This window comes from Actinomyces sp. zg328 (assembly GCF_009829635.1).
In the GTDB taxonomy this organism is placed as follows: Bacteria; Actinomycetota; Actinomycetes; order Actinomycetales; family Actinomycetaceae; genus Actinomyces; species Actinomyces marmotae.
This window is the reverse complement of the sequence record NZ_VWPE01000011.1, coordinates 1-56,247: the sequence shown is the minus strand read 5'-3', so window position 1 is coordinate 56,247 and position 56,247 is coordinate 1. Positions and strand designations below refer to the sequence as shown.

At 72.3% G+C, this 56,247-nt stretch carries 49 protein-coding genes, 4 tRNA genes and 1 other RNA gene (1 of these 54 only partly in view); 18 read left to right on the top strand and 36 right to left on the bottom strand.

What is annotated here, in order from left to right:
• A protein-coding gene (gene panB, locus GVV75_RS06330; protein WP_159523228.1) for a 3-methyl-2-oxobutanoate hydroxymethyltransferase crosses the window boundary here: on the top strand, positions 1-68 show its final stretch. The gene continues 781 nt to the left of window position 1, outside the view; the window shows 68 of its 849 coding nt (coding positions 782-849); its start codon lies beyond the left edge, outside the window; its stop codon occupies positions 66-68.
• Between the two features lie 75 nt (positions 69-143).
• Here the strand turns inward: panB and GVV75_RS06325 are convergent, their stop codons facing one another.
• Entirely contained in the window at positions 144-869 is a 726-nt protein-coding gene (locus GVV75_RS06325; RefSeq protein WP_159626368.1) for a histidine phosphatase family protein, read from the bottom strand.
• Between the two features lie 122 nt (positions 870-991).
• Here GVV75_RS06325 and map point away from each other — a divergent pair, with 122 nt between their 5' ends.
• A complete protein-coding gene (map, locus tag GVV75_RS06320) occupies positions 992-1,900 on the top strand; it encodes a type I methionyl aminopeptidase (protein ID WP_159523231.1) in 909 nt (302 codons plus the stop codon).
• A 241-nt stretch (positions 1,901-2,141) separates the two neighbouring features.
• Positions 2,142-3,302 carry a hypothetical protein gene (locus GVV75_RS06315; RefSeq protein ID WP_159813973.1) on the top strand — a complete coding sequence of 387 codons (1,161 nt, stop codon included), beginning with the start codon at positions 2,142-2,144 and terminating at the stop codon, positions 3,300-3,302.
• 135 nt (positions 3,303-3,437) lie between these two features.
• On the opposite strand, the gene rnpB is transcribed toward GVV75_RS06315, so the two are convergent.
• Positions 3,438-3,821: RNase P RNA component class A (gene rnpB / locus GVV75_RS06310), an RNA gene on the bottom strand.
• A gap of 56 nt (positions 3,822-3,877) precedes the next feature.
• Here rnpB and GVV75_RS06305 point away from each other — a divergent pair.
• Positions 3,878-4,672, top strand: coding sequence for a YaaA family protein (locus GVV75_RS06305; protein ID WP_201288721.1), 795 nt, complete (start codon positions 3,878-3,880; stop codon positions 4,670-4,672).
• Positions 4,673-4,737: 65 nt separating this feature from the next.
• Here GVV75_RS06305 and GVV75_RS06300 read toward each other — a convergent pair whose 3' ends face one another.
• Both GVV75_RS06300 and GVV75_RS06295 read right to left on the bottom strand, forming a co-directional pair.
• Positions 4,738-5,472 carry a zinc ribbon domain-containing protein gene (locus tag GVV75_RS06300; RefSeq protein WP_159718713.1) on the bottom strand — a complete coding sequence of 245 codons (735 nt, stop codon included), beginning with the start codon at positions 5,470-5,472 and terminating at the stop codon, positions 4,738-4,740.
• A 42-nt stretch (positions 5,473-5,514) separates the two neighbouring features.
• Positions 5,515-6,411 carry a Nif3-like dinuclear metal center hexameric protein gene (locus tag GVV75_RS06295; protein ID WP_159523239.1) on the bottom strand — a complete coding sequence of 299 codons (897 nt, stop codon included), beginning with the start codon at positions 6,409-6,411 and terminating at the stop codon, positions 5,515-5,517.
• A 247-nt stretch (positions 6,412-6,658) separates the two neighbouring features.
• On the opposite strand from GVV75_RS06295, the gene GVV75_RS06290 reads away from it, so the two are divergent.
• Positions 6,659-7,276: a DM13 domain-containing protein gene (locus GVV75_RS06290; RefSeq protein WP_159523241.1), complete on the top strand. Its 618-nt coding sequence runs from the start codon at positions 6,659-6,661 to the stop codon at positions 7,274-7,276.
• Positions 7,277-7,373: 97 nt separating this feature from the next.
• Here GVV75_RS06290 and GVV75_RS06285 read toward each other — a convergent pair.
• The 6 genes from GVV75_RS06285 to GVV75_RS06260 all read right to left on the bottom strand — a co-directional run bounded on the left by GVV75_RS06285 (position 7,374) and on the right by GVV75_RS06260 (position 9,991).
• Positions 7,374-7,455, bottom strand: a tRNA-Leu gene (locus GVV75_RS06285).
• Positions 7,456-7,491: 36 nt separating this feature from the next.
• Positions 7,492-7,582, bottom strand: a tRNA-Ile gene (locus GVV75_RS06280).
• Between the two features lie 295 nt (positions 7,583-7,877).
• On the bottom strand, positions 7,878-8,756 hold the full coding sequence (locus GVV75_RS06275; RefSeq protein WP_159523243.1) for a Sir2 family NAD-dependent protein deacetylase: 879 nt from the start codon (positions 8,754-8,756) through the stop codon (positions 7,878-7,880).
• A 5-nt stretch (positions 8,757-8,761) separates the two neighbouring features.
• Positions 8,762-9,439, bottom strand: coding sequence for a YdcF family protein (locus GVV75_RS06270; protein ID WP_159523245.1), 678 nt, complete (start codon positions 9,437-9,439; stop codon positions 8,762-8,764).
• Positions 9,440-9,464: 25 nt separating this feature from the next.
• Positions 9,465-9,537: transfer RNA gene (locus GVV75_RS06265), tRNA-Val, on the bottom strand.
• 49 nt (positions 9,538-9,586) lie between these two features.
• Complete coding sequence (locus tag GVV75_RS06260) at positions 9,587-9,991, bottom strand: DUF3052 family protein (RefSeq protein ID WP_159523247.1); 405 nt, start codon at positions 9,989-9,991, stop codon at positions 9,587-9,589.
• A gap of 352 nt (positions 9,992-10,343) precedes the next feature.
• On the opposite strand from GVV75_RS06260, the gene aceE reads away from it, so the two are divergent.
• Positions 10,344-13,103 carry a pyruvate dehydrogenase (acetyl-transferring), homodimeric type gene (gene aceE, locus GVV75_RS06255; protein WP_159523249.1) on the top strand — a complete coding sequence of 920 codons (2,760 nt, stop codon included), beginning with the start codon at positions 10,344-10,346 and terminating at the stop codon, positions 13,101-13,103.
• A 98-nt stretch (positions 13,104-13,201) separates the two neighbouring features.
• Here the strand turns inward: aceE and aspA are convergent, their stop codons facing one another.
• Positions 13,202-14,698 (bottom strand): aspartate ammonia-lyase, encoded by a 1,497-nt coding sequence (aspA, locus tag GVV75_RS06250; RefSeq protein WP_159523251.1) that lies wholly within the window; start codon positions 14,696-14,698, stop codon positions 13,202-13,204.
• Between the two features lie 122 nt (positions 14,699-14,820).
• Here aspA and GVV75_RS06245 point away from each other — a divergent pair, with 122 nt between their 5' ends.
• The 3 genes from GVV75_RS06245 to GVV75_RS06235 all read left to right on the top strand — a co-directional run bounded on the left by GVV75_RS06245 (position 14,821) and on the right by GVV75_RS06235 (position 17,674).
• Complete coding sequence (locus GVV75_RS06245; RefSeq protein WP_159523252.1) at positions 14,821-16,038, top strand: PucR family transcriptional regulator; 1,218 nt, start codon at positions 14,821-14,823, stop codon at positions 16,036-16,038.
• Between the two features lie 90 nt (positions 16,039-16,128).
• Positions 16,129-16,386, top strand: a complete 258-nt coding sequence (locus GVV75_RS06240; protein ID WP_159523253.1) for an acyl carrier protein — start codon at positions 16,129-16,131, stop codon at positions 16,384-16,386.
• A gap of 13 nt (positions 16,387-16,399) precedes the next feature.
• The gene (locus GVV75_RS06235) at positions 16,400-17,674 is read left to right on the top strand and encodes a beta-ketoacyl-[acyl-carrier-protein] synthase family protein (RefSeq protein ID WP_236266081.1); all 1,275 of its coding nucleotides are present in this window, start codon (positions 16,400-16,402) and stop codon (positions 17,672-17,674) included.
• Between the two features lie 11 nt (positions 17,675-17,685).
• Here the strand turns inward: GVV75_RS06235 and GVV75_RS06230 are convergent, their stop codons facing one another.
• From GVV75_RS06230 to GVV75_RS06195, 8 genes are all read right to left on the bottom strand, one after another.
• Complete coding sequence (locus GVV75_RS06230) at positions 17,686-18,186, bottom strand: DUF3145 domain-containing protein (RefSeq protein ID WP_159523256.1); 501 nt, start codon at positions 18,184-18,186, stop codon at positions 17,686-17,688.
• Between the two features lie 155 nt (positions 18,187-18,341).
• On the bottom strand, positions 18,342-18,833 hold the full coding sequence (locus GVV75_RS06225; protein WP_159523258.1) for a peptide deformylase: 492 nt from the start codon (positions 18,831-18,833) through the stop codon (positions 18,342-18,344).
• A 30-nt stretch (positions 18,834-18,863) separates the two neighbouring features.
• A complete protein-coding gene (locus GVV75_RS06220; RefSeq protein WP_159626387.1) occupies positions 18,864-20,327 on the bottom strand; it encodes a DUF1501 domain-containing protein in 1,464 nt (487 codons plus the stop codon).
• Positions 20,328-20,344: 17 nt separating this feature from the next.
• Entirely contained in the window at positions 20,345-22,453 is a 2,109-nt protein-coding gene (locus tag GVV75_RS06215) for a DUF1800 family protein (RefSeq protein WP_236266080.1), read from the bottom strand.
• A 1,360-nt stretch (positions 22,454-23,813) separates the two neighbouring features.
• Positions 23,814-23,885, bottom strand: a tRNA-Asn gene (locus tag GVV75_RS06210).
• A 91-nt stretch (positions 23,886-23,976) separates the two neighbouring features.
• Complete coding sequence (locus GVV75_RS06205) at positions 23,977-24,588, bottom strand: hypothetical protein (RefSeq protein ID WP_159813967.1); 612 nt, start codon at positions 24,586-24,588, stop codon at positions 23,977-23,979.
• Entirely contained in the window at positions 24,585-26,579 is a 1,995-nt protein-coding gene (gene dnaG, locus GVV75_RS06200) for a DNA primase (RefSeq protein WP_159813965.1), read from the bottom strand. The genes GVV75_RS06205 and dnaG overlap by 4 nt, the downstream gene beginning before the upstream one ends.
• A gap of 189 nt (positions 26,580-26,768) precedes the next feature.
• Positions 26,769-28,058 carry a deoxyguanosinetriphosphate triphosphohydrolase gene (locus GVV75_RS06195; RefSeq protein WP_159523326.1) on the bottom strand — a complete coding sequence of 430 codons (1,290 nt, stop codon included), beginning with the start codon at positions 28,056-28,058 and terminating at the stop codon, positions 26,769-26,771.
• A 295-nt stretch (positions 28,059-28,353) separates the two neighbouring features.
• Between GVV75_RS06195 and GVV75_RS06190 the strand changes: the two genes are divergently transcribed.
• The gene (locus GVV75_RS06190) at positions 28,354-29,580 is read left to right on the top strand and encodes a glycosidase (RefSeq protein ID WP_235905206.1); all 1,227 of its coding nucleotides are present in this window, start codon (positions 28,354-28,356) and stop codon (positions 29,578-29,580) included.
• A 177-nt stretch (positions 29,581-29,757) separates the two neighbouring features.
• A complete protein-coding gene (locus GVV75_RS06185; protein ID WP_159523269.1) occupies positions 29,758-30,783 on the top strand; it encodes a LacI family DNA-binding transcriptional regulator in 1,026 nt (341 codons plus the stop codon).
• Between the two features lie 22 nt (positions 30,784-30,805).
• On the opposite strand, the gene GVV75_RS06180 is transcribed toward GVV75_RS06185, so the two are convergent.
• Positions 30,806-32,014: a glycerate kinase gene (locus GVV75_RS06180; RefSeq protein ID WP_159813963.1), complete on the bottom strand. Its 1,209-nt coding sequence runs from the start codon at positions 32,012-32,014 to the stop codon at positions 30,806-30,808.
• A complete protein-coding gene (locus GVV75_RS06175; RefSeq protein ID WP_159523271.1) occupies positions 32,011-33,399 on the bottom strand; it encodes a dipeptidase in 1,389 nt (462 codons plus the stop codon). The genes GVV75_RS06180 and GVV75_RS06175 overlap by 4 nt, the downstream gene beginning before the upstream one ends.
• 19 nt (positions 33,400-33,418) lie before the next feature.
• On the opposite strand from GVV75_RS06175, the gene GVV75_RS06170 reads away from it, so the two are divergent.
• Complete coding sequence (locus GVV75_RS06170; RefSeq protein WP_159813961.1) at positions 33,419-34,030, top strand: DUF3043 domain-containing protein; 612 nt, start codon at positions 33,419-33,421, stop codon at positions 34,028-34,030.
• A gap of 73 nt (positions 34,031-34,103) precedes the next feature.
• Positions 34,104-35,117, top strand: coding sequence for an aldo/keto reductase family protein (locus GVV75_RS06165; RefSeq protein ID WP_159813959.1), 1,014 nt, complete (start codon positions 34,104-34,106; stop codon positions 35,115-35,117).
• A gap of 70 nt (positions 35,118-35,187) precedes the next feature.
• On the opposite strand, the gene GVV75_RS06160 is transcribed toward GVV75_RS06165, so the two are convergent.
• Positions 35,188-36,243: a quinone-dependent dihydroorotate dehydrogenase gene (locus tag GVV75_RS06160; protein WP_159813957.1), complete on the bottom strand. Its 1,056-nt coding sequence runs from the start codon at positions 36,241-36,243 to the stop codon at positions 35,188-35,190.
• 91 nt (positions 36,244-36,334) lie between these two features.
• On the opposite strand from GVV75_RS06160, the gene ypfJ reads away from it, so the two are divergent.
• Positions 36,335-37,243: a KPN_02809 family neutral zinc metallopeptidase gene (gene ypfJ / locus GVV75_RS06155; RefSeq protein WP_159523275.1), complete on the top strand. Its 909-nt coding sequence runs from the start codon at positions 36,335-36,337 to the stop codon at positions 37,241-37,243.
• A 30-nt stretch (positions 37,244-37,273) separates the two neighbouring features.
• Here ypfJ and GVV75_RS06150 read toward each other — a convergent pair whose 3' ends face one another.
• From GVV75_RS06150 to GVV75_RS06140, 3 genes are read right to left on the bottom strand one after another with little or no spacing between them, the layout of a single operon-like run.
• The gene (locus tag GVV75_RS06150) at positions 37,274-38,551 is read right to left on the bottom strand and encodes a lysophospholipid acyltransferase family protein (protein ID WP_159523276.1); all 1,278 of its coding nucleotides are present in this window, start codon (positions 38,549-38,551) and stop codon (positions 37,274-37,276) included.
• 47 nt (positions 38,552-38,598) lie between these two features.
• Positions 38,599-39,540 carry a phosphatidate cytidylyltransferase gene (locus GVV75_RS06145; protein WP_159523278.1) on the bottom strand — a complete coding sequence of 314 codons (942 nt, stop codon included), beginning with the start codon at positions 39,538-39,540 and terminating at the stop codon, positions 38,599-38,601.
• Positions 39,541-39,547: 7 nt separating this feature from the next.
• On the bottom strand, positions 39,548-40,189 hold the full coding sequence (locus GVV75_RS06140; protein WP_235905207.1) for a CDP-alcohol phosphatidyltransferase family protein: 642 nt from the start codon (positions 40,187-40,189) through the stop codon (positions 39,548-39,550).
• A gap of 192 nt (positions 40,190-40,381) precedes the next feature.
• Here GVV75_RS06140 and GVV75_RS06135 point away from each other — a divergent pair, with 192 nt between their 5' ends.
• The 3 genes from GVV75_RS06135 to GVV75_RS06125 all read left to right on the top strand — a co-directional run bounded on the left by GVV75_RS06135 (position 40,382) and on the right by GVV75_RS06125 (position 43,913).
• Positions 40,382-41,203 carry a MerR family transcriptional regulator gene (locus GVV75_RS06135; protein ID WP_159523280.1) on the top strand — a complete coding sequence of 274 codons (822 nt, stop codon included), beginning with the start codon at positions 40,382-40,384 and terminating at the stop codon, positions 41,201-41,203.
• Between the two features lie 71 nt (positions 41,204-41,274).
• Entirely contained in the window at positions 41,275-42,231 is a 957-nt protein-coding gene (locus tag GVV75_RS06130; RefSeq protein ID WP_159523282.1) for an ABC transporter ATP-binding protein, read from the top strand.
• A gap of 41 nt (positions 42,232-42,272) precedes the next feature.
• Entirely contained in the window at positions 42,273-43,913 is a 1,641-nt protein-coding gene (locus GVV75_RS06125) for a hypothetical protein (RefSeq protein WP_159523284.1), read from the top strand.
• A 217-nt stretch (positions 43,914-44,130) separates the two neighbouring features.
• Here GVV75_RS06125 and GVV75_RS06120 read toward each other — a convergent pair whose 3' ends face one another.
• The 8 genes from GVV75_RS06120 to GVV75_RS06085 form a co-directional block, all read right to left on the bottom strand.
• Entirely contained in the window at positions 44,131-44,508 is a 378-nt protein-coding gene (locus GVV75_RS06120) for a metal-sulfur cluster assembly factor (protein ID WP_159813955.1), read from the bottom strand.
• A gap of 79 nt (positions 44,509-44,587) precedes the next feature.
• Positions 44,588-45,052: a Fe-S cluster assembly sulfur transfer protein SufU gene (gene sufU, locus GVV75_RS06115; RefSeq protein WP_159523288.1), complete on the bottom strand. Its 465-nt coding sequence runs from the start codon at positions 45,050-45,052 to the stop codon at positions 44,588-44,590.
• Between the two features lie 5 nt (positions 45,053-45,057).
• On the bottom strand, positions 45,058-46,425 hold the full coding sequence (locus tag GVV75_RS06110) for an aminotransferase class V-fold PLP-dependent enzyme (RefSeq protein WP_159813981.1): 1,368 nt from the start codon (positions 46,423-46,425) through the stop codon (positions 45,058-45,060).
• 4 nt (positions 46,426-46,429) lie between these two features.
• Positions 46,430-47,179 (bottom strand): Fe-S cluster assembly ATPase SufC, encoded by a 750-nt coding sequence (sufC, locus tag GVV75_RS06105; RefSeq protein WP_159523290.1) that lies wholly within the window; start codon positions 47,177-47,179, stop codon positions 46,430-46,432.
• A 70-nt stretch (positions 47,180-47,249) separates the two neighbouring features.
• Positions 47,250-48,500: a Fe-S cluster assembly protein SufD gene (gene sufD, locus GVV75_RS06100; protein WP_159523292.1), complete on the bottom strand. Its 1,251-nt coding sequence runs from the start codon at positions 48,498-48,500 to the stop codon at positions 47,250-47,252.
• Positions 48,501-48,549: 49 nt separating this feature from the next.
• Positions 48,550-49,989 carry a Fe-S cluster assembly protein SufB gene (gene sufB / locus GVV75_RS06095; RefSeq protein WP_159523294.1) on the bottom strand — a complete coding sequence of 480 codons (1,440 nt, stop codon included), beginning with the start codon at positions 49,987-49,989 and terminating at the stop codon, positions 48,550-48,552.
• The gene (locus GVV75_RS06090) at positions 49,986-50,744 is read right to left on the bottom strand and encodes a helix-turn-helix transcriptional regulator (RefSeq protein ID WP_159523296.1); all 759 of its coding nucleotides are present in this window, start codon (positions 50,742-50,744) and stop codon (positions 49,986-49,988) included. The genes sufB and GVV75_RS06090 overlap by 4 nt, the downstream gene beginning before the upstream one ends.
• A 234-nt stretch (positions 50,745-50,978) precedes the next feature.
• Entirely contained in the window at positions 50,979-51,662 is a 684-nt protein-coding gene (locus GVV75_RS06085) for an NUDIX domain-containing protein (RefSeq protein ID WP_159718455.1), read from the bottom strand.
• A gap of 185 nt (positions 51,663-51,847) precedes the next feature.
• Between GVV75_RS06085 and GVV75_RS06080 the strand changes: the two genes are divergently transcribed.
• Positions 51,848-52,702 carry an inositol monophosphatase family protein gene (locus GVV75_RS06080; protein ID WP_159813953.1) on the top strand — a complete coding sequence of 285 codons (855 nt, stop codon included), beginning with the start codon at positions 51,848-51,850 and terminating at the stop codon, positions 52,700-52,702.
• On the opposite strand, the gene GVV75_RS06075 is transcribed toward GVV75_RS06080, so the two are convergent.
• The 3 genes from GVV75_RS06075 to GVV75_RS06065 all read right to left on the bottom strand — a co-directional run.
• Complete coding sequence (locus GVV75_RS06075) at positions 52,699-53,838, bottom strand: glycosyltransferase family 4 protein (protein ID WP_159813951.1); 1,140 nt, start codon at positions 53,836-53,838, stop codon at positions 52,699-52,701. The two genes, GVV75_RS06080 and GVV75_RS06075, sit on opposite strands and share 4 nt — an antisense overlap.
• The gene (murJ, locus tag GVV75_RS06070; RefSeq protein ID WP_159813949.1) at positions 53,835-55,541 is read right to left on the bottom strand and encodes a murein biosynthesis integral membrane protein MurJ; all 1,707 of its coding nucleotides are present in this window, start codon (positions 55,539-55,541) and stop codon (positions 53,835-53,837) included. The genes GVV75_RS06075 and murJ overlap by 4 nt, the downstream gene beginning before the upstream one ends.
• Positions 55,538-56,247, bottom strand: a 710-nt coding sequence (locus tag GVV75_RS06065; RefSeq protein ID WP_159813947.1) for a hypothetical protein, incomplete at its 5' end; no start/stop codon positions are given. The genes murJ and GVV75_RS06065, both read right to left, overlap by 4 nt.

Here is a 56,247-nt window from a genome sequence, read left to right as displayed (position 1 = left end):
CCGAGGACTTCAACGCCGCGGTGCGCGACGGGTCCTTCCCCAGCGCCAAGGAGAGTTTCGCCTCCTGATCGCGCCCGGCGCGCGCAGATTGGCCGGCGCCCGTCGTGACGCCTCCGCGTCGTGACGGGCGCCGGCCGCGTGGCTCACAGCCCCTCGGGCCGGGTGAAGTCGATGGGCACGATGTCGACGCCGTCGAAGACGCCGCTCATGTCCTCGGTCGGGAACGTCACGCCCTGGTCGCCGGGGTCGAGGGCCCAGTCCAGGAGGCGGGGCGAGCCGCCGGGGGCCGTCGGGTCGACCTCGACGGTGGTGATGGCGCAGTTGGCCATGGGCGCCTTGGAGTAGACCTCCAGGCCGATCCAGCGGGCCATGATCGTCATGATGGTCATGCCGTGGGAGACCGCCAGCGCCTCGGCGTCGCTCCTGCCGGCCTCGGCGTCGGCGCGCAGGTCAGCCAGGATGCGGGCGAGGGCGCCGTCGATGTCGCGCAGGTAGTCGGTGGCGCTGATGCCGCCGGGCGCCCCCTCGAAGCGGCCGGACAGGACCCCGGGCAGCAGTACGCGCGTGGGCAAGGCGGCGATCATCTCGGGGTCGGGTCCGCCGTCGTAGATCCCGTAGTCGTACTCGCGCAGCCCGGTGAGGATGGTGCGCGGGAGCTCGCGGCCCTCGGTGAGGATGTCCGTGGTCTCGACGACCCGCCCCAGGGGGCTGAGGTAGACGCGGGTGAGGGGGTAGTCGGCCAGGAAGTCGCGGGCCAGCGCGGCGCCCTCGCGCCCCGAGGAGGTCAGGGGCGAGTCCGCTGAGCCCTGGGTGCGGCGCTGCTCGTTGAGGACGGTGCGGCCGTGGCGCACGAAGTGGATCTTTGCCATGGTGGCATCGTAGGTCACACCCCCGCCTGGGCAGGGGGGCGTGAGACAGGTCGGACCGCGCGCGCCCGGCCGGGGCGGCGGGCGGGCTGTGCGCCCGCCGCTCGGCTCCTATGCTGGGGGGCATGACTGCTCCGACGCCTCCTGGATCCCCCCATCGCCTCGGCGCCGATCGGGCACCGCGCGGAACCCTCGTGCCCGGCATCGTCGGGCCCCGGCGCGACGTGCCCGAATCGATCGCCCGCCCCGAGTACATGTTCCACGATGGGCCCGAGAGGGTGACGGCCTCGGACATCAAGTCCCCCGAGACCGTTGAGCGCATCCGGGCGGCGGGCAGGATCGCGGCGCGGGCCATGCGGGCCGCCGCGGCGGCGATCGCACCGGGCGTGACCACTGATGAACTGGACCGCATCGCCCACGAGTACCTGTGCGACCACGGCGCCTACCCCTCCTGCCTGGGTTACATGGGCTTCCCGAAGTCAATCTGCACCTCGATCAACGAGGTGATCTGCCATGGCATCCCCGACTCCACGACGCTGGCTGAGGGCGACCTCATCAACCTGGACGTCACCGCCTACGTCGACGGCGTCCACGGCGACACGAACGCCACCTATGCCGTCGGCGAGGTGGATGAGGAGACGCGCCTGCTCATTGAGCGCACCCGCACCTCCATGGAGCGGGGCATCAAGGCCGTCCGCCCGGGCCGCGAGGTCAACATCATCGGGCGGGTCATCGAGGCCTACGCCAAGCGCTTCGACTACGGCGTCGTGCGGGACTACACGGGTCATGGCGTCGGCGAGGCCTTCCACTCGGGGCTCATCATCCCGCACTACGACTCCGCCCCCCGCTACGACACCGTCATGGAGCCGGGCATGGTCTTCACCATCGAGCCGATGCTCACCCTGGGCGGGATCGAGTGGGACCAGTGGGAGGACGGCTGGACGGTGGTCACCCGGGACCGCTCCCGCACAGCCCAGTTCGAGCACACGCTCGTGGTCACCGAGGACGGCGCGGACATCCTCACCCTGCCCTGAGCCTCCCCGGCGCGCGCCTCCCCGCCGCGCGCCCGGCCCGCGGATCGGGCGGGATCAAGGATGGGGAGCGGTGCCCGGGGACGGGTTCCCCGAGAACAGCGCCGATACGGCGCCCGCCGCACCGGCTGTTCGGTGTAGATTCGACTTATCGGCTGTGGCACCGACGGGACGAGCGCTCGCCGCCGGAGATGTGCCCCATGACGACTCCTTCAGCCAGCATTCCCACTCCCGGAGGTCCCCAATGGCTCTTCGTTTCAACCCACCGCCGAACTGGCCTGCCCCGCCGGAGGGCTTCGTCCCGCCCGCCGGGTGGCAGCCCGACCCCGCATGGGGTCCGGCCCCCGAGGGTTGGCAGCTCTGGGTCGAGGACTCGGGCGGTGCCGCGAGCCCCGTCTCGGCCTCCGCCCCCGGCGCCTCGGACCCCGCCTGGGCCCCGACCCAGGCGGTCCAGACCGGCCAGTCGGGCCCGGTGGCCGACCCGACCGGCCAGTCGGCCTCCGCCCCGTCCGCGGACTACGCCCCCGCCGGGATGCCCGCCCCGATGGGCTCCTCGGCTCCCGGAAGCCCCTACGCCGCGGAGATGAACTACGCTCAGGCGCCCACCCCCTTCCACGGCCAGGCCCAGCCGGTTCCCGGCGCTGGCGGTGGCTGGCAGCCGGTGGACGTGCCCGGCGGCGCCAGCGCGGCCAAGCCCGTCTACAAGCAGTGGTGGTTCTTCACGATCATCGGTGTTGTGGTGGTCGCGCTCATCGGCGGCCTGGTCTGGGCCTTCGCCGGCGGTGACAGCGATGAGAAGGCCGGCGGCAGCACGCAGACCTCGGCGCCCAAGAAGGTGGACGAGCCCGGCCCGAGTCCCACCGGGGACGAGTCTGAGCCGTCAGCCCCTAAGACGGCGGCCTCCACGCCCTCCAGTCCGGCCAAGCCGGCAGGCGGGTCCGAGGGCACCTCGATGGACAACCCCAAGGACACGGCGACGGGCCCGTTGACCTTCCACGCCTCCAAGTACGACTACAACGACCCCAACGCGAGCCTCGATGTGACGTTCGGCAAGGTCAACTGGGACGCCACTGCCGACGTGAAGAGCACCGTGAGCAGCTACAGCTACAAGGAGCCCGGTCCGGGCCAGGTGTACATCCGGGTGCCGATCGACATCACGTACCACGGCAAGGGCCAGTACCCGAAGTACTCCTTCAAGGTGGACTTCGTCCACAACGGGACGACCACCTCCGCCACGCAGAGTTACAGCGATAAGGGCGAGTTGTCCAACCAGGCCATGCCCCGCGACGGCGGCAAGGCCAGCGGCTACGCCACCTTCCTCATCGATAAGAGTTCCGTCAACCAGGGCGTCTTCGCGGTCACCGCGTTCACCGCCTCCGACGAGGGCTACGTCGCGGCGAAGTGACCCAGCGCCCCGCTGCTCCGAGGATCACCTGACGGGCAGTCGAGCACAGCGAACTGGTGGGCCCCTCCCGATCCGGGAGGGGCCCACCACGCTTCTCCAAGCGTTGTCGGCGCCTGCCGGGAGAAGGACGGGAGGCGGACGAGTCGACCTGTACGCCGGGTTCTGTTGCCGCCCGCCGTCGCCGGCCCGGGCGGTGGCGACCATCCATCTTGGACCGCCGTCGCCGACGGTCTCGCGCGACCTACCCGCAGGCTCGGGCGAGCAGCCCTCGGGCGCCTGCTGCGCGGTCTTGCTCCGGGCGGGGTTTGCCGAGCCGCGCCGGTCACCCGGCGCGCTGGTGGGCTCTTACCCCACCCTTTCACCCTGACCGCCAGTGGCCTGGCGGCGGTCTTCTCTCTGTGGCACTGTCCCGCGGGTCGCCCCGGGTTGCTGTTAGCAACCGCCCTGCTCTGTGGAGCCCGGACGTTCCTCGATCCCGCATGGATCCCCATGGGGTACCGCGGCCGCCCGGTCGGCTCGTCCGCGCGCCAAGCATATCCCCCAGAAGACGGGAGCCGAGCGTCTAGCATGTGCGCGTGCTCATCCTCCTGCCTCCCAGCGAGGGCAAGACCCCTCCTGACTCCGGGCCAAGCCTTCGCCTGTCCTCCCTGCTCGCGGCCGACCGGCTCACCGCCGCGCGCCAGGCGGTGATGGAGGAACTAGCGCGGGTGAGCGCCGCCGCGGACGCCGCCAAGGTGCTCGGCCTGGGCCCGCGCTCCAGCGCGGACGCCGCTGTCAACCTCGTCCTCGACGCGGCGCCGTGCGCGCCGGCCCACGAGCTGTTCACAGGAGTGCTCTACGAGGCCGCCCGCCTCGGTGGGACGGGCGCGCCGGGCGAGGCAGAGGCGTTGTCGCGCCATGTGGTCATCCTCTCGGGCCTGTGGGGCGCCGTGCGGGCCACGGACCGGCTGCCCGACCACCGCCTGGCGATGGGCGTCTCCCTTCCGGGATGCGGGAGGCTCAACGCTTTCTGGGTCCGGGAGCTCGCCGCGGTTCTCGGCCCGATCGCTGAGGAGGCAGGGCTCGTCATCGACGCCCGTTCCTCCGCCTATGCCGCGGCCTGGCAGCCTGATCGCTCCTGGGGCGGAGAACTGCTCCGCATCCGGGCGGTCCGGATCCGTGAGGGCCGGCGTCAAGTGGTCTCCCATCATGCCAAGCACACGCGGGGCCTGCTGGCCGGGGAGCTCATCGCCCTGCGCGCCGCCGGCCGCGCGCCGTCGACGGCGAACGGCGTGGCCGAGGTGGGCGCCAGCCTGGACGGCGTGGCGGACGCTGAACTATCCGCCCCCGATCGCTCGGGGCGCCGCGACCTGACCCTCATCCTGGCCTGAGCCCCGCCTGGCGGGCGGGCCGACGGCGTCCCGATGCGCCCCGGAGTCCCGGGCGCCGGGCCGGCTCAGATATCCATGCGCACGAGGATGACGTCGTTCTCCTCGGCGTGGATGACGGCGTCGGCCGGAGCGGCGTCGATGCGGGCGAGCTCGGCCGGGCTGAGCTCGACGGAGCCCCCCTCGAGGCGGTGCCCGTGGAGGGCGAGGACGCCGAGACCCCCGGTCGCGGCGCGCACGGCGTCGTAGTCGGCGAGCAGGGCGGGCGAGATGGTGCCGGCGAGCTCATCGCGCCGGGCGCGCAGGCGCTCGGTCTCCTCATCGATCCGGGTGAACCCGGCGTCGCGCTCAGCAGTGAGCTCCCGGCCCGCGGCGCGGATGGCCTGCTCCTCATCGGCGAGCCGGTCGGATTCGGCCTGGGCCGCCTCAAGGGCCTCCATGGCGGCGATCTGGGCGTCCTCAAGGACGCTCTGGCGCCGTCCGAGCTGGTCGATCTCCCCCTGGATAGCGGCCAGGTCCCGGGCGGCGTCACTGCCCGCGGCCAAGCGCTCGCGCAGGGCGGCGGCCCGTCGGACGACCTGCCCGACCTCGTCCTCGGCGTGGGTGGCGCCCCGCTTGGCCTCGGTCAGAGCAGCGGTGGCCAGCAGGGCGGAACGCTTGTTGTCCTTGAGGCGGGCGATGGTCGCCTCGATGCGCGCCAGGACGGGAAGGGCGCGCCGCTCGTGCGCGAGCCTCGCGAGCGTGGCGTCGATGTCCTGCAGGTCGATGAGGAGCCGCTGCTCGGCGAGGGGGGCGCTGGTCACTGGATGTCCTTCCGGGCGTCGAGGGTGGGGGCTGCCGGGGCGTCAGCTCGCTGGAGTGGTGCCGGGGCTCAGGCGCAGGGCCCAGGGGTCGGTGCAGATCGTGGACACGTGCGTGGAGAGTCTACGTCCACCGCGCTCGGCGGCGGTGGCCAGCCGCTGGGCGAGCGGGGGCAGGCCCACCCATTCCGTGGCCCAGTGGGTGCCGCAGATGAGGTAGGGGCGCCCGCCCTCCAGATGCTCGCTGGCCGGGTGGTGGCGCAGGTCGGCGGTGAGGAAGGCGTCCGCGCCGGCCTCGCGGGCGCGCGCCAGGAGGGAGTCGCCCGCTCCCCCGGACACGGCGATGGTCTCCACGGTGGCGTCCAGGTCTCCGCCCACGAGGATGCCGGGAGGCGAGTCCGGCAGGGCGGCGGCGACGGCGGCGGCGAGGTCGCGCAGGCGGGTGGGCGCCGGCAGGGAGCCGATGCGCCCGATGCCCTGGGAGGGGTCGGAGGGGCTGGGCTCTAGCGGGACCGCCCCGAGCAGGCCGATGGAGGCGGCCAGTGCCGCGGCGACGCCTCCATGAGCGGCATCGAGGCTGGTGTGGGCATTGAGCAGGGCGATGCCGCCGCGGATGAGGCGGTGAATGACACGGCCCTTGGGGTCGGTGGCGGCCACGTGGTCGGTGCCGCGCAAGTAGAGGGGGTGGTGGGTGATGATCATGTCGGCGCCACGCTCGATGGCCTCGTCGACGACGGAGGCGACGGGGTCCACGGCGAGCAGGATCGAGGCCACGGGAGCCCCGGGGTCCCCGCAGATGAGCCCGTTGGAGTCCCAGGACTCGGCCAGGCGGGGCGGGGCGGCGGCCTCGACGAGAGCGACGACGTCGGCGACGGTCAGCGCCTCAGCGGCCGAGGAGTCCTCCCCGGCGTCAGGGCGCTGGTGGAGCGGCGAATCGATCATGCGGCAAGGCTAGCGGCGCGGCGAGCGCCCGGGCGACACGGCGCGACCCTCCCCCACGTCATCAATGGGATCAAGCGGGTCATGGGGCGCGGCTGGCCCGCGCGGGGCCCGGACATCCATCATGAGCAGTGAGGAGCATCACGTGGCGATCGACGATGATTCCTGGGCGCGAACACGTTGATAAGACGAACCATCATTGATGTCCGGCACATCACGCCGGCCCCTATGACTCTGAGGAGCCATTGACATGCCCCGATTCTTTTCCCTACACAAGCGCCTCACGGTTTCACTGGCCGTGATCCTCCTGGCCGTCACCGGCGTCGGACTGGCCATCTTCAAGCCGTGGCTGCTGTTCATCGATGAGACGGTGAATGATGAGATCCCCACCTTCTCGACGGCGGCGGCGCCCCCGGCGCAGTCGAGCGCGTCGGCAGGGCCGGAGAGCACCGCTGGCGCCACCGAGGGGCCCGCGCAGCAGGAGACCGCACAGCAGGAGCCCGCCCAGCAGGGGCCCGTTCAGGTGGCGAGCGGCTCGTTCGTCTCCCACGAGCACTCGACGACCGGCACGGCGCGCATCCTGCGCAACCCGGACGGCTCGCACCAGCTGGTGCTGGAGAACCTGGCGACGTCGAACGGCCCGGATGTGCGGGTCTGGCTGAGCGCTGGGCCGGTGATCGAGGGCAAGGCCGGCTGGTTCACAGCCGGGGACTACAAGCACCTGGATGTGGCGCCGATCAAGGGCAATCTCGGCAACCAGGTCTACAACCTGCCCGCCGGGACGGACCTGAGCGAGTGGAAGAGCGTGGTTCTGTGGTGCGACGACTTCAACGTCTCCTTCGGCGCCGCCGAACTGTCCGCCTCGTGAGAACGCGCGGGGCGAGGCACCCACGGGCTACTCCGGCGCCAAGCGGGCGTGCACAGGGCGCGTCCGCTTGGCGCGGGTGCGCATAGGCGTGTCGCGGTGCCCCCGGCGGGACTCGAACCCGCACGCCTCACGGCATCGGCTTTTAAGGCCGCTGTGTCTACCGGTTCCACCACGGGGGCGGGCGACCGTCCAGGGCCCGCGGGCCCTGGACGCGGTACCCCCACCGGGATTCGAACCCGGGACCTTGTGCTTATCAGGCACGGACGAGGTATAAGCTCGCTGCTCTAACCGCTGAGCTATGGGGGCTGGCGGCGGGCGGGGCCCGCGCCTGAGCGAGGTTACCAGTCATGACGCCGCGTCCACATGTGGTTGAGCGGGCCAATCGCCCCGGGCCGCCGGGCACCGGATCGCAAAGCCGAGCCTGGCAGAGCCCTCCCGCGGCGCTCCCCCCGGCCGCGCGCGAGACCATTGTCCTACGCCGCCGCCCGAGAAGGGCTGGCTGAGCGCCTGGAGCGGTTGGGCGGGTTTCTCCGCGCTCTTGGGCTCCGCCGAGCCCACCGGCGGGCGCGCCCCGTTCGGCTTGCCGACCGGCTCGCGCCCCTCAGGCGAGCCGGTCGGCGAGGGCCGCCAGCACCTCCGAGCAGCCGCCGTGGACGATGACCTCGGCCAGCGGGTCGGCCTGGGTGCGCCCGCGGTTGATGACGACGAGTCTCGCACCGCCGGCCAGCGCGGACTGGACCACCCACATGCCGGTGGAGACCGCCAGGCTCGTCCCAGCCACGATGACCGCCTCGCAGTCGCGCGCCGCGGCGAGCGCGCCCTCCATCGCCTCCTCGGGCAGGCCCTCGCCGAACATGACGATGCCCGGCTTGAGCAGGCCACCGCAGGCCTCGCAGACGGCAGTCCGGAAGTCGCAGGCCTCCGCCTCGGCACGGCGCGCCTCGGGTGTGATCTCCAGGCGCATGGGGTCAAGGTCCTCGATCAGGCCCGGGTTGAGGGCTCGTAAGCGATCGGAGACCTCCGCGCGGGTGCTCCGCGCCCCGCAGCGCAGGCAGACCACTGCGTCGTAGGCGCCGTGGAGCTCCCAGAGGTTGCGCACGCCGGCGCGGGCATCGAGGCGGTCGACGTTCTGGGTGGCCACGCCCATGATCGCGCCAGCGGCCTCGAGGCGCGCCAGGGCGCGATGCCCGGCGTTGGGCTCCAGGGCCTCCAGGGAGCGCCAGGTGGTCTCGTTGCGGAACCAGAGCCAGCGGTACCAGACGGGGTCGGTGGCGAAGGAGGGAAGATCGACGGGCTCGATGGGGGTGGTGCCGACCCCCCGGTAGTCGGGCAGCCCGGAGTCGGTTGACATGCCCGCGCCGGTGACGATGAGCGTCCGCCGCCCCTCAATGATCGCCGCGATCGCCTCAGCCGCCTCCATTTCCTGCTCGGCGCCGTCGTCGCCCGCGCCGGCGGATCCCCCGGTGGTGCTCCTGCTCATGCTGCTCACGCCCTCCCCCGCTCGTCCTGCTCCATCGCCGCGCCGCTCTCGCGCCCACGTCGGCGCTGACACCGCCATTGTCCCGCCACGGCACCGCCGAGGGCTCGGATCCCGGCCACCCCCGTGGCCGAGCGCGGCGCCCAGGAGGGAAGGGCGCGTGTCAGGGCGAGGTCGGCGGCAGCCAGCGCCGCGCGCGCCGGACCGGGGCGCGCCAGGGCGGCGGCGCGCGGGGGCATGGGGGCGAGCCGGCGCGCGAGGGCCGGGAACCGGCGCCCGGCGATCAGCCTGGCCTTGGCGGCGTGGAACGGATCGGAGACGAGGATGATGGGGCCGTCCCCGCCAGCGGACTCGATCAGCGGTGGCAGGGCACCGATGTTCTCCCAGGTGGAGCGCGAGTCGGTCTCAGTCCAGGTGGCGCCCCGCCAACCGAGGCCGCGGGCGTGCTCGGCGAGCATCTCCGCCTCGGGGCGCTCGCCGGCGACGGCGCCTCCGGAGCAGATGAGCAGATCCCCCGGGCGCAGGACGGCGACGGCGGCCCTGGCGCGGCGCCTGTTGGCGCGCCCCGCCCTCGGCCCGGCATCGGCGTGTCCGAGGACGACTACGACCCTCCCGCGCCCCGCTCCACGCCCATCGGGCTGGCGCGGCGCGCGCCCAAACACCGGTATCCGGTCACGCGGATCCATCGGCCCCACCCCCTCAGCGCGACAGTGGACCCGGCCGGGCTCGAACCGACGACCGACGCGGTGTAAGCGCGTTGCTCTACCAACTGAGCTACAGGTCCTTCAGGGCGCCCCTCGCGGGGCGCCCGGGCGGGGCCCGCCGCCAGCGCCTCAGCGGCGCCGGCTGGAGACCCGGGTGCCGCTCCAGGCATCGCCCATCGAGGCCGTCGACGTGGCGTGCATGCCCGCCGTCGCCGCGGCCTCCTCGATGTCGGCCGCCGCCACGGCGCCCGCCGTGCGCGCCTTGGGCGTGAGCACCCAGATGATCCCATCGCCGTCGAGGTTGGCCTGCGCGTCAACGAGCAGGTCCGTCAAATCGTCGATGTCGCCGTCGTCGGCGCGCCACCACACGATGGCGGAGTCGGCCACGTCCTCGTAGTCCTCGTCCACCAACTCTGTGCCGGTGAGAGCCTCGGCGGCCCGCCTCAGGGCGGGGTCGACATCGTCGTCGTACCCGAACTCCTGGATGATGAGACCGGAGGCGAAGCCGAAAGCCCCGCCCGCTGCGCTCGCCACTATCCCTCTACCGTCCTTCCGGGCTCAGCGCCCCTGCTACGGCCCCCCTGTGGGACCTGTGCATAGCCCACCGCATGAGGGCCGCCCGCGCAAGCGCCCGTCCGTTCCTCGGCGCGCCGCGGCGCCCGCGGCAGCGCCGCACCACGTGCCTGACCTCACAGGTCGCTTGGGACTTCTTTCCCCGTTGGCCGTCCTGAAGCGCCTTGGAACGCCGTAGATTAGAGTCCAACAGGACGCGGGCCGACCCCGGGCTCGCGGCGGACCGGGTCACCGGGCACGCGGGAGCGACGCCGGGCCGACCAGCCCGCCAGCGCCCTCCAATCCATCGGAACGACGCAAGGAAGAGGATTCCGTGAGCCCCACCAGCGATGCCACCCCCCTCATCGATGGCCTCCTGACCAAGGTCAACGACAACGATCCCGAGGAGACCCAGGAGTGGCGCGAGTCCCTCGACGCCCTCATCGAGGAGAAGGGCGGCCCCCGCGCGCGCTTCATTCTGCTGTCGATGCTCGCCGAGGCCCGCAAGAAGAACGTCACGGTCCCGGGGCAGACCACCACGCCCTACGTCAACACCATCCCCGTGGAGGATGAGCCCTACTTCCCCGGCGATGAGTCAATGGAGCGCGCCTACCGCCGCTGGCTGCGCTGGAACGCCGCCGTCATGGTCACCCGCGCCCAGCGCCCGGGGGTGGGCGTCGGCGGGCACATCTCCTCCTACGCCTCCACCGCGACCCTCTACGAGGTCGGCTTCAACCACTTCTTCCGCGGCAAGGACCACCCCGGCGGCGGGGACCACGTCTTCTTCCAGGGCCACGCCTCCCCCGGCAACTACGCCCGCGCCTACATCGAGGGCCGCCTGAGCGAGGACGACCTCGACGGCTTCCGCCAGGAAGTCTCCCACCCGGCTCGCGGCAAGGGCCGCGGCCTGCCCTCCTACCCGCACCCGCGCCGCATGGAGGACTTCTGGGAGTACCCCACGGTCTCCATGGGCCTGGGCCCGGCCGAGGCGATCTACCAGGCCTGGTTCGACCGCTACCTCGCGGGAGCCGGCATCAAAGACACCAGCCAGCAGCGCACCTGGGCGTTCCTGGGCGACGGCGAGATGGACGAGCCCGAGTCGCGCGGCATGCTGCAGCTCGCCGCCAGCCAGCAGCTCGACAACCTCACCTTCGTCATCAACTGCAACCTCCAGCGCCTCGACGGCCCGGTGCGCGGCAACGGGAAGATCGTTCAGGAACTCGAGGCCTCCTTCAAGGGCGCCGGGTGGAACGTCATCAAGGTCCTGTGGGGCCGCGGCTGGGACCAGCTCCTCGCCGCGGACAAGGACCACGCCCTGGAGCACCTCATGATGGAGACGCTCGACGGCGACTACCAGACCTTCAAGGCCAACGACGGCGCCTACGTCCGCGAGCACTTCTTCGGACGCGACCCGCGCACCGCCGCCCTGGTCAAGGACTGGACGGATGAGGAGATCTGGGCCCTGCAGCGCGGTGGCAACGACTACCGCAAGATGTACGCCGCCTACAAGGCCGCCACTGAGCACAAGGGGCAGCCCACGGTCATCCTGGCGCACACGGTCAAGGGCTACCTGCTCGGCTCTCACTTCGCGGGCCGCAACGCCACCCACCAGATGAAGAAGTTGACCCTGGACGACCTCAAGGGCCTGCGCGACCGGCTGCACATCCCGATCACGGACGAGCAGCTCGAGGCCAACCCGAAGATGCCCCCTTACTACCGGCCCGCCGCGGATGACCCGGCCCTGCTCTACATGATGGACCGTCGGCGCCAGCTCGGCGGCTTCCTCCCCGAGCGCCGCGACGCCCCCAGGCAGGTCCAGCTTCCCGGTGACCGCCCCTACGACGTGCTCAAGGGCGGCTCGGGCAAGCGCGAGGTGGCCAGCACCATGGCCTTCGTCCAGCTGCTCAAGGAGCTCATCAAGGAGGACGGCATCGGCCGGCGCATCGTGCCCATCGTCCCCGACGAGTCGCGCACCTTCGGCCTGGAGTCCCTCTTCCCCACGAAGAAGATCTTCAACACCCAGGGCCAGAACTACACGCCCGTGGACGCGGAGATGATGCTGTCCTACCGCGAGTCCACGGACGGCCAGATCATGCACACCGGCATCAACGAGGCGGGCTCCGCCGCGCTGTTCCAGGTGGTGGGCACCAGTTACGCCACCCATGGCGAGCCGATGATCCCCGTGTACATCTTCTACTCGATGTTCGGCTTCCAGCGCACCGCGGACCAGTTCTGGGCCGCCGGTGACCAGCTCACGCGCGGCTTCATCATGGGCGCCACGGCTGGACGCACCACGCTGGCCGGCGAGGGCACCCAGCACATGGACGGGCACTCGCCGCTCATCTCGGCCACGAACGAGGCCGTCGTCACCTACGACCCCGGCTACGCCTACGAGATCCGGCACATCGTTCGCGACGCCCTCGAGCGCTGGTACGGGCCCGAGACCGGGCGCAACCGCGACGTCATGTACTACCTCACCGTGTACAACGAGCCGATCAGCCAGCCGGCGGAGCCCGAGGACGTGGACGTCGAGGGCATCATCAAGGGCATCCACCGCCTGTCCGGCCCCGCCGACGGCGATGGCCCCGAGGTCCAGCTCCTCGCCTCCGGCGTGGGACTTCCCTGGATCGAGGAGGCCCGCCGAGTGCTCGCCGAGGATTGGGGCGTGCGCGCCTCCACCTGGTCCGTGACGTCCTGGAACGAGTTGCGCCGCGACGCCCTGGCCGCCGAGAGGGAGAACTTCCTCAACCCCACCGGCGACCAGCGGGTTCCCTTCGTGACCTCCCGCCTCCAGGCGGCGCAGGGCCCCTTCATCGCCACGAGCGACTACGACCACCTCGTCGCCGACCAGATCCGCAAGTGGGTCCCGGGCAACTACCACACCCTGGGGGCCGACGGCTTCGGCTTCTCCGAGACCCGGCCGGCCGCGCGCCGCTTCTTCCTCATCGACTCGGCCTCCGTGGTCGTCAAGGCGCTGCAGGCGCTGGCGGATGAGGGCAAGCTCGGGCGCGACGTCGTCGCCCAGGCCATCGCCCGCTACGACCTGACCAACGTCAACGCCGGCACCTCCGGCTCCGACGGCGGGGACGCCTGAGCGCGGCGCCCGCTAGGCGCGAGGGGCCCGGCTGGTGATCGTCACCAGCCGGGCCCCTCGCGCTTGCCGCGGAGTTCGGGCCCCGGCCCGCGCGGGGCTCAGGCCTCGCGCGGGGCCCTGGCGCCCTCCTGCGCCGCTGAGGCGTCCACGGCGGCGACAGAGGGATCCGCACCCAAGTAGTGCTGGGCGTCCCGGTACTTGGGCCGCAGCAGGTTCTCCGCGCTGAGGAGCTCGTCGAGAACCGGCTCCTCCAGCAGGCCCATCTCCAGGACGACCTCGCGCACCGAGCGCCCCGACCGCGCGCACTCGCGGCCCACGAGGTCCCCGTTGTGGTGACCGATCACCTCGTTGAGGTAGGTGACGATGCCGATGGAGTCGAGCACGTTGCGCCGGCAGACCTCCTCATTGGCCTCAATGCCCACGACACACAGGTCTCGCAGGACGCGCATGGCCCGGCGCAGCAGATGGATCGACTCGAAGGCCGCCTGCCCGATGACGGGCTCCATGACGTTGAGCTGGAGCTGGCCGGCCTCAGCAGCCATGGTCACCGTCAGATCGTTGCCGATCACCTTGAAGCAGATCTGGTTGACCACCTCCGGGATGACGGGGTTGACCTTCGCGGGCATGATGGAGGAGCCGGCCTGGCGCTCTGGCAGGCGAATCTCCGCCAAGCCGGCGCGCGGCCCCGAGGAGAGCAGCCGCAGGTCGTTGCAGATCTTGGAGAGTTTGACCGCCAGGCGCTTGATCGTGGCGTGCATGGACACGTAGGCGCCGGTGTCGCTCGTGGCCTCCAGGAGGTTCTGGGCCCCGGAGACCGGCAGGCCCGTGACCTCCTTGAGGTGTCGCACGGCGGTCTGCGGGTAGCCGGGGGGCGTGTTGAGTCCGGTGCCGATGGCGGTGGCCCCCAGGTTGACCTCCAGGAGGAGGGCGCTGTTGTGCATGAGGCGTGTGATCTCCTCATCGAGCAGGACGGCGAAGGCCTTGAACTCCTGGCCCAGGCTCATGGGGACCGCGTCCTGGAGCTGGGTGCGCCCCATCTTGAGGACGTCGTGGAACTGGCGGGACTTATCGAGGAAGGCGTCGATGAGGTCGCACAGGTCCGCCTCCATCCCGGCCACCGCCTGGTGCAGGCCGAGGCGGAAGCCGGTGGGGTAGGCGTCGTTCGTCGACTGGGACTTGTTGACGTGGTCGTTGGGGTTGACGACGTCGTAGCGGCCCTTGGCGTAGCCCAGGCGCTCCAGGGCGAGGTTCGCCACGACCTCGTTGGTGTTCATGTTCAGGCTGGTGCCCGCGCCGCCCTGGAAGACATCGACCGGGAACTGGTCCATGCACCGGCCGCCCACGAGGATCTCATCGCACGCCCACACGATGGCCTCCGCGAGATCGGGGGCCAGGGTTCCCAGCTCGGCGTTGGCCAGGGCGGAGGCCTTCTTGACCTGGACCATGCCCCGGACGAACTCGGGGACTTCGCCGATGGTGGTCCCGGAGATCTGGAAGTTCTCCATGGCCCGCAGCGTGTGGATGCCCCAGTAGGCGTCGAGGGGCACCTCGCGCGATCCCAGGAGATCCACCTCGGTACGAGTCGCCGGTCGCATGTCCATGTCCTCCATCAGGATCTCGGGGCCGACGGCGTGGGACCCGTTCTCCCCGGCTCATCGCGCCCCAATCGGGTGCACTACATTATCGTCGGCGGCCTCGCACTGGGTAGCATCTGATCATGGACGAGTTGAGCGAGGCGTCTGTCGCGGCCCTCCGGCGGGCGCAGAACACGATCATCGAGCACTCCCTCGACCGCATCAGCGCCGCCCATCCCTGGTACCGCACGCTTCCCGAGGCCTCGCGCAAGCAGATCGAAAAGGTCTCCCACCTGGGCGTGTCGATGTTCGTCGACTCCGTCGAGGAGCCCGAGAGCGCGGCGAAGCCCTCCCAGATCTTCTCCGTCGCCCCCGCGACGCTGACCGGCACGATCACCCTGGGTCAGACCCTCGACCTCGTGCGCACCGTTCTCGACGTCGTCGTCGAGGAGGCACCTCAGGCGGTTCCCCCCGAGGACCATGACACCGTCCGCATCCTCGTGCTCACCTTCGGCCGCGACGTCGGATTCGCCGCGGCCGAGGTCTACGCCCGCGCCGCCGAGGCCCGCGGCGCATGGGACGCCCGCCTCGAATCGGTCGCCGTGGACTCCATGCTCCACGGCACCCCCGCGGAGGCGGCCACCCGCGCCGGCTCGGCCGGCTGGACCCATCGCGGCCCCGTGGTCGCCATCGCGTCGAGAACGGCGCTGGGCGCGATTGCCACCTCCCGCCTGCGTGACGCCTGCCGCGCTCAGGCCGGAGACTGCCTCGTCTCGGTGCGCGGAGACTCGGTCATCATCATCCTGGGCGCCTCCCCCGAGGCCCCCAGTGGGCCTGCCGGCCCGCACGGCCCGCACGGCCGCCCCCTCCGCGAAGGCCGCGCCGAGCACGGCCTCGATGAGGTCGCCCTGGAGATCGCCGCGTCCCTCGATGGCCCGACCGTGGTGGGCCCCGTGGTGCCCGAGGTCGATCACGCGGGGCTCTCCCTGCGCTCGGCCCTGGCCGGGCTGCGGGCGCTGCCGGGCTGGGCCGAGGCCCCCAACCCCGTGCGCGCCGATGACCTCCTGCCCGAGCGCCTGCTGTCCGGCGACGAGCTCGCCCATGAGCAGATCCTCGCCCTCGTCCACGAGCCGCTCCACGCCATGGGCGACCCCTTCGAGGAGACCGTCGCCACCTACCTGGCGCTCGGCGGGAGCCTGGAGGCGACGGCCCGCGCCCTGTTCGTCCATGCCAACACGGTCCGTTACCGGCTGGGGAGGGTGAGCGAGCAGGTCGGCTGGGACGCCACGAATCCTCGCGACGGGCTCATGCTCCACATGGCGGTCCTCGTCGGCCGGCTCGCGGCGGCCTCGCGCCTCTGACCCCGCCCCGGGCCCCGGTCGCCCCCTCGTCCCACAACTGCCACCCACCCGGCGGCGCATGCCGCCCCGACCCACACCAAGGAGACCACCATGGCCGACAACACCGAGCAGGCCACCGACGTCCAGGGCGTCATCATCGAGCTCACCGCCGAGGAGGCTGGCGTGGCGCCGGCGCTGATCACCAGCGACTCGCGCTTCGCCGAGGACCTCGACATCGACTCCCTGGGGCTGCTCACCATCGCCACGCAGGTCGAGGAGCGCCTCGGGGTGGCCCTCGAGGACTCGCTCATCCCCGCGCTGCCGACCGTGGGCGCCCTTGTCGAGCACGTCATGGCCCGCAAGGCCTGACCCCGTGCCCGCGGTGGAGCCCGGTCACCCAGCCGCCCAAGGGCTGGGACAGGACCCGGAGCGGCAGGTCGTCATCACCGGTCTGGGTGCCACCACGCCACTGGGCGGGGACGTGGCGAGCACCTGGCGCGCGCTGCGCTCGGGCGCCTGCGCCGTGCGGGCGATCACCGAGGACTGGGCGGAGGACATGGGGCTACCGGTGCGCATCGCCGCGCCCCTGGCCGTTGAGCCCTCCGGGGTCCTGGGGCCCCGGGAGTTGCGCAGGCTTGACCGCGCCAGCCAACTGGCGCTCATCGCCGCCCGCGAGGCCTGGGCCCAGGCGGGCTCCCCCGAGATCGACCAGGAGCGGCTAGCGGTGTCTATCTCGCCCGGGATGGGCCCGGTGCTCTCCGTCATGGGGGCCTGGGACGCGCTGCGGGAGCGGGGCGCCCGCAGGGTGGCGCCCACGGCGGTGCCCGCGCTGATGCCCAACGCCCCGGCGGTTGCCGTCGGCATCGAGCTCGGGGCGAGAGCGGGCATCCACTCCCCCGTGGCCGCCTGCGCCTCCGGAGCCGAGGCCATCGCCCACGGCGCCGACCTCATCGCCCTGGGCCGCGCCGACATGGTGCTGGCCGGGGGCACGGACGCCGCGCTGCACCCGATGACCGTCGCCGCGTTCGCCGCCATGCGGGCCCTGTCCACTCGCAACGACGACCCCGCCGGGGCTTCGCGCCCCCTGGCGGCGGACCGCGATGGATTCGTCCTGGGCGAGGGTGCCGGCGTCGTCGTCCTGGAGGCCGCCGCGCACGCGCGCGCGCGGGGCGCGCGGCCGCTCGCCCATCTCGCCGGCTGCGCGATCACCGCCGATGCCATGGATATCGCGCGGCCCGACCCCACCGGCGCTCAGCAGGAGCGCGCCCTGCGCCAGGCTCTGGCCCAAGCCGGCCTCCCCCCGGCCGAGCTCGGCCACATCAACGCCCATGCCACATCAACGCCCGCGGGTGATCTCGTCGAGGCGCGGATGATCGCCCGAGTCGCCCCCGGAGCGGCGCTCAGCGCCACGAAATCAGCCACCGGGCACCTGCTCGGTGGCGCCGGTGGCCTGGAGGCGGTGCTGGCCGCCATGGCGATCGTCGACGGGTTCCTACCACCCACGCTCCTACCCGGCCGGATCGACCCTGAGATCGCGGACCTGGGACTCGACGTCGTCGGCCCGGATGGTCGGGAGGCGCCGGGGCTGGGCAGCGCGGCGTCGACCTCCTTCGGGTTCGGCGGGCACAACGCCGCCCTCGTGCTGCGCCGGCTCTGACCGCGAGCCCCTCAGCCCACCCGGTGAAGCCAGCGCACGGGGGCGCCGGAGCCGGCGTAGCGGAAGGGCTCGAGCTCGTCGTCCCAGGCCTGGCCCAGGGCGAGGTCGAGGTGCCGCCTCATGGCCTCGGGCTGGGAGGCGTACTGGAGGGCGGCGCGGATGCGGTCCTCTGGGACGACGACATTGCCGTGAACATCGGTCTGGGCGTGGAAGATCCCGAGGTCCGGGGTGTGCGACCAGCGCCCGCCGTCGGAGCCAGGACTGGCCTCCTCCGTCACCTCGTAGCGCAGGTTGGCCCACCCCCGCAGGGCGGAGGCGAGGACCGCGCCCATGCCGACCCGCCCCACCCAGCTGGTCTCAGCGCGCATCATGCCAGGAGCGGCAGGCTGCTCGGTCCAGTCGAGGCGGAGCTCGGTGCCCAGGGCGTTCTGAGCCGCCCAGACGATATGCGGGCACAGCGCCCGGGGGGCGGAGTGCACGAAAAGTACACCGCGGGTGTAACCACCGTTCACGATCAACAGCCTCCTGGATTGGTCGAGGGTCGTCTTCCCCAACGATCTCGCCAAGTGCTTCCGGGGCGGTCATCATGATGCGCGCGGCGCGCCCTTGAATCATGCCAGGATGCGAGCCCTCACTCAAGGCGCCTCGCCCGCGAGGGGCATCGGGCTCACAGCCCCTGCTCGCGCAACTCCTTCATGGCGCGCGCCCGATTCTTGCGGTCCAGGCGGTCCAGGTAGAGGTGGCCCTCGAGGTGGTCGCACTCGTGCTGCAGGCAGCGGCCCATGAGCTCCTCCCCCTCGACGACGATCTCCTTGCCATCGAGGTCGATGCCCGTGGCTCGCGCGTACCACGCGCGCTTGGTGGGGAACCACAGACCCGGCACCGACAGGCAGCCCTCGTCACCATCCTGGTACTCGTCCCAGACGAGCTCATCGAGGCGGGGGTTGAGGATGTAGCCGATCTCGCCGTCGATGTTCCATGAGAAGGCCCGCAGCCCGACGCCGATCTGATTGGCGGCCAGGCCCGCGCGGCCATCCTCATCGACCGTCTCGAGGAGGTCCTCCACGAGAGACTTCACGGAGTCGTCGATGTCAGTGATCCAGGCGCACTCCGTGCGCAGGACCGGGTCGCCGATGATGCGGATGTCGCGATACGCCATGGGCCCATCCTCTCACGGCCGACGAGCCCCTCAGACGATGCCCAGCGGGGTCCCAGGGGTGAAGCCGGGGAAGACCTCTTTGACGGAGGCCTTGTTGCCGAGCTTGTTCGACACGATCTCGGACAGCGCCTGGCGGTAGTCCAGGGTGATCGGGACGTCCCCCAGGGAGAGATTGGACTCCACCAGGCTGGGGACCGTGCCCAGGACGCGGCCGCCCTTAACTCCCCCGCCCATGACGAACATCGTGTTTCCCTGCCCGTGGTCGAGCCCACCTGAGCCGTTCTCCGCGACGCGCCTGCCGAACTCGCTCATGGTGACGATCGTCGTCGTCGCCCACTTGCCCCCCAGGTCCTTGCGGAAGGCCGCCAGACCGTCGGCGAAGTCACGGGCGCGTCTGGAGAACCAGGCCTGCTCGTCGGCGGCCTGGCCCAGACCGGAGTGCATGTCCCAGTCCCCGATGTCGATGCAGGCGACCTCCATGCCCACCCCGGCCTTGGCCATGCGGGCGATCTCCGCCAGCCCCCTGCCCCAGTCGGAGTCCGGGTAGCCGGCGCTCGGGGCCTGGGGGTAGGAGGAGCGGACCCGCTGGAGGGTGCTGGCGGCGTCGAAGGCCGACTGCGCGCAGCGCTGGAACTCTCCCCCGGCGCTCCCGTACATCTCGTCCAGGGCCCGCCGAACGCGGGACTTCATATCGTCCCCGCCCCAGACCCGCAGGTCGAACTCGTCGATGGAGGACACCGCCAGGGTATCGAGGCTGTTGGTGGTCAGGGAGAAGACCGTGGAGGCCCCGATGGTCACGCCCCGGAAGGTCCCCGTGTCCGCGGACTTGGTCTGGAGGTGGCGTCCGAGCCAGCCCGAGCGGACCGATGCCGGGGCGGCCCGCTCCACCGTGACCTGGTCGGTGAAGTGCGAGCGGGAGACGTCCGGCGAGCCCGAGCCCTGGATGATGGCCATCTCCCCGGCGTCCCAGATCGGCTTGAGGGCCTTCATGTGGTTGTTGAGGCCCCAAGTGGAGTCGAGGGGCGTCGTCTGCTCGGCGCGCACGGCGATCATGGGCCGGGCCGCGTAGTAGGCGGGGTCGTTGAGGGGGACGACGGCGGACAGCCCGTCGAAGCCGCCGCGCATGAACACGCAGACGAGCAACTCGTTCCCGCCGTCGGCTGCGGGGGCCGCGAAGGAGTATCGGGGCATGGACGTGCTCGTCAGCAGCGCGCCGAAGCCGGCGGCCGCGCCAGCCAGGACATGGCGGCGCTTGACATTCGTGGGGCCGCCGTCGACGTGGTCGACCTCGGTGAGCTCGGGCAGATCGTGCTTCTCGGTGACGTAGCCGTCGGCCTGGCAGCCGGTCATGCGCGTGGTCCGCCCGCCGACGTCGACCAGGAGGGCGTCCTGGGCCTCGTCGTGATGGTGCATGGGGGTGACGATGTCCTCTCTCATGAGGGCGGCGCCCTGGGTGAAGCGGGTCTTGCGGTTCCTGGGCTCCGAGCGCTCCATGGTTGTCTCGTCTCCTCTCAGCGCAGCAAGGCGTAGGGACTGCAGAAGCACAGGCGGACCGCGTGCTCGGCGAAGGCAGGCAGGTGCTTTTCAGTGACGGTCCAGGTGGCCGCGGTGCCGGTGCCGGGCAGGCCGGCGAGCACCTCGGCGACCCCGGAGAGCTCGGCGTCTGCCCAGGCGTAGCCCGTGAGGTGCCAGGTGATGCGCCGCGCCGTCTCCAGCGCAGGCTGGCCGGCGACGATGGACAGCGCCGTGGGCCAGTCGGTCCTGCCTGACTCCCTCTTATCGCCGTCGACGGCGTTCTGGGCGCCGTTCCACAGGGCCATCGTGATCCCCGCGGACATCCAGTACTCGGCGGTGTCCGGGTAGCCGTCAACGCTCCCGTACATCCGGGGCTCGTGGCCGGCCTCCTTAATGAGCCAGCCATAGGTGCCCAGGTTGAAGTAGTCGCCGACGTTGACGTCCCCGTGGGCGACGGCGACCCGGGCGTGGGCGGCACGGGCGATCGTCATGTAGAACTCCGTGGGGCGGCGCCATTTCCTGCCCACCGAGGCGGCGAAGTCGGGATGGGTGAGCGCGGCCTTGACGGCGGAGGCGATGGATGTGTCGTTGTCCAAGTAGGCCTTCGCGATCGCCTCCACGGCGGCGTCGGAGGGCTCGTCGGCGATGTAGCGGCGGGCGATCCTCTTGGCGAGCCTGAGAGCGGTGGGCCGCAGGTGGCACAGGTGCTCGACATAGCGCTTGAGCATGCGCTGACCGGCGGAGGCATCCGTGTTGGCGTCGGAGAAGCCCAGCACGTCGACGCTCCCGACGGCGTGCTGCTCGGGCCGGTAGACGTAACTCATGGTGGTCCAGTCGTTGCCGTTGCCGGTCAGGATGCGGGTGGAGGCCTTGACGTCCTCCTCAGAGTAGGAGTCGCGCCCCACGGTGTAGAGCTCTAGGAGCTCGCGCCCCAGGTTCTCGTTGGGGTTGTCCTTGGTGGAAGCGGTGTTGTCCAGTTCGCGCAGCAGAGCGGCGTTGGTCACCGCGGCGTAGAGGAGGTCGGCGTAGCGGCCCAGCGCGTGCTTGCGCAGCAGGACATCGAACTCCGTGATGAAGGGCTCCCCCTTGCCGTGGATGGGGACGTAGACGTGGTCCGCCATGAGCTCGACGACGGACTCGGCCAGGACCCTGTTGCCGAAGCGCATCCGGGTCAGGGCGGCGTTGATGACCGACGGCGAGGCCTTGGCGGAGTGGTCGCCGGTGATCCGCTTGATCTCAAGGGCGGAGAGCCGGGACCACCCGTAGTGGCGTGAGACCAGGCTCTCGGCGTAGGTGTCATCGATGCCCTCGGGGGCCAGCTGCCTGTCGATCCAGGCGGTGGCGCCCATCGTCTCGATATCGGAGGCGATCTCCGCGGTGGCGGCGATGGAGGCGCGCCTGGCGAGGTGCCATGCCGAGGAGGTGCGCAGCCGGAGTCCGGGGGCGAGCCCGGAGGAGGCCTCAAGGTCCGCTGTTCCCGGGGCATTGCGGTAGACGTCGAGGGCGTCGGTCTTGGCGGTCTCCGGGGCGCTCCCGCTGCCGGAGGAGAACGGGGCCTCACCGCTGTTGGCACCACCCGAGCCACCGGTGCCGGCCTGGGCCGCGCCACCGGCCTGCGCCGCGCCACCGGTGCCGGCCTGGGCCGGCGATGCGGCCTGGGCGCCGTCGTCGGACACCCCGGAGCCGTCGCGCGCGCCGCCCGCGCCCCGCGCCCCGCTGGCGCCGTCGGCTTCATTCGTCCCGCTGGCGCCGTCGGCGTCATTCATCCCGCTGCCCGCGGCGGAGGGATCCGGGCTGGTGTCGCCGGTGTCCCCCTCGTCGCCCCCGGCCACGGTTCGCTTCAGGGCGTCCGGCAGGGCCAGGGGCCCGCCCTCGCCCGGGGCCGGACCGCCCGGGGCCGCCGCGGAAGCACTGCTCCCTGGGCCGCTCTCCCACAGCAGGGCGCTGAGCTCGCCGACCGCGCCAACCGCCGCCGTGCTCAGCGCGGCGAGCGCGACGCGACGTGATCCGACAGTGCTGGCGGTACCGCCTCCCGCGTGACGGGGGCCGGCCGGAGCGGGGCCATCGCTCATGGGGCGCTCGCTCAGGCTTTCGGCTCGTGGCACGGGTTGCCTCCTGTGTCGTGATGATGCTGACGCGCTGCGGAGAGCCTCTTCCCCCCTTGCAGGAGAGCCTCTTCCCTCCCCCTTGCAATCGAGCACCACTGGGTCGTGCGCCCCATGCTAGAGCACCCCCACTAGGGCTTTGATCAGGGCTTTTTCAGGTTCTATTGACCAAATCACCAGATAGGCGGCGGTTTCTGGCACCCACTAGTGCTCTCACCTGCACTCCCATGCCCCGGCGGGAGGGGGGAGGAAATCGCGCGGGCGGGGGATGATTCACAGAAATGTGAAGCACGTCCCTCTCTTCCCCGCGGGTCGGCCGGCGGGGCTCTTAGCAGCGGCCACCTCCTCGCCCTGGTTCGCCATCCCCCGGGTCGGCCGGCGGGGCTCTTAGCAGCGGCCACCTCCTCGCCCTGGTTCGCCATCCCCCGGGTCGGTCGGCGGGGCTCTTGGCACCAGCCGCCTGCTTTCCCCTGGTTCGCCCTCCCCGGGTCGGCCGGCGGGGCTCTTAGCAGCGGCCGCTTTCTTCCCCCTAGCCCCCCCACGGGTCGGCCGGCGGGGCTCTTGGCACCAGCCGCTTCCTGCCCCTGGTTCGCCCCCGCGGGTCGGCCGGCGGAACTCTTGACAGCAGCCGCTTCCTGCCCCTGGTTCGCCCCCGCGGCTCGGCCGGCGGAACTCTTGACAGCAGCCGCCTCCTGCCCCTGGTTCGCCCCCGCGGCTCGGCCGGCGGGCCAAGAGGACGGTTTCTGCTGGTCACACTGGTACCGCCGAGATGAAGCGCCTGATCGCTCACGGCTGGGATGCCCGGGCCGCGCAAGATGATGACGCCGTCGTGGGCCTGGTGGCCGCAGCGCCTGCTCGCCGCTCATCGAGAAGCGACAGTAGGCCTTCCACAGGGCAGCTGTGGGCCACCCAAAGCAGCGCTGGGCCGTCCAGGGCAGCGCTAAGCCATCCAAAGCAGCGCTCCCCGCGTTGCTCTCGACGGCCCTTCGGTGCCACAAACGGCCCCGCGTTGCTCTCGGCGGCCCACCGATGCCCTCAACGATCCAGCAGCACCCAGGCCGGGTCTCGCGCAGGACGTCCAACAGACCAGCGACTCGGCCCACCGATGCCACAAACGGCCCCGCGCTACTCTCGACGGCCCTTCGGTGCCGCAAACGGCCCCGCGCTACTCTCGACGGCCCTTCGGTGCCGCAAACGGCCCCGCGTTGCTCTCGGTGGCCCAACGCTGTCCTCAACGGCCCACCGATGCCGCCCACCGATGCCGACAACGGCCCACCGATGCCGCCGACCGATGCCGACAACGGCCCACCGATAGCAACAACGCGAAGAGCCCCGGACCTTGGGTCCGGGGCTCTATCCGCTCCCGCGAGTGGACTCGAACCACTAACCGTCCGATTAACAGTCGGATGCTCTGCCATTGAGCTACGCGGGAAAGGCGCTGAGCGCGGATAGAACTCTAGCAACACCGAGCCGGGGCGTCGAATCGTGCCGCGCCCGTGAATGCGCGCCAGACCGGGGCAAAGTCAGCGTGTGTCCAGACCCACACTGTCGCGGGCCTGCCGCAGGAGGGCCTCGAGCTCGGCGCGGTCCTCCGCCGTCGCCGCACTGGCGGGCTCTGGGGAGGCGACGGCGTAGAGGGCCCCGTCGGCGTCCCGCCGGATGGCGATCCGCGCCTGGGCTCCGCTGGGCAGGCTCCTGGTGACGAGGTGGACGAGGGAGGCCTCCACGCGCTGGCGCAGCGCTCGGGCGAAGCGGTCGACGGCGACGGGGCGGGCCGCGCCCCCCTGCTCGATCCGGGCGGGGACCGTGAGGGCCAGGCGCCGCTCGGGGGCGTCGGAGAGCGTGAGGGTGAAGGCACGGGCCTCGGCGTCCCAGGAGCCCTTGTCGATGCGGTCCCAGGGGTGCTCGGCGGCCAGGGCGTCGGCCGACACGATGAACAGCCCGCTTGTCATGGCGACGGCCCAGGACTCCCCCGCCTCATCGATCGGCACGGCGCCCAGGAGCCTGCCCTGGGGCAACTGGGCCCGGCAGGGAGCGGGCAGGCCGGCGGGCGTGAGTCCCCCGCGCCGCCAGCGCCGCGGGCGCCGCTCGTCCTCATCGCGCCCGTGGGGTCGGGGCCAGCGCGCCGGGCTCATGGGCGCTGCCCGATCCGCAGGCGGCGGCGCTCCAGGCCGGTGATCTCCTCGAAGAGGTCCCGGTAGCCCTCGTCCTCGGGGCTCATGCGCCGGTGCCGGGCGCGCAGCTCGGCCAGGCGGCGATTGATGTCGAGCCGCACCTGGGCGGCCAGGACGCCCTCGGCGTAGCGGCGCACCGCCTCGGCGTCGAGCTCAGGGGATTTGCCGCGCGGCGCGGGCAGCGGCAGGGGGGCGACGACGAGCTCGGTGATGGCGGAGTCGACGGAGGTGATGGCCCCGCCGCGCACGAGGTCGATCCAGTGGCGGATCGCGCGGGACTGGGCCTCGCGCGGCTCCATGCCGGCGGCGCTGGCGCGCTCGACGAGACCCGGCAGCGCGCTGGTGCCGCCAGCGGCCTGCACGGCCTCGAAAACCGCGCGGTGGATGGGGAGGGTGAAGGAGGCGGGGGCGATGTCGTCAGCGCCCGCCCGCTCGGCGACGAGCGGCATCTGCAGGATGACCTCCAGGGCCTGGCGCTCCAGAGCGGCCACCGGGTCATCCGCCGCGGGCAGGCCCGGGCGCGCCGCCGTGGCCGGCTGACCGCCATCCTCCGGGGGCGGATCCTCGGCGCGCCAAGCGCGGCCCTCGTAGGCGCGCACGGCGGCGCGGGCCTCCTCGTTGGGCATGCCGACCCAGCCGGCCAGGCGCCGCGTGTACTCGCGGCGCAGGGCCCGGTCACGGATCCCGGCGACCACGGGCGCCGCGGCCCGCAACCCGGACACGCGCCCCTCGGCGGTATCCAGGTTGACGCTGCCCAGGGAGGTGCGGATGACGAACTCGAACAGGGGGATGCGCCGGGACAGCAGGCGCGGGATGGCCTGGTCGCCCTCCGCCATGCGCAGGTCGCAGGGATCGTAGCCGTGGGGGTCGACGGCGACGAAGGTCTGGGCGGCGAAGTGCTGGTCCTCGGCGTAGGCCCGCATGGCGGCCTTCTGACCCGCGGCGTCGCCGTCGAAGGTGAAGACGACCTCACCGCCACGCGCGCGGTTGCCGGAGATGACGCCCGCGGAGGGATCGGCGACATCCCCCAGCAGGCGGCGCACGATCCGCACGTGCTCACTGCCGAAGGCGGTGCCGCAGGTGGCCACGGCGGTGGGCACGCCGGACAGGTGGGCGGCCATGACGTCCGTGTAACCCTCAACGACGACGATCGAGTGCTCGCGGGCGATGTCGCGCTTCGCGAGGTCGAGGCCGTAGAGGACCTGGGCCTTGTGGTAGATGGCCGTCTCCGGGGTGTTGAGGTACTTGGGGCCCTTGTCCTCCTCGGAGAGCCGCCGCGCCCCAAAGCCGAGCGTCGCGCCGGTGACGTCGCGGATGGGCCAGATGAGCCGGTCACGGAAGCGGTCGTAGACGCGGCGGCCGTCCTGACCGCCCTGGGAGCACAGGCCGGATTCCACGAGCTCTGCCTCGGTGTACCCGGCGTCACGCAGGCGGCGGGCGAGGTTGTCCCATCCGGCCGGGGCGTAGCCGACGCCGAAGCGCTCGGCGGCGAGGCGGTCGAAGCCCCGCGAGGTCAGGAAGTCCCGCCCGTGCTGGGCGGCGGGCGTGGCGAGCTGCTCGATGAACCAAGCCTCGGCGAGGCGGTTGGCGTCCAGGAGCCGCTGCCGGGTGCCCGGCTCGACGCCGCGGCGTACCTGACCGCCGCCCTCCTCGTAGCGCAGTTGCACGCCGACCCTCCCCGCGAGGTGCTCGACGGCCTCCGCGAAGGGCAGGTGGTTGATCTTCTGGATGAAGGAGATGACGTCCCCGCCCTCACCGCAGCCGAAGCAGTGGTACATGCCCACCTGGGGCCGGACGTGGAAGGAGGGGGTGCGCTCATCGTGGAAGGGGCACAGGCCCTTGAGCGAGCCGACGCCGGCGGGTTTGAGGGTGACGTGCTCGGCGACGACCTCATCGATCCGGGCGCGCTCGCGCACCGCGTCGATGTCCTCGCGCTTGATCAGTCCCGCCATGGCGCCATCCTACGTCCGGGCACTGACAGGCTCCGACGAGCGGCGGCTGGCGCCATCAGGCCCCGAGGAGCGCCGCCAGGAGGCCCGGGGCGGGGCCGGCGGCATGAGCCGACCGGGCCGGCAGGGGGCGCGGGGGCGGGCCGGTGAAGCCGGGCCCGCCAACGGCCCACGAGCCGCCGGCTCCGACGCTCACAGCCCGTCGGGGATCTCGGAGAGCATCCCGCAGATGCGGGCGTGCCAGGCGCGGGCGGAGGTGTCGGTCAGCGAGGCAATCTGGTCGATGACCGCCCGGGTGCGCCCGGCGTCGTCGTCCGCGGCCCGCCAGAGCCCGGCGAAGATCGGATCGAGGTGCTTGTCCCCCGACTCCAGGAGGGCGTCCGCCAGGTCGAAGATCTCGGTGCGCTGGATGAGGTAGACGCGCTCGTGCTCCCGGGGGGCCATGACGTAGCGGACGGCCGCGCCTTTGAGGACGAGGATCTCGGCGGCCGTGGAGGCGGGGATGACGAGGTCGGCGGCGTAGCGAGTCAGCGGGCCGTCACCGGCCACCGACCTGGTGGCCGCGGCCACCGCGCCGACGAAGCGGCCGATGAGCTGGCTCGTGAGGTTTTTGAGGGCGGCGGCGTCGGCGATGCCGTGATCGTAGGAGTCGATCCAGTACGGGGTCCCGGCCAGGCGCTCCCAGGCGGCGCCGAGCTCGTCGGCGCTGAAGGCGGTGCCGTACCAGGCCCGCGTGGCGCCGACGATGCCGTCGATCTCGCCAGGGCGGTCCAGGGCCCCCGGGTCCATGCGCCCCAGCGCGACGGCGTCCTCGACGTCGTGGACCGAGTAGCCGATGTCGTCGGCCAGGTCCATGATCTGCGACTCGATGCAGCGCCGCCCGGCCGGGGCGCCCGCGCGCATCCACTCGAAGACATCCCGGTCGGAGTCGTAGACGGAGTACTTCCGGGCGCTCTTGCCGTCCGGCCCTCCCGGCCCCTCCCCCTTGGCCCAGGGGTACTTGGCGACGGCATCGAGGCTGGCACGGGTGAGATTGACCCCCAGGCCGCGCCCCGCGGCGTCGATGGTCTTGGGCTCCAGGCGGGTCAGGATGCGGAAGGTCTGGGCATTGCCCTCGAAGCCGCCGATCGAGCGGGCGACCTCGTTAAGCGCCTTCTCCCCGTTGTGCCCATACGGCGGGTGGCCCAGGTCATGGGAGAGGCAGGCGGCGTCGACGATGTCGGGATCGCAGCCGAGCTCCTGGCCGAGGGCCCGTCCCACCTGCGCGACCTCCAGTGAGTGGGTGAGCCGGGTGCGCACGAAGTCATCGGAGGCGGGGCCGAGCACCTGGGTCTTGGCCCCCAGGCGGCGCAGGGCGGAGGAGTGCAGCACACGGGCGCGATCGCGCTCGAAGGGGGTGCGCTGGGGGTTCTTCGCCCGCTCAGCCCAGAAGCGCTCGGCGTCCTGCTGGCCGTAGCCCGCTCGGCCGCCGGGCGCCGGCAGCGGGAGGCCGGTGTCATCGCTGTGCGCTGGGAGGGTCACCAGCCCAAGGTAGCGCACACGCCCTTGGCGACTGGCGCAGGCGTGCCGGGGCGACGGGCCCGGGAGCCGCGCGCCGACGGGCGTGTGATGCGACTCCTGGTGGGAAAAGGTGGGACGACCTGCGCCTGACGCCCGGCATTGGTATGGTCAGTGCACCCGAGGCGCCCCGATCCCCGACGGGTCCTCTCTCACTCTATCCTTGGCGCGCTGCCGGGTCGACGCCGCGCTCGCGCTCGATGGAAGGAAGCCGGCTGTCATGACGACGACAACCCTGGTCCATCGTCCCCAGAGCAACGATCACGCTTGGTGGAGAGGCGCTCAGGTCTACGAGCTCAACGCCCCGGTGATCGGCCAGGTCGATCATGACCAGGCTGTCAGCCTGTTGGACCACGCCAAGTCGCTGAGCTGTGACGGCGTCCTCGTGCGCCCCAGCCTCTTCAGCCTGGGGGACCCCGGCCTGGAGGACCTCCGCCGCTTCTCCGACGCCGCCCACGCCCGGGGCCTGCGGGTCATCACCCGGCTCTCGGGCGCTCTCGGGCCGGTCACCGGCCGGCACGCGCATGACGACAACCCGCTGACAGCCGGCCAGGAGGCCCTGGGGCCCGGGCTCATCGAGCGCGCGGAGGAGTTCATCGACGCCGGTGTTGACGGCATCGACCTGGGCGCGATCCTCCCGCCCGAGGCCAGCGAGGAGACCAATCTCGACCTGCTGAGCCGGACCTGCGCGGAACTGCTCATGCTCGTGAGCTCCTCGACGCCCGATGGCATCCTCGGCGCGGACGTCACCGCGGAGTACGGGGACAGCCTGCGCCACCACTTGCAGAAGGACTGGTTCCACCACCTGCGCAATGACAGGCTCTTCCTCACGCGCTGGGACGCCGACTCGATCACCCGGCACCTGACGGCCTCACTGGAGGAGTACGAGCGCTTCGGCGCCCCTCCCGCATGGCGCGTCATGCCCCCGTACCGCTACCGTCCCGAGCTCGAGCCGAGCGACGACCGCCGCTGGTTCGTCACGGACCGCGCCACGCGCCTGCGCCGTGGGACGGCCCTCCAGACGCTCATGCTGGCGCTGCCGGGAGCCGTCTACCTCCGCCAGGGGGACGAGGTCGGCATCCTCGACGACGACAAGGACGACAGCCCGTTGGCGCTCGTCGGTGAGGTCAACCGCCTCGCGGCCGAGCAGGGCGATCTGCTCGGCTCCCCGGTGGCGACCGTTCGTCACGCCTCCCGCCTGCGGCGGGACAGGCAGCTCCCCGACGCCCCCATGGCCTTCGTCTCGGGGATGGGGTGGTGCCCGGATGACGCCCTGGCGATCTTGGTGCGGGACACGCTCGTCCTGGCCAACACCACCAGCGCCTCCATCAGCCTCCCAGAGCACGCCGAGGTGCTGCTGGCCTCGCATGAGCTCGCCCATGCTGATGGCCGCCTCGTCGTGCCGCCCACGACCACGGTGTGGTGCGTGGCTGACACCGTCGCCTGAGCCGGGCGCCCCGCATCGCGCCGGGAAGAGCCGGGCCTGCCGCCGTCACCGTCCCCAGGGCGCCGTCGTTGGGCGGGAGGGCGCGGGATTGCGAGCGGTCCCGGTGGGCGAGACGTAGAGTCATCCCAGAAACCATGCATCGGCTCGGGCCGATCATCCATGCTCGAAGGAGGAGCAGTGGCGCAGCGCATCACGCTGACGGACATCGCCGAGCAGGCGGGTGTCTCGACAGCGACCGTCTCCCGCGTGCTCAACGGCAAGTCGAACGTGGCCGACGAGACCCGGCGGCAGGTGCTGGCAGCCCTCGACGTCCTGGGCTATGAGCGCCCCGAGTCCGTGGACAACCGGTCCCGCGGCCTGGTGGGCCTCATCGTCCCCGAACTCAGCAACCCGATCTTCCCGCGTTTCGCCCAGGAGATCGAGCAGTTGCTCACCCCCAGCGGGCACACCCCGGTGCTGTGCACCCAGACGCCCGGCGGGGTTAGCGAGGACGAGTACATCGAGATGCTCGTGGAGCGGGGCGTGTCCGGCATCGTGTTCGTCTCCGGGCGGCACGCGGACACGACGGGCAATGTCACCAGGTACCAGAGGCTGCGGTCCCGGGGCGTGCCCCTGGTGACGCTCAACGGCAACGCGCCCATGATCAATGCGCCCGGGTTCACCACCGATGACCGGGCCGCGGCGGCGATGGCCGTGGAGCACCTGGCCAGCCTCGGGCACCGGCGGATCGGATTCGCCACCGGCCCCGCGCGGATGGTCCCCGCCGTGCGCAAGCGCGTCGGCTACGAGGAGGCGATGCGGGCCTGCTGCCCGGGCGAGCACCTGCGGATCGCGGAGAGCCTCTACACCTATGAGGGCGGGGCGACGGCGGGAGCCGCCCTGGCGGAGCAGGGATGCACCGGCATCATCTGCGGGTCGGACATGATGGCCCTGGGCGCGATCAAGGGGATCCAGTCCACCGGCCGCGCGGTCCCCACGGACATCTCCGTCATCGGTTACGACGACTCCCCCCTCCTGGCGATGACGCACCCGCCGCTGACGACGGTCCGCCAGCCGGTGGAAGCCATCTGCCGGGCGGCCGTGTCCACGCTGCTCGCGGCGATCAGCGGGGAGAAGCCCGTGGACGTGGAGATGACCTTCATCCCGGACCTCATCGTGCGGGGCTCGACCGCGATGGCCCCGGGGATCGCCGCGCTGCGCTGAGGCGGCGCCGTCAGCCCACCGCTCAGCGGGACCAGGTGCGCGCCAGTCGCTCCCCCAGGCCCTCCAGGCGCCGCGCGATCACGCGGGGGCCGCCGTCGAACCACTGCCCGCCGTCGCCCGCGGGGGTGAGCGCGTACTGGGAGACGATGCCCGCCGCGCCGAGTTCGCCGCGGGGAACGGCTGAGAGCCCGGTAACGAGGACCGCGGGAAGCGCCAGTCGGGATGCCGCCGCACCGACCACGTCGACGACCGAGTCGGCCAGGATGTCATAGGCCTCCCCGACGGCGGTGATGACCAGGTCAGCCTCCTCCGCGGCGGCCTCGAGGCCCGTCAGTCCCGCCATGACGCGGGCCCCGGGGAGCGCTCGGGCCCCGAGCGCCCGGAGGATGATCGCCGCTCCGCCCCCAGCGCCCGTCCCCCAGGCCGAGGGGCGCAGCGGCTCGTCCCGGTGGCCCTTAGCGCCCATCCCGGCACCTGGCGCCTGGCCGATCGGGAGCGCCTTGGGGGCGCGATCGCCTCCGGCGAGGGCGGGCAGGAGCGCCGAGGCCCGGGAGCAGGCCCCGCGGTCGAGATCCTGGACCACGGCTGGGGCGAGCCCGGTCAGGGCGATGAGGCCCTGTCCCGCCCCGTTCATCCCGCCCAGGGGCGAGGTGTCGGCCAGGGCGAGGACGACGTCGCGCCCGGCGATCAAGGCGCGGGCCCCCTCGGGCCCGCCGAGGGCGTCGAGCAGCCCAGCGCCGCCGTCGTGCGCCGCGGCGCGCGCGAGCCCGACGACGAGCACGTCGCCCTCCCGGGCGCGCTCCAGCGCCTGGCGCACGGCCTCACCGAGGCCCCGGGTGCTGCCGCGCTGCGCCTCGCGGCCCGCCTCCCGGCGATCGGTGGGCACGGCGCTGGCACTCGCGGCGTCGAGGACCCACGTGGCGCCCCCTAAGCCCCCGCCCCTGGCTCCCGCGGCGCGCGCGAGGCGCACGAGGGGCGCCTGCCGCGCCTGGCCCAGCGGGCCCGGGACGTCGAGAACAGCGCGGTCCTCGACGGCGCTCGGCTGGATCGCGGTAGTGAGCCCGGGGCCGCCGTCGGCAATCGGCAGGAGCGCGAGGGCATCGTCCGGGCGGGCGCGCGACCACCCGCGGGCCAGGGCCTCGGCGACGCCGCGGGCGCCAAGTCCGAGCCCGGTGATGGGCGCTCCCCCGGGCTCGGGGCTCATCGTCCCCGGGGCGAGGAGGACCCTCATGCCTCGATGGCCCCGCCCAGGCGCGCTAGGAGGAGGGCCTCGGAGACGACGATGCGCTCCAGGTCCCCCAGGTGCATCGACTCGTCCTCGCTGTGCGCGCGGGTGTCCGGGTCCTCGACGCCGGTGACCAGGACCTGGGCGTCGGGGAACGTGGACTGGAGGGTGGCGATGAAGGGGATGGAGCCGCCCTGGCCGATGTCGACGGCCTCGACTCCGAAGCCGGTGGTCAGGGCCCAGTGGGCGGCGCGTCCGGCGGGCGTGTCCGAGGAGCCGTGGAAGGCGGGGCCCGCCTCGCGCCCGGTGACGGTCAGGCGCGCGCCGAAGGGCACGTGGGACGACAGGTGGGAGGTGAGAGCCTCGATCGCCAGCCCGGGGTCCTGCCCGGGGGCGATGCGCATGGAGATCCGGGCGGTGCAGGAGGGGGCGAGCACGTTGCCGGAGCGCTCCAGGGGAGTGACGTCCATGCCGATGACGGTGATGGTCGGCTTGGTCCACAGTCGGGCGGTCAGGTCCCCCGTGCCGATGAGCTCGACGCCGGGCAGCACGCCGGCGTCGGCGCGGAAGTCCTCCTCGGGGTACTCGGGGAAGTCGGGGGCGGCGGTCGACTCGCTGACCAGGCCGGGGACGGTGACGTCGCCCGCGTCGTCGTGGAGCGTGGCCACGAGCCGGCACATGGTGGTCACGGCGTCCAGGACGGGGCCGCCGTACTGGCCCGAGTGCAGGGCGTGGTCGAGCACGTCGATGCGGGCGTCGACCTGGACGACGCCCCGCAGCGAGGTGGTGAGCGCCGGGACCCCGACCCTCCAGTTCGAGGAGTCGGCCACGATGATGACATCGGCGTCGAGCCGGTCGCGGTGGGCGGCGAGGAAGGCCTCGAAGGACGGCGAGCCGACCTCCTCCTCGCCCTCGATGTACACGGTGACGGAGCAGGGCAACTCCCCGCCGCCGAGCTCGCGCAGGATCCGCAGGGCGTGGGGGTGGGTGACGACGCCGGCGCCGTCGTCCGAGGCCCCTCGCCCGAAGAGGCGATCACCGCGCCGCTCGGCGACGAAGGGGTCGGCCTGCTGCCAGGCGGAGGGGTCGCCGACGGGCTGGACGTCGTGGTGGGAGTAGATGAGCACGCGCGGGGAGCCGGCGGGGCCATCGGCGTGGGCCAGGACCGCGGGGCGGCCGGGCGTGCCGTCGGGGCAGTCCACGCTGGTCACCTCGGCCTCCAGCCCGGCATCGCGCAGGAGACCGGCCACATGCTCGGCGGAGCGGAGCACCTCGGCCTGGTCATGGCTGGAGGCAGAGACCGAGGGGATGGCCACGAGATCGGTCAGATCGGAAACGATGGAGGGGAAGGCGTCGCGCACCGCGGCGCGGATCGAGTCGACGGTGATCATGGTTTGCAGGGTATCGCGGATGAGCCGCTACCCTGAGCCGGTGAAGCTCTTCAAGAAGAACGAGGCTCCCGCTCCTGAGCCCGAGACGACGCCGTCCAAGGCCGGGGGGAAGGGCCGCCCCACTCCCAAGCGCAGGGACGCCCAGGCCAAGCGCCTGCACCCGGTGGTGCCCACGGACCGCAAGGCCGCCAAGCGTGAGGCCCGGGCGAGGCGCGACGAGGCGTGGGAGCGCCAGCGCCGGGCGATGGAGACCGGGGATGAGCGCTACCTCCCCGCCCGGGACAAGGGACCGGTCAAGCGCTATGTCCGCGACTACGTCGACGCCCGCTTCTCCGTGGGCGAGTTCTTCATCCCCGTGGCCTTCACCGTCCTCATCCTGGGCCTTTTCGGGCAGTCGATGCCGCAACTGATGCTGTGGCTCATGCTCGGCCTGTACGCGCTGACGCTCATCATGATCCTCGACGTCATCGTCTGCTGGCTCATCCTGCGCCGCCGCCTCGACGCCAAGTTCGGCCGCGAGGCCTGGACGTCCCAGGGCCGGGTCTTCTGGTACATCATGGCCCGCTGCGTCAGTATGCGCCGCATGCGCCAGCCCAAGCCGCAGGTGGCCCGCCGCCAGTACCCGGAGTGATGACGCGCCGGTTCAGTACCCCACCGGCGCGAGAGCCCTTCCAACCAGGCGCGCCTCGGGCTAGCGTCGGGGCATGGTCACTTACCGCCACCTGGGCTCATCCGGGCTGAAAATCACCGAGATCACCTACGGCAACTGGATCACCCACGGCTCACAGGTCGAGGCGGACACCGCCATCGACTGCGTCCACACCGCGCTGGACCTTGGGATCACGAGTTTCGATACCGCCGACGTCTACGCCAACACCGTCGCCGAGGAGACCCTCGGGCGCGCCCTGGCCGGGCAGCGCCGGGAGTCCCTGGAGATCTTCACGAAGGTCTACTGGCCCATCGGCCCGAAGGGCCCCAATGACGTGGGGCTGTCCCGCAAGCACATCATGGAGGGCATCAACGGCTCGCTGAGCCGGCTCGGGGTGGACTACGTCGACCTCTACCAGGCGCACCGCTACGACTACGAGACCCCGCTGGAGGAGACGATGCAGGCCTTCGCGGACGTAGTCCGCGCGGGCAAGGCCCTCTACATCGGGGTCTCGGAGTGGACGGCCGAGCAGATCCGCGCCGGCCAGGCGCTGGCCTCCCAGATGGGCTTCCGCCTGGTGTCCAACCAGCCCCAATACTCAGCGCTGTGGCGGGTCATCGAGGGCGAGGTCATCCCCGCCTCCACCGAGCTGGGGATCGGCCAGATCGTCTTCTCGCCCATGGCTCAGGGGGTCCTGTCCGGCAAGTACCTACCGGGCGCTGAGCCGCCCGCGGGCTCTCGCGCCGCCGATGACAAGGGCGGCAAGGGCACGATCGCCAGGTGGATGCGCCCCGAGGTCCTCACCGCCGTCCAGCGCCTGCGGGGCGTGGCCGAGGAGGCGGGCCTGACCATGCCGCGGCTCGCGATCGCCTGGGTCCTGCAGAACCCCGCGATCTCGGCGGCCATCGTGGGAGCCTCGCGCCCCGAGCAACTGAGGGACACGGTAGGGGCCTCCGGCGTCGTCCTAGACGAGGCGGTGATGCGGGCGATCGATACCGCCCTCGGCGACGTCGTCACGCGCGATCCGGCTTTGACCCGCGCCGTCTCCCCCAACCCCCGCCCGGCCTGATCGCCCCGGCCTGATCGCCCCGGCCGGCCCCGCGCGCCGAATCCCGCCCCCTCCGGTCGAAGAAGGCGGCTCAGCGCACGGGGCGGCGGGCGTGGGAGACGGCCAGGGCGCGGTTGATGCGGCCGGGCCAGGCCGGGCCGTTGTAGATGAAGGCCGAGTAGGCCTGGAGGAGGTCGGCGCCGGCCTCGAGCATGAGCTCAGCGTCCATGATCGAGGAGATGCCGCCGACGCCGATGATCGTGGGCCCCTCCCCCAGTCGCGCGCGCAGGCGGCGCACGACCTCCAGGGCCCGGGGCAGCAACGGCGAGCCGGACAGGCCCCCCTCACCCAGTTCATGGGCGATGGTGGTGTTGGTGGCCACCACGCCGTCGAGCTCCAGCTCGCGCACGAGGTCGGCGACGGCGTCGATGTCCTCATCGGCCAAGTCCGGGGCGATCTTGACCAGGAGCGGCACGCGCCTGCGCGCGGCGGCGTCCCCGGCCTCGCGCACGGCGATGAGGATCGGCCTGAGAGACTCCACGCTCTGCAGGCTGCGCAAGCCGGGGGTGTTGGGGCTGGAGACGTTGACGACGATGTAGTCGGCCCAGCGGGCCACCCGGGAGGCCGAGTAGCGGTAGTCCTCGACCGCGTCCTCAAGCGCGGTGGCCTTGGTCTTGCCGATGTTCGCGCCCACGACGATCGAGCGGCCCCTGGGCGTCGAGCGCAGGGCGCGCAGGCGGCGGGCGGCCTCATCGGCGCCGTCGTTGTTGAATCCCATGCGGTTGCGGATCGCGCGCATCTCGGGGTAGCGCCACATGCGGGGCTTGTCGTTGCCGGGCTGGGCGCCGGCGGTGAACGTGCCGACCTCGATAAAGCCGAAACCGAGCATATCCAGGCCCTCGACAGCCCTGCCCTCCTTGTCCATGCCCGCGGCCAGGCCCAGGATCCCGGGAACCGGGCGGGCGAAGGGGCCGCCCTGGGAGGCGCTGGGCACGGGCAGGCTCGGGCGGCGCCCCCACATCTGGCGCACGAGGTCGCGCACGATGGGAACGCGCCCGGTGGCCTCGATCGCGTCCAGGCAGATGTCGTGGATGATCTCGGGATCGATTCGCGTCAGCACGGTCTTGTACAACAGGTCGTAGAGCACGCGGCCAGCCTACCCGTGCTCTACCAGTACCCTGGTGCCGTCACGCGCCGGAGGGCCAGTCCCCCGGCTCCCGCACCGCATCGGAGGAACCGTGTCCTTCAACTCTGGCATCGAGCTCGACCCGAACCGGGTCTCGACGCGATCGACGGGGCGCCGCGGCGCCGCCATCGGCGGCGGGTCCGTGCTGGCGGTCATCGCCGTCATGCTGCTCTCCCAGCTCACCGGCGTGGACCTGACCGGCCTGGTGAGCCAGGATGACGGCGGGGGCGCCGCTCAGACGGGCTCATCCTCGATCGACACCTCGATATGCACCACCGGCGAGGCCGCGAACAAGCACACGCAGTGCCGCATGGTGGCCACCGCCGAGTCGCTGGACGCGGTGTGGGGCGAGCAGCTGCCCGCCCAGGACGGGCGCGCCTACACCAAGCCCGGCTTCGTCCTGTGGAACGGCAACCGGGTCTCCACCGCCTGCGGGTCCGCCAGCAGCGCCGTGGGTCCCTTCTACTGCCCCGGCGACTCCACCGTCTACCTCGACATGTCCTTCTTCTCCGACATGGAGTCCCGGCTCGGCGCCAACGACACGCCCCTGGCCGAGGAGTACATCGTCGCCCATGAGTTCGGCCACCACATCCAGAACCTCCAGGGAACGATGAGCAGGACCGACCGCTCCGGCACCGGCGCCGACTCCGACTCCGTGCGCACCGAGCTCCAGGCGGACTGCTACGCCGGCGCCTGGGTCCACCACGCCTCCACGGCCAAAGACCCCGAGACCGGCAAGCCCTTCCTCAAAACGCCCAGCGATGAGGAGATCCAGACCGCCCTCAACGCCGCCTCCGCCGTGGGCGACGACCACATCCAGCAGCGCTCCGGGGCCGGCGTCAACTCGGACTCCTGGACGCACGGCTCCTCGGAATCCCGCGTGCGCTGGTTCAAGACGGGCCTGGCGAAGGGCGACCTCAGGGCCTGCGACACCTTCGCCGTCGACGCCTCCCGGCTCTGAGGGCCGCGCGGGCCGCCGCTCTGACCGCGCTCAGCGCTCCCAGTGCTTGATGACGCGGCTCAACAGCACGCCGAAGGTCGCTCCCGTCGCCACGAGGTAGGGGCCGAAGTGCTGGCGCACGAGGTTGCCCAGCGGCTTCTCCGCGACGACGATCAAGGCGGTGGACGCCGCCATGCGCGCCGCCCGCTCCCCCGTCGCGTGGAGGGCGACCCGCCCGAGGGGCAGCCCACGCCGACCCGACTCGGCGGCGAAGAGCTTGACGGGGATGCCGGTCAGCGCCTGCATCCAGTAGCCCCTCGGGCCCCGATCCAAGTAGCGGGCGGTGGCCCCGCGCATGGCGGGACGCGTCCACGGGGCGGGTAGGCGCGCCCCGCGCGCGGCGAGGACGTGGCCCAGGAGCACGCCGCTGACTGATCCGGCGACAACGGCGGCGCCCCGTCGCCACAGCAGGCCGGGCTGGGTGATGCCGAGCCAGACCTGGCTCATTTCCGCCATGACGGGGAAGGAGAGGGCCTCGGCCATCCCCCAGGCGAACATGACGGCGTCCCCGCGCGCCCCGCTCATCGCCTGCGCGGCGATGGTGTGGATGTCGGAGACCGGGTAGGGCCGGCGGGGAACGCTCAGGAGGCCCGTGATCTGGGCTCGGGCCTCCTCGCTCACGGCCACGACGTCGTCGCTCGGGGGGATCGGCTCTCCGACCCGCACCTCGACGGGCGAATAGCGGGGCATGCCACCCTTCTTCGGCATGAGCTCGCGCGAGCCCACGAGCGCGACGGGCAGCACGGGGATACCGAAGTCCCTGGCCAGGCGGGCCGCGCCGGAGTGGAAGCGGCCGAGCTCGCCGTCGACGCTGCGCGTGCCCTCGGGGAAGATGAGAACGCTCATGGATTCGGCGACGCGGTCCTCCAGGACGCCGCGCAGCTCCTCGTAGGCGCCCTCGCCGTCGCGGCTGACAGGGTAGGCGCCGAGCAGGCCGCGGGCCACCAGTCGGCGCGAGCGCTTGACGAACCAGTAGTCCTGAGCGGCCACCGTCACCACCCGCATCATGGTCGGCGAGGCGCTCATCAGGGCGATCGTGTCCGCGTGGGAACCGTGGTTGGCGACGACGACGTAAGGGCCGGTGGAATCGAACTCGCCCTCGACTCGCACCCCGCCGAAGGGCGCGATGACAGCGGTCCAGAACTTCTGGCGGGCGACGGCCCGCCAGGTGACCTTCGCCGGGGTGCGCACCACCGAGCGCAGGCGGGAGCCGGCCCTGCCGATCTCGGAGGCGCCCGGCAGGGTTGAGAGGGAGGATGGCAGTGGCATGGGAGCTCCTTCGGGTGTTCGGTCTGCTGGGATTGCCGCCGCGTCGATCAGGCGAGCACCGCGGCCAGGGGGAGGACGAGGAGGAGGGAGTCGACACGGTCGAGCAGGCCCCCGAAACCCGGGAGCCAGTCACCGGCGTCCTTAACGCCGGCGGTGCGCTTGATGAGGGACTCCAGGAGGTCGCCGAGCACGCCGCCCACGCCGATGGCGACGACCGCCCCCAGGCTCAGCGCGCCCAGGAGGGCCAGGACGACCACCGTGCCGGTGAGCGCTCCCGCCAGCCCGCCGACGGTCTTGTTCGGGGACAGGGGCGACAGCGGGCGGCGCGCCCAGGCGAAGCGGCGCAGGCCCGTCCCCCCGCACCAGGCGGCGACGTCGGCCGCCGCGGCGGCGAAGGCGATGAGGAAGGCGTCGTGCCACAGGACCACGAGATGGGCCAGGGACCAGCAGATCCACACGGAGGCGAAGCCCGTGATACTCGCCCGGCGCAGCCCATCGGCGCTGTCCCCCTGAAGAACCGCGGGCAGGGCGCACACGAGCACCATCACCGGCGCGAGTGCGAGGAGGCTAGGACTGAGCCATGCGGACACGGGGTAGGCCACCGCCAGCAGGAGCAGCAGGAGGGTCTCGGCCCTGGGCAACCGCGCCAGACGGGCGAGCTCGCGGGTGGCCTGCGCGGACAGGGCCGCGGCGAGCAGCGCCGTGGTGCCCTTTCCCGCCCAGATCGGCAGCCCGACGACGGGCACGATGATCGCCCAGGTCATCCACCGCTCGCGCAGCTCGGCCTTGTGGGCCAGCGCGACCGCCGCGCCGCTGAGCGCCAGTACCGCCAGGGTGACGCAGGCCAGCAGCACAGCCCTGCCCGTCAGGGTCAGCCCGATCCCCGGGATGGTGACGGACCAGGCGCGATCACCAAAGAGCATCCATTCGGCCCCGCCCGATGCGATGGCGGGGATCGGTCCTGCTGGGAGGAGCGGCAGTCCGGACATGGGGCCCTCACTGCGCGGGTCCGGCGCCCAGCGGGCTCCCGACCTCCGGCCGGGCACCGGGCGAGGGCAGCAGACGGTGGGCGCGCGCCAGTCGAGTCCCGGCGGTGAGGATCGAGCCGGCGATGAGCAGCCATGCCGCGGGCGCCAGCCACGAGGGCACGGCCGATGCGACGACGGCGATAAGGCATCTCTCGGTCTTCCCCAGCGGTCCGCCGTTGAGCCTCGGGGCGCCCGCGCCCGCGGCGGAGAGGCTGATGAATGTGGGCAGGGTGGCCGCGAGCGCCGCGATGAGCAGCGCGACGATGGTGGCCTGCGGGGCCCCGATCCGTGCGCCCAGGCCGACGAGCCCCGCCATCATGAGCAGGTCGGAGGCGCGGTCGCCGATCTCGTTGAGGACGAAGCCGAAGGGGCGGGACACGCCCCGGGCCCGGGCGACGGCGCCGTCGAGGTTGGCCCCGCCCAGCCGCGCGGCCAGCAGGAGGAAGGCGAGGGGCCACCAGCCCATGGCGATTGCGCCGGCGCCGAGGGCCCCGGCGATCACGCCGGCGAGGGTCCACGCGTCGGGGCTGATGCCGTGCCTCACCGACGCGTTGATGAGGAAGGTGAGCCTCCGGGTGTACCAGTGCTTGAGACTGTAGAGGGAGAGCATGACTCGAGGCTAGCAAGGCAGCGCCGCGAGATCGTGGAAAACGCCTGGGCACTGATGGGGAGCGCTGCACACGGGCGCCCGGGCGGGGCGCCCGTGTGCAGCGCTCCGGGGCGGGGCGCCCGGGCGCGCCCGGATGCGCTGCGGGCGCCCTTTCCCGCGGCGGCGCCGCCCTCGCCCTGCCACACTGGGCGCATGCGAGTCGCGGAGATCGCCCGGCTGACGGGCACCACGGTGCGGGCGGTCCGCCACTACCACTCCCTCGGGCTGCTGCCGGTTCCCGCCGAGCGCGGTGGCTGGCGGGATTACGACCTGAGCCACGTGGCGCGCCTGTCGCGCATCCGCTGGCTGGTGCGGGCCGGGGTGCCGCTGAGCGCCGTCGCCCGTGTGCTCGACGGCGTGGAGGGGGGCGGTCCCGGCGCCGATCACGCGCCGCCCGAGGCCGTCGGCGCCGATGAGGATCCGGTGAGCCGCGATCTCGCCGCGGCCCTGACCTCCGTGGAGGCCCATTTGGAGGAGGTCACCGCTCAGCGCGACATGCTCGCCGCGCTGCTGGAGCGCTCTCGTGAGGGGATGTCGGTGAGCCCGATGCCCCCGCGCATGGCCGCGTTCTTCGATCGCATGGAGGCGGCGGCACCCGATGAGCGGACCCGGGCAGCTGTGAGGGCGGATCGCGACGCCGTCGATCTGGCCTGCTACCGGGGGCAGATGCCCGCGGAGGCGGAGTTCCTCTTCCCCGTCCCGGGCACCGATGATGACGCCGCCACCCTGGCGGACTACGGGAGGGCCAGCGAGGGGCTGGACGAGGAAGAGGCCGAGGCGATGGCCGCCGAGACGGTCAGCCGACTCATCCGACGCGCGGGGCCCGAGCGCCTGCGCGACCTGGCCCGGTCCGCGGACCGGGAGGCCATTCGCGCGGTCTTCCAGCTCTTCGCCTCCTTCGAGCAGTTGGGCTCCGTTTACGCCCGTGCTCTGGAGCGCAGACTGCTGGAGGCGATCGATAACTGGGGCCCGTAGCGCGGCCTGGGCTCCGGGCGGCCGCACACTGGGCTTGCGTGCGACGCAGCGTCACACCCGACGCTAGGGGCATGAGAGCATCCGGTCCCCCAGCCATCGAGGTCACGGGCCTGGTGAAGGCCTTCGGGCGCCACAGGGCGCTGGACGGGCTCAACCTGACGGTCCCCCCGGGGCAGATCCACGGGTTCCTGGGTCCCAACGGGGCGGGCAAGTCCACGACGATCCGCGTGCTGCTCGGCATGTACCGACGCGACGCCGGAACCGCGCGCGTGCTCGGCCTCGATCCCGCGCGAGACGCGCGGATGATCACCAGAAGGAGCGCCTACGTGCCCGGCGACGTCGCCCTGTGGCCGGGCCTGACCGGCGGCCAGGCGCTCGATGCCCTGGCGGGCCTGCGCGGCGCCCGGGATCAGCGCCGCGAGGCCGAGCTCATCGAGGCCTTCCAGCTCGACCCCTCCAAGCCCATGCGCTCCTACTCCAAGGGAAACCGTCAGAAGGTCATGCTCGTGGCCGCCCTGGCGGCACCCTGCGAGTTGCTCATCCTCGACGAGCCGACCTCCGGGCTCGATCCCCTCCAATCGGAGGTCTTCGTCGAGGCGGTGGGTCAGGCCGCGGGCCAGGGACGGACCGTCCTCATGTCGAGCCACATCATGGCGGAGGTGGATCGGCTGTGCGACGCGGTGACGATCGTCAAGGACGGCCGCGCCGTCGAATCCGGGTCCATGTCCGAACTGCGCCATCTCAGATCGTCGCGCATCACCTGCCGTCTGCCTCAGGGCAGCCGCGTGGACCCTGCCTGGGAACCTCGTGGCGGGCCCGCTCACGGCGCCTCCGACGACTTGCCCGCGCATCAGTCCCCGTCCTCGCCCGCTCCCGACGCCGATGGACGCTTCACCGCGTCGGTGCCCGCTGAGCGGGTGGCGGGGCTCCTGACCGCCCTGATCGATGCGGGTGCCCAGGAGATCACCTGCGCGCCGGTCTCGCTCGACGAGGTCTTCCTCGAGCACTACCAGGCGGGTGCCCGATGAGCCCGCGCCGCCTTCGCGGGCCGCACGCGTGGAGCGCCCACATGCGGCTGCGTCTGCGCACCGAGCGCGCCTGGCTCGTCACCCTGCCCGCAGTGGTCCTGGTGCTCACCGCGCTTTTGTGCCCCAACTACGGCACCACCTACAGCGATCAGGCCGCCATGGCGAGAGCGGTGGCGTCGGCCCGCGCCAACGACACCATTCTCCTGCTGTACGGAAGTCTCGCTCATGGAGCCGGCCCCGTGCAGATGGCCGTATGGGAGCTGGGAGCGATGACCTGCCTGGGAATCGGCGTCGTCGTCGTGTTTTACACGGCGGCCCTCACACGGGGTGAAGAGGACCGGGGACGCGCCGAAATCCTGCACGCCGCATCCGTGGGGCCGGCGCGGCGAGTCCTAGGGCAGGCCCTCACACTCGCCCTGCTCAGCGCACTCATCGCGGCCGGCGCGGGCACGGGACTGCTCGCTCTCGACGGAGTCTCCCTAGCCGACGCCCGCGCCTATGGGACGGCGGTGGGTCTCACCTGCCTACTGCTCGCCGCGCTCGCCCATCTCGTCGGCCAGATCGCCTCCGACGCCCCGGGCACCCGTGGTCTGGGGCTGGCCGTCCTAGCGGCGGCCTACCTCATCTACGGGCTCTCCTGCTCCCAGGACCCGGGGTGGGCAGATGTGCTCGGCCGCGTCTCCCCTTTCCATCTTCGCCAGGCCATCTCACCAGGCGGGCAGAACGCCTGGGGGCCCGCGCTATGGGGAGGCTGCGCGTGGATGCTCCTCGTCATCATCACCATGCTGACCGCCCGGCTAAGGGACCTGGGGCAGGGGCTTATCACCATGCGTTCGCCGCGCGCGGGCCGCCCTTTGGGCGTCAACGGTCCTGTGCTTCTCGCGCTGCGTCTGGCGCGGGGCGGCATCACCGTGTGGGCGCTCGCGCTGTCGGCGGCCGTCTGGCTGCTCATCGACATGGGTGGGGATCTCGTGGCTCGCGCTCAGGAGGGCGCGTTCGACCCCGGCAGCGGCATGGGGGCGATTCTCGGCGGTAGCGACGACGTCGGCGAGGCTTTCCTGGGATACGTCGGCTCCCTCATCGGCGCGCTCGCCGCCCTCCATGCGGTGTCGCTGGCCAATCGCGCGGGCGCCGATGAGTTGGTGGGGCGCGCGGAAGTACTGGCCTCGACCGGCGTTCGACCCGCCCGGCTGCTGCTCGCCTGGTGGTGCGCCGCCGCGGTCGGATCAGGGGTCGCCCTGTGCTGCGCCACCGTGTCGGCAGCCGGCGTCGGGGGCGGCGCGCTGGGAACCAGTACCCGTGATGCGATCCGCCTGGTGGCCGGGCAGTGGCCCGCGTCGGTCGCCGCGGCATCGGTCGCCACCGCCATCTGCGCGTTCCTGCCCCGCTGGCGCGGCATGGCCTGGTTGGCGCCGCCGATCTGCGTGGGCCTCATCCAGTTCGGCGCCACGATCGGCGTGCCGGAGCGCGTCCGCGCCGCCAATCCTCTGGCGCAGGCCGGCCGGCCCGGCTCGTGGTGGTTGCTCTGCGCATCCGTGATGATGATCGGAATCGCCGTCGTGCGCATAAGGCGCCGTGACCTCGCGCTGGCGTCCTCATCCCGCTCACGCCGCCGCCATCCCCATGGCATCCGACCATTAACCGCGCTTCACCGAAAGGAACAACGAACAAGCGCGCTGTGATCGTCGTCGAGCCCTGCTTCGGCGCTACGCGGAGGCCGCGAGCGGCGCCGCGCTCGTCGGCGGCCAGATCGAAAGGGCCCAGCCTGGGGCGCCGAACTGGCCCGCGATGAGGACCACCGCCCCGGTGCATCAGCGACCGGCGCGCCCGGGTGAACCGGTCTCGATCCTCATTTCGACCGGTCTCGGCGCTGTTTTCGACCGGTCTCGATCCGAGGGGTCAGACGTTGAAGCCCAGCGCCCGCAGCTGCTCGCGGCCCTCGGGGGTGATCTTGTCCGGGCCCCACGGCGGCAGCCACACCCACTGGATGCGCACCTTGTCGGCGATGAGGGCGAGGGCCTGCTGGGCCTGCTCCTCGATGACATCGGTGAGCGGGCAGGCGGCGGTCGTCAGAGTCATGTCGAGAACGACCGTCCCGTCGGGGTCGAAGGAGACGCCGTAGAGGAGGCCCAGGTCCACGACGTTGATCCCGAGCTCGGGGTCGATAACGTCGCGCAACGCCTCCTCAATGGCGGCGACGTCCACGTCGGGAGGGACGGGGGTGGGCGCGTGCTGGGCGGCCATCGGGTTGGCGGCGGTGGTCGGGTGGTCGGTCATGATCCCTCCTAGGAGGCGTCCGGGGTCGGGTGGGTCGGCGCGGGGCGCGTCCTTCGCGCGGCCCGCTCGGTGCCGCGAGTCAGTCCTCGACGGCGGGCAGGGCGATCCCCGCCTGAGCGAGCGCGTCCTTGAGGGCCATCCAGCCCAGGAGCGCGCATTTGACGCGGTTGGGGTACTTCGAGACGCCCTCCAGGGCGGCGGCGTCCTCCAGGGCGTCGAGGACCGCCCCGTCGACGCCCCGCCCGCGCGAGTGCATGAGCTCATCGAAGTCCCGGGAGAGCCTGGCGACCGTCGCCAGGTCAGCGCCATCGATGAGATCGTGCATGATCGAGATCGAGGCCTGGGAGATCGAGCAGCCCTCGCCCTTCCAGCCCACGGCCACCAGGCGCCCATCCTCGACCCTCAGCCCCAGGTCCACCTCGTCCCCGCAGGTGGGGTTCACCTGGTGGCTGAGGCCGGCGGGATCAGCGGGCAGGCCCTCGCCGTGCCGCTCACGGGAGTGGTCGAGGATGACCTGCTGGTAGAGCTGATCGAGTTCATTCATGGCCGTCACCTCCGGAAATAGGACTGGACACCGGCCGCGGCCTCAAGGAAGCGGTCGATCTCCTCGATGGTGGTCGTCGGGCCGAAGGACACGCGCGAGGAGGCGTGGATCCCAAAATGCGCGTGGATCGGCTGGGCGCAGTGGTGGCCGGTGCGCACGGCGACACCGGCGGCGTCAAGAACCTGACCCACGTCGTGGGGATGGACCCCCTCGATCGTGAAGGCGATGACGCCGAGGCGGTCGGCGGTGTCATCGGGCCCGATGATCCGCAGGCCGGGGATGCGCCTCATGCCATCGAGCGCGTGGGCGGTGAGCTCGGCCTCGCGGGCGCGCAGGCGGTCCATGCCCAGGATCCCGAGGTAGTCGACGGCGGTGTGCCAGCCCGCGGCCTGGGCGAGGGGCTGGCTGCCGGCCTCGAAGCGCGCCGGGGGCGGCATGTAGGTGGAGGACTCCATGGCCACGACCTCGATCATGGAGCCGCCGGTGAGGACGGGCGGCATCGCGTCGAGGAGCTCCTCGGTCGCCACGAGCGCGCCCACGCCGGTGGGACCGCACATCTTATGGCTGGACAGCGCCATCGCGTCGACGCCGGCCGCGGCCAGCGCGGCGAAGTCAAGCGGAATGTGCGGCGCGGTCTGGCAGGTGTCGAGCACGACGACCGGCTCGCGGCCCCCGGCGCGGCCGGCGGCCCTGGCGGCGTCAAGGATGGGGCCCAGGGGCGCCAGGGCGCCGGTGACGTTGGAGGCGTGGCCGAGGGCGAGGACCCGCGTGCGTTCGGTGATGACACCGAGGGTGGCCAGGTCGATGCGGCCGGCGTCGTCGAGGTCGAGCCAGCGCAGGGCGGCGCCTGTGCGGGCGGCAAGCTCCTGCCAGGGCACGAGGTTGGCGTGGTGCTCGGCCCGGGTGACGACGATCTCGTCCCCGGGGCCCAGGGCGAGCCCACGCGCGGGGTCCGCCTCAGAGGCCGCGCCGGGCCCCCCGGCGGCGGGGCGGGAGAGGCTGGCGTGCCCGATGGCCAGGGCCACGAGGTTGATCGCCTCGGTGGCGTTCTTCGTGAAGACGAGCTGGTCGGCCCGGGCCCCCACGAAGGCGGCGATCGCCTCGCGGGCGTCCTCCAGGGAGGCGGTGGCCTCATCGGCGAGCTGGTAGGTAGAGCGCCCGGCCGCGCCGTTGCTCATCCTGTAGAACACGGCCTCGGCGTCCAGCACGCACTGCGGCTTCTGCGCGGTGGCGGCCCAGTCGAGGTAGGCGAGCTCGCGCCCGTTGCGCGCGGGGCGCCCCAGGTAGGGGAAGTCCTTGCGGGCACGGGCCACCTCCACCGCGCTCAGCGGCTCGGCGGCGGGGGAGTCAGTCGGTGTGAGGGCGCGCATGATCAACTCACTTGAGGTAGCGGTCGTAGCCCTCTTCCTCGAGCCGGTCGGCCAGGTCGGGGCCGCCCTGCTCGGCCACGCGGCCATCGACGAACACGTGGACGAAGTCGGGCTTGATGTAGCGCAAGATCCGCGTGTAATGCGTGATGAGGAGGAATCCGGCGTCGGAGGTCTCGTGCAGGCGGTTGACGCCCTCGGAGACGATGCGCAGCGCGTCGACGTCGAGACCGGAGTCGGTCTCGTCCAGCACGGCGAATCGCGGCTTGAACAACTCCATCTGGAGGATCTCGAAGCGCTTCTTCTCACCCCCGGAGAACCCGGCGTTGACGTCGCGCTGATTGAAGGACGGGTCCATGCGCAGCCGCTCCATGGCTGAGCCGACCTCGCCGACCCACTGGCGCACCTTGGGGGCCTGGCCGTCGATCGCGGTCTTGGCGGTGCGCAGGAAGTTGGCCACGGAGACGCCCGGGACCTCAACGGGGTACTGCATGGCCAGGAAGAGGCCGGCGCGGGCGCGCTCGTCCACGCTGAGGGACAGCAGGTCCTCGCCGTCGAGCAAGACCTGGCCGTCGGTGACCTCGTAGTCGGGATGGCCCGCAATGGAGTAGGCCAGGGTGGACTTTCCCGAGCCGTTGGGGCCCATGATCGCGTGGATCTCGTCAGAGCCGATGGTCAGATCGACGCCCTTGAGGATGGGCTTGGGGCCGTCGTTGGTGGAGACCTGGACGTGGAGGTTGATGATCTCGAGGGTGCTCATGAGTTTCTTCTGCTGCCTTCTGATGCCTGATGGATGCGCGCCTTGCGCTGGGTGATTCGGGGACGGGCGCTCACGGCTGCTCGTCAACTGGGGCGTCGGGGCCCGCCGAGATGAGGCCGGTGAGCTCGAGCTCGTGCTCGATGGCCGTCATAAGGCGCTCCTCGACCTCGGGCACGCCGATCTCGGAGACGATCTCGTTGAAGAAGCCCAGCACCACGAGCCGCCGTGCCTCGCGCTCGGGGATACCGCGGGCGCGCAGGTAGAACAACTGGACGTCGTCGAAGCGGCCGGTGGCCGAGGCGTGGCCCGCGCCCTCGATGTTGCCGTTCTCGATCTCCAGGTTGGGGATGGAGTCGGCCTTGGCGCCCTCGGTGAGCACGAGGTTGCGGTTGAGCTCGTAGGTGTCGGTGCCACGAGCCCCGGCCCCGATGAGGCAGTCCCCCACCCAGACAGCGTGGGCGCCGTCGCCCTGGAGGGCGCCCTTGTAGGTGACCCGGGAGTAGCAGTGCGGCTCGGTGTGGGCCACGTAGGGGCGGTGCTCCTGGTGCTGGCCGGCATCGGTGAAGTAGACGCCGTAGGCGTCGATGCGCCCGCCCTCACCGCTGAAGCCGAGGTCGGGGGCGATGCGCGTGTCCCCGCCCAGGGAGACGACGACGTGCTTGAGGGCGCCGCGCCCCTGCACGCGAGCGCGGTGGTTGGAGGCGTGGACGGCGGCGTCATCCCACCCCTGGACGGTGACGACGGTGAGCTCCGCGCCGTCGGCGACGACGATCTCCACCGTCTGGGTCAGGGCGGCGGCACCGGTGTGGTCGAGGATGACGGTGCCGGTGGAGCCGGGCTCGGCGGTGATGAGCAGGTGCTGGGCGCTGGGGTGGGCCAGCTCGGCGTCATCGCCGCGGATCGCCACTCGCGCGGCGCGCTCGAGGCGGGCGCCCGCGCTCAGCGTGATGGCGGTGGCGGCGGGGAAGGCGGCCCAGGCGACGACGCCCGTGCGGTCCACGGGCGCGCCGATCGCTCCCAGGCGCGCGTCGTCCCGGGCGAGCTCCTCGACGACCACGCCGTCGGGGGCGTCGACGCCGGTGCTCACGACCCCGGCCCGGGTGCCGGAGGCGACCGCGTCGAGATCGAACAGGGGGGCGAAGCGCTTAATCGGGGTGAAGCGCCACTCCTCCTCTCGCCCTCGGGGCACGGGGATATCCGCGGGGTCGAAGGAGGTGGGGCGGTCGGCCCGGGAGGCCACGTAGCGGGGCCGCGCGGCGGCGCCGTGGCTGTGAGAGCCCTGGGCGGTGGCGCGCGAGTGGTCGGTGCGCAGGTCGGTCATGTCGTGTTCCTGATAGGGGTGGGTGATGGGCTCGGCGAGGCGGGGGCCGTCAGCCGACCGAGTTCTCCATCTGGAGCTCGATGAGGCGGTTGAGCTCGAGGGCGTACTCCATGGGCAGCTCGCGGGCGATGGGCTCGACGAAGCCCCGGACGATGGTGGCCATCGCCTCGGTCTCCGTCAGCCCGCGCTGCATGAGGTAGAAGAGCTGGTCCGCGCTGACCTTGGAGACGGTGGCCTCGTGGCCCATCTCGACGTCGTCGGTGCGCACGTCCACGTAGGGGTAGGTGTCCGAGCGGGAGATCTCGTCGACCAGCAGGGCGTCGCACAGCACGTTGGACTTGGAGTGCCGCGCGTTCTTCATGATCTGCACCAGGCCCCGGTAGGCGGAGCGGCCGCCGTGGCGGGCGATGGACTTCGAGACGATGTGGCTCGAGGTGTGCGGCGCCATGTGGACCATCTTGGCGCCGGTGTCCTGATGCTGGCCCTCGCCGGCGAAGGCGATGGACAGGGCCTCTCCGCGGGCATGGGGGCCCATGAGGAAGACGGCCGGGTACTTCATGTTGCGCTTGGACCCGATGTTGCCGTCGACCCATTCCATGGTGGCGCCCTCGGCACAGGTGGCGCGCTGAGTAACGAGGTTGTAGACGTTGTTGGACCAGTTCTGGATGGTCGTGTAGCGCACGCGGGCGTTCTTCTTCACCACGATCTCCACGATCGCCGAGTGCAGGGAGTCGGTGGAGTAGATCGGGGCGGTGCACCCCTCGACGTAATGGACGTAGGAGTCCTCGTCGGCGATGATGAGCGTGCGCTCGAACTGGCCCATGTTCTCGGTGTTGATGCGGAAGTAGGCCTGCAGCGGGATCTCCACGTGCACGCCCTTGGGGACGTAGATGAACGACCCCCCGGACCACACGGCCGTGTTGAGGGCGGCGAACTTGTTGTCACCGGCGGGCACGACGGAGCCGAAGTACTCGCGCACGAGCTCGGGGTACTCGCGCACGGCGGTGTCGGTGTCGACGAAGATGACGCCCTGCTCCTCCAGGTCACCGCGGATCTGGTGGTAGACGACCTCGGACTCGTACTGGGCGGCGACGCCGGCGACGAGCCTCTCGCGCTCGGCCTCGGGGATGCCGATGCGGTCGTAGGTGTTCTTGATGTCCTCGGGCAGGTCGTCCCAGGAGTTGGCGGGCCGGTCCGTGGAGCGCACGTAGTACTTGACGGCGTCCATGTCGAGTTGGGACAGGTCCACGCCCCAGGTGGGCATGGGCTTGCGCTCGAAGGTCTCGTAGGCCTTGAGGCGCTTCGCGAGCATCCACTCGGGCTCACCCTTGATCGCGGAGATCTCCCGGACGACTTGCTCGTCGAGGCCGCGCTTGGCGTTGGCGCCGGCCTCGTCTGAGTCATGCCAACCGAAGTCGTAGGACGCCGAGATCGAGTCGATGATCTCGTCGTCGCTGCGCGCGGCTGGCTCGGTCGTGGTTGACGTCATCGGGTTCCTTCCGTTCGCTGGGGCCGGTTGCCTCGCGTGTGAGCGATGGTCCGCGCGGCGCGCTTGCGCAGCGCGGGCATGACGATGGGCACGTGCGTGGTGCACACGTGGTCTCCCCCGGCCAGGGTAGCCAGGCGCTGGACGGGCACGCCGAGCAGCCGGGAGAAGGCCTGGGTCTCAGCGTCGCACAACTCGTGGAACTGACCGGCGACGTCGCGCACCGGGCAGTGACCCTGGCAGAGCTGGACGGCGAAGGTGCCGTCGCCGACGTCGCGGATCGTGGCGGCGTACCCGTCCGCGGAGAGGGCGTCGGCCAGGGCCATGGCCCGGTCGGCCGGGTCCTTGCCCGCCGCCTCGACGATGCGCATGTAGCGGCGCTCGAGGTCCCGTCCGCGGGAGGCGGCGAAGGAGCCGACGGCCTTGTCCCCCGCGACCTGCGACAGGTAGCTCAGGGCCCGGGTGGCGAGGTCGGAGTAGCCCTCGCCGAGGTTCGTGCGCGCCGACGCCGTGGCGACGTAGTGGCGCGCGGGGCGCCCGCGGCCGCGCTTGCCCACGCCCGTGGGGGTGTGGACGGCAATCTGGCCGTTGTCCTCCAGGGCGGTGATGTGACGGCGCACGGCGGCGGGCGTGAGGTGGAGGATGGCGGCGAGCTGGGCGGCGGAGACGGGCCCCTTCTCAACGATGAGGTCAAGGACCTTGACGCGGGTGGACTCGTCATCCGCGGGAGCGCCCGGGCCGATCGGACTCGGGCTCATCGGACTTACAGGACTCACGCTTCCCCCTCTCCCGTCCCTCGCACTGCGCGCGGGCGCCACCGAGGCGCCCAGGGCGCCGTCGGCCTGGCACCCATTTTAAGCATCATCTTTGTGCCTAAATTGGAGCAGCGCAACTTGATGACGCCGTGGCGCAACGTGGCATGGCGCACGCCCGACCACCTGAGCCAGGAGTCCTCGCCCCATGCCGCGCGAGGACCTGAAGTCCTACGCGCGTCACATGCTCTCGGGGCTGCGCATCCAGGGGGCGTCAGCGGGGCGCAGTCCCTCATAGCCGCGCTTCCGGGCGCGCTCGGCGGCGAGGACCCCCGCGACAGTGGAGGGGTTGTGGAGCCGCCCGCCCATGACGGCGTCGAGCACGTCGTCGAAGCGGAACCAGGTGGGATCGAACTCGGCCTCCTCGGCCTCGCGCTCGGCGCGCTCCTCGACAGGGATCGGGCGCAGGCCCCGGGCGAGGAAGCAGCGCACGCCCTCGGTGGTGAAGCCGGGCGAGGCGTAGAAGTCGATGAGCGCGTCCCAGCGCTCGGCCGCGTGGTCGGTCTCCTCGGCGAGCTCGCGGGCGGCGGCGATGACCGGGTCCTCACCGGGGATGTCCAGCAGGCCGGCGGGGATCTCCCACAGGGCGGCCCGCACGGGGTGGCGGTACTGGCGGACCATGAGGATCTCGGCCGCGCCGTCGGGTTGGGAGGACTCCTCGGCCTCTCTGAGGGCGACGATGCTGACGGCGTCGTGGTGGGCGATGGTCTGGCGGCGGATGGGCTCGGAGGCGCCCGGGGACAGGCGGATCATCTCGTCGTCGACGGCGCAGATGGGGCCGGTCCATACGCGCTGGGCGCTCAGCACCTCCCTGGCGTCGCGCTCATCGGCGGGGCCGCCTGCGGCCTTGTTCTGGCGGGTCATCTGGGCCTCCATCGGGACTACGGTTGGCGCCCCCATTGTGCCCCCTCCCCGCCCTCCCCTCAGCGAGACCGGTCTCGATCCTGATAACGACCGGTCTCGCTGAGGATAGGATCGGATCACGGACGCGCACGCGGACGTGGACGCGCACGCGGACGCGGAGGGACGCGGTAGGACGAGGGGGAGCGATGAGCACCGGGGGGCTGGATCTGGACCTTCTGCTGGGCGCGGCCCGCGAGGCTGTCCTCGCCGCGGCCGCCTTCGCCCTCGATCCGGGCGCCGAGCCGCGGGTCGAGACCAAGCAGCATGCCAAGGACCTGGTCACCCAGGTGGATCGCGGCGCGGAGCGGATCATCGCCGAGCGCCTCGCGCCCACCGGCATCCCCCTGCACGGCGAGGAGCAGCACCGCGTCGAGGGCTTCGAGGAGCACGCCGGCCCGGCCTGGGTGGTCGACCCGATCGACGGCACGACGAACTACGTGGCCACGCACCGCGACTGGGCGGTCTCGCTCGCCCTGGTCGACGGCGGCGCCCCGGTGCTCGCGGTCCTCGCCGATCCTGTGGCAGGCCGTCTCATGACGGCGATCGCGGGGCGGGGGGCCTGGGTGGGCCCGCTTCGGTCGGCCGGCGGTGGCCGTGACGATGAGCCGATCCCCATCGCGCCGGACCTGGCGCTGGAGCGGGGCGCGGCGATCGTCCCGTTCAGCGCGCTCAGAGGCGTGCCCGGGGCCGGCGGCGTCGTGAGCGCCGCGCTGGCGGCTCGCGCCTACGGCTCGGCCGCCCTGGAGATCGCCGAGGTGGCCCGGGGCGGGGCGGTGGCCTTCCTGCACGGCGGCCTCAAGCCCTGGGACATGGCCGCGGCGGTCCTCCTCGCCCGGGAGGCGGGCGCGCTCGTCACCAGGGTGGACGGCTCCGCCCTGGACGCGCGCCGCGTCGGATCAGTTCTCGCGGCGACGCCGTCGGCGCACGCCCGCGTGCTGGAGATCCTGGCGCGGGCCCGCGACGCCGGTGGCGGGGCCGGCGATCCCACGCCCTGGGCCTAGGCGCCAGGGGCCAGGACGGCGATCAGTTGGGCGAGCAGGTCCGCGGAGGTGGGCAGCCCGGCGGCGGCGTCGCGCGCCCGGCCCCTCCACTCCCGCCGAGCGGCGGGATCATCCAGGAGCCGGCCGACGGCGTCGGCGATGGCAGGGGCCTCGGGCGCCACCAGAACGGCGCCCCCGCGCGCCGTGACGCCCGTGCCCCCCACATCGGTGGCGATGATGGCGGCGCCCGCCCTCAGCGCCTCCTGGATGGTCAGCGGCTGCCCCTCCCACAGGCTGGTCTGGACGACGACGTCGGCCGAGGCCATGAGCGCGCGGGCATCCTCGCGCCGCCCGAGCAGGGTCACGGGCAGGCGCTCAGCGTCGATGCGGGTCTGCAGAGCCGGGCGCTCGGGCCCCTCCCCCGCGACGAGCCAAGTCAGCGGCGCGCCATCCCCCTCAGCGCGCCGGGCGAGGATCGAGGCGGCATCGAGCAGGAGGGCGAGACCCTTCTGAGGGGCCAGGCGGGCCACGGTCAGGATGAGGGGGCCGCCCGCTCCCGCCAGCGCCTCGGCCGCGCCGCGGCCTTCCTCCCCACGGTTCTTGCCGGCGTCCCCCGCGGCCTCCTCGGGCGCGGGGATGATGGCGAGCAGGGCGCTGCCCGCCCCGCGAGCGCGGGCCCGCTCGACGAGGTCGGGACTGACGCCGAGCACAACATCGGCCCGCCTGGCCACGAGCTTTTCGAGGCGATCCCCTACGAGCCGGGTGAGGCGCCCGCCGACGGGCAGGTTGTGAAGGGTGACGACCAGGCGCGCCCGCCCGCCGCGGCGCCGGCCGAGGGCGAGGGCCGCCACTGAGCCCGCGCGCAGGCCGTGGGCGTGGACGACGTCGGCGCCCTGGGCGAGGGCCGCCAGACGGCGCACCGCTGAGCGGTCGGAGAGCGCGGGCCGGGGCCCGATGCTGAGGACAGCTCGGCGGGCGGCCCCGGTATCGAGGCCCTCCAGGACCTGTGTCGGCGCGGCGACGATCACCTCGTGGTCGGCGCCGCTCAGGGCCCGAGAGCACTGGCCGAGGTGCGCGCGCACTCCCCCGGCGGCGCTCCCACTGACCTCGACGACGCGCATGGGCCGCGTCCCAGCGATCCCGATCATCCCGGTCATCTCCTCCCCCGGCGCAGCGCTCCCAGGGCCTGGGGGCAGACGATGTGCGCGGCGGTGATTGTGGCGAGGGCGGCCAGGAGCGCCCAGGCGCCGGAGAGCAGGATCTGGGACCAGGGCGCGCCGGTCATCTGGCTGAGCGCCCGCCCGGCCCACCCGGAGGCTGCCGCGACCGGGGCCCCGGCGAGGATGACCCTGGCGATGGGGCGCAGCACCGAGGCTTCCAGGCAGCGGGCCAGGGCCGTCAGAAGGCCGATGCCCGCGATCGTCATGCCGATGCTGGTGCCGATGCCCAGTGCCTTCAGCGTGGCGGGGCCGTCCGCCCCGCCCGGGGCGAGCAACCGCACGGCGGCCGTGGACAGGGCGGCCGCCGCGGCCCAGCCTAGCGCGGTGGCGCGCGCGGCCCAGCGCGCGCCACCGGCGGCGAAGAGGACGCGAGTGACCTGGTGGATGAGGCCGAAGCCGACGATGCCGGGGGCGAGGCAGACCAGGGCGGCGGACATCCCTCGCACGTCGTCGGTCAGGAGCGCGAAGAACGCCTCGGCCCCGGTGCTCGCCGCCAGGAGCATCGCCATGCCGGCCAGGGAGACGCTGGTGACCAGGGCGGTGGAGTCACCGCACAGCCCCAGGGCCTCCTCACGCCGGCTCCGCGCGTGCCTGCCCGGCGCGCTCGCCTCGGCCCGGGCGGGGGCCGGGCCCGGTGGGCGGGCCGCCTCCTCGCCAAGCAGCCCCGCGATCCTCGGGTACAGGACGGTGGCGACGGGAACGACGAGCACGGCGTAAGGCAGCACCCAGATGGCCTGCGTGTACTGGTAGACGGCGATGGTGCCGCTGACTCCCCCGGAGCGGGCGAGGATGGGCACCAGGAGCATGAAGGCCTGCTGGGCGACCAGCGCTGTGATGCCGGCGGTGGCCAGGCTCCAGGCGCGCCGGCGGGTGGCGGCGTCGAGGCGGAGCGTGGGCCGCAGGTCGATGTCGAGGCGGGAGGCGGGGATGAGGAGGGGGAGGCTGAGGGCGGCCACGCCCAGCGTGGTCCCCCAGCCGAGGACGAGCAGCCCAGCCGAGTCGGCGCTGCGCGTCCACTGGCCCGCCCCCTCGGGGGTGATGGCCCCGTAGAGGGCGTAGGCGGCCATGACGACGAGGCTCGACAGGATCGGGGTGATGGCGGGCCAAGCGAAGCGCCGGTGCGCCTGGAGGACGCCGGTCAGGACGACGCCGATGCCGTAGAGCGGCACTTGGAGGGCGAACATGCGCAGAAAGTCGGCGACGAGTCGCGTTTGGAAGGCGGGGTCGGCGTCGGCTGAGGTGGGGAAGAGCGCGGCGATGGGGTCGGCGAGGACGGCGAGGAGGATGCCCAGGGGCACGAGGATGGCCAGGACGATGCTGAGCATCGCGGAGGCGGTTCGGGAGACCGCCTCGCGGCTGCCTGCCATGATGGCGCTGGCCAGGAGGGGGACGATGGTGGCGGCCAGGGCCCCGCCGACGACGACCTCGTACAGGACGTTGGGGACCTGGTTGGCGGTGGCGTACGCCCCGGCGACGGCGCCTGTGCCGACGGTCGCGGCCTGCACGATCCAGCGCAGGAATCCGAGCGCGCGGGAGATGAGGGTGAGTCCCGCGACGCCGCCGACGACGCCCGCCAGGCCTCGCCGCGCCCCGGTGTCCTCGCCCTCGGCGCGCGCGTCAGCGGCTGCCCCGTCCGTCATCGGTCCCGGCGCCCCAGGGCGTCCAGCGCGGCCAGGGCCGGGGTGGAGTCGATGACGTGTGAGAAGGACACGCGCTCGCTGGCCAGGATGAGGGCGACGCCGGTGACCGCCGCCCCATGGCGGAAGGCTCGCGAGGGGGCGGCGGCGAGGGCGGCGCCGACCAGGGCGCCGAGGGAGTTGGCACCGGTGTCGCCGAGCATGGTGCGCTCGCCGAGGTCCTCGGGCGCGGATGCGGCGGCGACCCCGAGGGCGCTGGCGGCCAGGGCGCGGGTGGGGGCCGCCGCCTGGCCGGGCCAGGCGAGGAGGGGGGCCGAGATGAGCGCGCTGGCCTTGAGGGCGCGCCCGGGGCGCAGGTCGAGGAGGTTGTGGACGTTGGCCCAGGCGCCGATGACGGTGGCGCTAACCGCGGTGTCGGCGACGAGCGCGCGCGGCCGGGCGGCCGGGGCCCGGCGCCTGGCGAGGAGGGCGCCGCTGATGAGCGCGCCGGAACCGATGATGGCGATCTTGAGGGCGCCCGTGGTGACGCGCCCCCTCCAGAGGGCGCCGAGGTGGCCGGCCAGGCCCTTGGCGGGGGCCTGGCCGTCGTGGGCGCCGGCGTCGAGATCGTCGATGAGCCCGGCGGCTCCTCCGGCGGAGGCGGCGATGACGGCGGCCGCGCCGGAGCGGGCGGTGAGCGCGCTCGGCCGGGCGAGCGCGCCCGCGCGCC

Coding starts and splice junctions, on each gene's coding strand:
- GVV75_RS06325 (WP_159626368.1), bottom strand. CDS start 869: ATGGCAAAGATCCACTTCGTGCGCCACGGCCGCACCGTCCTCAACGAG.
- map (WP_159523231.1), top strand. CDS start 992: ATGACTGCTCCGACGCCTCCTGGATCCCCCCATCGCCTCGGCGCCGAT.
- GVV75_RS06315 (WP_159813973.1), top strand. CDS start 2,142: ATGGCTCTTCGTTTCAACCCACCGCCGAACTGGCCTGCCCCGCCGGAG.
- GVV75_RS06295 (WP_159523239.1), bottom strand. CDS start 6,411: ATGATCGATTCGCCGCTCCACCAGCGCCCTGACGCCGGGGAGGACTCC.
- GVV75_RS06290 (WP_159523241.1), top strand. CDS start 6,659: ATGCCCCGATTCTTTTCCCTACACAAGCGCCTCACGGTTTCACTGGCC.
- GVV75_RS06275 (WP_159523243.1), bottom strand. CDS start 8,756: ATGAGCAGGAGCACCACCGGGGGATCCGCCGGCGCGGGCGACGACGGC.
- GVV75_RS06270 (WP_159523245.1), bottom strand. CDS start 9,439: ATGGATCCGCGTGACCGGATACCGGTGTTTGGGCGCGCGCCGCGCCAG.
- aspA (WP_159523251.1), bottom strand. CDS start 14,698: ATGCGACCGGCGACTCGTACCGAGGTGGATCTCCTGGGATCGCGCGAG.
- GVV75_RS06245 (WP_159523252.1), top strand. CDS start 14,821: ATGGACGAGTTGAGCGAGGCGTCTGTCGCGGCCCTCCGGCGGGCGCAG.
- GVV75_RS06240 (WP_159523253.1), top strand. CDS start 16,129: ATGGCCGACAACACCGAGCAGGCCACCGACGTCCAGGGCGTCATCATC.
- GVV75_RS06225 (WP_159523258.1), bottom strand. CDS start 18,833: ATGGCGTATCGCGACATCCGCATCATCGGCGACCCGGTCCTGCGCACG.
- GVV75_RS06220 (WP_159626387.1), bottom strand. CDS start 20,327: ATGGAGCGCTCGGAGCCCAGGAACCGCAAGACCCGCTTCACCCAGGGC.
- GVV75_RS06205 (WP_159813967.1), bottom strand. CDS start 24,588: ATGAGCCCGGCGCGCTGGCCCCGACCCCACGGGCGCGATGAGGACGAG.
- dnaG (WP_159813965.1), bottom strand. CDS start 26,579: ATGGCGGGACTGATCAAGCGCGAGGACATCGACGCGGTGCGCGAGCGC.
- GVV75_RS06190 (WP_235905206.1), top strand. CDS start 28,354: ATGACGACGACAACCCTGGTCCATCGTCCCCAGAGCAACGATCACGCT.
- GVV75_RS06180 (WP_159813963.1), bottom strand. CDS start 32,014: ATGAGGGTCCTCCTCGCCCCGGGGACGATGAGCCCCGAGCCCGGGGGA.
- GVV75_RS06175 (WP_159523271.1), bottom strand. CDS start 33,399: ATGATCACCGTCGACTCGATCCGCGCCGCGGTGCGCGACGCCTTCCCC.
- GVV75_RS06170 (WP_159813961.1), top strand. CDS start 33,419: ATGAGCCGCTACCCTGAGCCGGTGAAGCTCTTCAAGAAGAACGAGGCT.
- GVV75_RS06165 (WP_159813959.1), top strand. CDS start 34,104: ATGGTCACTTACCGCCACCTGGGCTCATCCGGGCTGAAAATCACCGAG.
- GVV75_RS06150 (WP_159523276.1), bottom strand. CDS start 38,551: ATGCCACTGCCATCCTCCCTCTCAACCCTGCCGGGCGCCTCCGAGATC.
- GVV75_RS06145 (WP_159523278.1), bottom strand. CDS start 39,540: ATGTCCGGACTGCCGCTCCTCCCAGCAGGACCGATCCCCGCCATCGCA.
- GVV75_RS06140 (WP_235905207.1), bottom strand. CDS start 40,189: ATGCTCTCCCTCTACAGTCTCAAGCACTGGTACACCCGGAGGCTCACC.
- GVV75_RS06135 (WP_159523280.1), top strand. CDS start 40,382: ATGCGAGTCGCGGAGATCGCCCGGCTGACGGGCACCACGGTGCGGGCG.
- GVV75_RS06130 (WP_159523282.1), top strand. CDS start 41,275: ATGAGAGCATCCGGTCCCCCAGCCATCGAGGTCACGGGCCTGGTGAAG.
- GVV75_RS06125 (WP_159523284.1), top strand. CDS start 42,273: ATGCGGCTGCGTCTGCGCACCGAGCGCGCCTGGCTCGTCACCCTGCCC.
- GVV75_RS06120 (WP_159813955.1), bottom strand. CDS start 44,508: ATGACCGACCACCCGACCACCGCCGCCAACCCGATGGCCGCCCAGCAC.
- sufU (WP_159523288.1), bottom strand. CDS start 45,052: ATGAATGAACTCGATCAGCTCTACCAGCAGGTCATCCTCGACCACTCC.
- sufC (WP_159523290.1), bottom strand. CDS start 47,179: ATGAGCACCCTCGAGATCATCAACCTCCACGTCCAGGTCTCCACCAAC.
- sufD (WP_159523292.1), bottom strand. CDS start 48,500: ATGACCGACCTGCGCACCGACCACTCGCGCGCCACCGCCCAGGGCTCT.
- sufB (WP_159523294.1), bottom strand. CDS start 49,989: ATGACGTCAACCACGACCGAGCCAGCCGCGCGCAGCGACGACGAGATC.
- GVV75_RS06090 (WP_159523296.1), bottom strand. CDS start 50,744: ATGAGCCCGAGTCCGATCGGCCCGGGCGCTCCCGCGGATGACGAGTCC.
- GVV75_RS06085 (WP_159718455.1), bottom strand. CDS start 51,662: ATGACCCGCCAGAACAAGGCCGCAGGCGGCCCCGCCGATGAGCGCGAC.
- GVV75_RS06080 (WP_159813953.1), top strand. CDS start 51,848: ATGAGCACCGGGGGGCTGGATCTGGACCTTCTGCTGGGCGCGGCCCGC.
- GVV75_RS06075 (WP_159813951.1), bottom strand. CDS start 53,838: ATGACCGGGATGATCGGGATCGCTGGGACGCGGCCCATGCGCGTCGTC.
- murJ (WP_159813949.1), bottom strand. CDS start 55,541: ATGACGGACGGGGCAGCCGCTGACGCGCGCGCCGAGGGCGAGGACACC.